The 54,692-nt window shown below is 67.2% G+C and carries 56 protein-coding genes, 1 tRNA gene and 1 riboswitch (2 of these 58 running past the window's edge); of the genes, 21 read left to right on the plus strand and 36 right to left on the minus strand.

Annotated elements, in window-relative coordinates; all coding sequences use genetic code 11:
- Both aceB and AZSP09_RS08335 read left to right on the plus strand, forming a co-directional pair.
- Window positions 1-487, plus strand: the 3' portion of a protein-coding gene (aceB, locus tag AZSP09_RS08330) for a malate synthase A (protein ID WP_152089742.1). It extends 1,112 nt beyond the left edge of the window; 487 of the gene's 1,599 nt are visible here — the last part of the coding sequence; the start codon falls outside the window, past its left edge; the stop codon is at window positions 485-487.
- A 147-nt stretch (window positions 488-634) separates the two neighbouring features.
- On the plus strand, window positions 635-1,756 hold the full coding sequence (locus tag AZSP09_RS08335; protein WP_152089743.1) for a hypothetical protein: 1,122 nt from the start codon (window positions 635-637) through the stop codon (window positions 1,754-1,756).
- A gap of 12 nt (window positions 1,757-1,768) precedes the next feature.
- On the opposite strand, the gene AZSP09_RS08340 is transcribed toward AZSP09_RS08335, so the two are convergent.
- Complete coding sequence (locus AZSP09_RS08340; protein WP_152089744.1) at window positions 1,769-2,572, minus strand: TIGR01458 family HAD-type hydrolase; 804 nt, start codon at window positions 2,570-2,572, stop codon at window positions 1,769-1,771.
- Window positions 2,565-2,798 (minus strand): DUF2789 domain-containing protein, encoded by a 234-nt coding sequence (locus tag AZSP09_RS08345; protein WP_014235148.1) that lies wholly within the window; start codon window positions 2,796-2,798, stop codon window positions 2,565-2,567. Before AZSP09_RS08345 ends, AZSP09_RS08340 begins: the two co-directional genes overlap by 8 nt.
- Before the next feature lie 109 nt (window positions 2,799-2,907).
- On the opposite strand from AZSP09_RS08345, the gene AZSP09_RS08350 reads away from it, so the two are divergent.
- The 3 genes from AZSP09_RS08350 to AZSP09_RS08360 all read left to right on the plus strand — a co-directional run bounded on the left by AZSP09_RS08350 (window position 2,908) and on the right by AZSP09_RS08360 (window position 5,877).
- Window positions 2,908-3,846, plus strand: coding sequence for a nucleoside recognition family protein (locus AZSP09_RS08350; protein ID WP_152089745.1), 939 nt, complete (start codon window positions 2,908-2,910; stop codon window positions 3,844-3,846).
- Window positions 3,847-4,091: 245 nt separating this feature from the next.
- Window positions 4,092-5,282 carry an acetylornithine transaminase gene (locus AZSP09_RS08355; protein WP_152089746.1) on the plus strand — a complete coding sequence of 397 codons (1,191 nt, stop codon included), beginning with the start codon at window positions 4,092-4,094 and terminating at the stop codon, window positions 5,280-5,282.
- Between the two features lie 148 nt (window positions 5,283-5,430).
- Window positions 5,431-5,877: a c-type cytochrome gene (locus AZSP09_RS08360; protein WP_152089747.1), complete on the plus strand. Its 447-nt coding sequence runs from the start codon at window positions 5,431-5,433 to the stop codon at window positions 5,875-5,877.
- Window positions 5,878-6,125: 248 nt separating this feature from the next.
- On the opposite strand, the gene AZSP09_RS08365 is transcribed toward AZSP09_RS08360, so the two are convergent.
- Entirely contained in the window at window positions 6,126-7,202 is a 1,077-nt protein-coding gene (locus AZSP09_RS08365; protein WP_197739073.1) for a hypothetical protein, read from the minus strand.
- A 129-nt stretch (window positions 7,203-7,331) separates the two neighbouring features.
- Complete coding sequence (locus AZSP09_RS08370) at window positions 7,332-8,618, minus strand: hemolysin family protein (protein WP_014235153.1); 1,287 nt, start codon at window positions 8,616-8,618, stop codon at window positions 7,332-7,334.
- 214 nt (window positions 8,619-8,832) lie between these two features.
- Between AZSP09_RS08370 and AZSP09_RS08375 the strand changes: the two genes are divergently transcribed.
- Together AZSP09_RS08375 and AZSP09_RS08380 are read left to right on the plus strand one after the other, a co-directional pair.
- Window positions 8,833-9,195: a CidA/LrgA family protein gene (locus AZSP09_RS08375; protein ID WP_152089748.1), complete on the plus strand. Its 363-nt coding sequence runs from the start codon at window positions 8,833-8,835 to the stop codon at window positions 9,193-9,195.
- Window positions 9,192-9,947 carry an LrgB family protein gene (locus AZSP09_RS08380; RefSeq protein WP_152089749.1) on the plus strand — a complete coding sequence of 252 codons (756 nt, stop codon included), beginning with the start codon at window positions 9,192-9,194 and terminating at the stop codon, window positions 9,945-9,947. The genes AZSP09_RS08375 and AZSP09_RS08380 overlap by 4 nt, the downstream gene beginning before the upstream one ends.
- Before the next feature lie 83 nt (window positions 9,948-10,030).
- On the opposite strand, the gene AZSP09_RS08385 is transcribed toward AZSP09_RS08380, so the two are convergent.
- Window positions 10,031-10,378, minus strand: coding sequence for a nucleotide pyrophosphohydrolase (locus AZSP09_RS08385; RefSeq protein WP_130459086.1), 348 nt, complete (start codon window positions 10,376-10,378; stop codon window positions 10,031-10,033).
- A 306-nt stretch (window positions 10,379-10,684) separates the two neighbouring features.
- Here AZSP09_RS08385 and AZSP09_RS08390 point away from each other — a divergent pair, with 306 nt between their 5' ends.
- The 5 genes from AZSP09_RS08390 (at window position 10,685) to fliD (ending at window position 15,032) form a co-directional block, all read left to right on the plus strand.
- Window positions 10,685-11,212 carry a Bax inhibitor-1 family protein gene (locus AZSP09_RS08390; RefSeq protein WP_269473831.1) on the plus strand — a complete coding sequence of 176 codons (528 nt, stop codon included), beginning with the start codon at window positions 10,685-10,687 and terminating at the stop codon, window positions 11,210-11,212.
- 129 nt (window positions 11,213-11,341) lie between these two features.
- Window positions 11,342-11,665 (plus strand): DMT family transporter, encoded by a 324-nt coding sequence (locus AZSP09_RS08395; protein WP_014235158.1) that lies wholly within the window; start codon window positions 11,342-11,344, stop codon window positions 11,663-11,665.
- A gap of 91 nt (window positions 11,666-11,756) precedes the next feature.
- Complete coding sequence (locus tag AZSP09_RS08400; protein WP_152089751.1) at window positions 11,757-12,587, plus strand: SIR2 family NAD-dependent protein deacylase; 831 nt, start codon at window positions 11,757-11,759, stop codon at window positions 12,585-12,587.
- Window positions 12,588-12,596: 9 nt separating this feature from the next.
- Window positions 12,597-13,499 (plus strand): M48 family metallopeptidase, encoded by a 903-nt coding sequence (locus AZSP09_RS08405; protein ID WP_232058872.1) that lies wholly within the window; start codon window positions 12,597-12,599, stop codon window positions 13,497-13,499.
- Window positions 13,500-13,592: 93 nt separating this feature from the next.
- Window positions 13,593-15,032, plus strand: coding sequence for a flagellar filament capping protein FliD (gene fliD / locus AZSP09_RS08410; protein WP_130459088.1), 1,440 nt, complete (start codon window positions 13,593-13,595; stop codon window positions 15,030-15,032).
- Window positions 15,033-15,303: 271 nt separating this feature from the next.
- Here fliD and AZSP09_RS08415 read toward each other — a convergent pair whose 3' ends face one another.
- The gene (locus tag AZSP09_RS08415; RefSeq protein WP_172974725.1) at window positions 15,304-16,356 is read right to left on the minus strand and encodes an ankyrin repeat domain-containing protein; all 1,053 of its coding nucleotides are present in this window, start codon (window positions 16,354-16,356) and stop codon (window positions 15,304-15,306) included.
- Window positions 16,357-16,468: 112 nt separating this feature from the next.
- On the opposite strand from AZSP09_RS08415, the gene AZSP09_RS08420 reads away from it, so the two are divergent.
- Window positions 16,469-17,044, plus strand: coding sequence for an energy transducer TonB (locus AZSP09_RS08420; protein WP_152089753.1), 576 nt, complete (start codon window positions 16,469-16,471; stop codon window positions 17,042-17,044).
- Window positions 17,045-17,130: 86 nt separating this feature from the next.
- Here AZSP09_RS08420 and AZSP09_RS08425 read toward each other — a convergent pair whose 3' ends face one another.
- Window positions 17,131-18,342, minus strand: coding sequence for a CaiB/BaiF CoA transferase family protein (locus tag AZSP09_RS08425; protein ID WP_152089754.1), 1,212 nt, complete (start codon window positions 18,340-18,342; stop codon window positions 17,131-17,133).
- 85 nt (window positions 18,343-18,427) lie between these two features.
- On the opposite strand from AZSP09_RS08425, the gene AZSP09_RS08430 reads away from it, so the two are divergent.
- The 4 genes from AZSP09_RS08430 (at window position 18,428) to AZSP09_RS08445 (ending at window position 22,577) form a co-directional block, all read left to right on the plus strand.
- Complete coding sequence (locus AZSP09_RS08430) at window positions 18,428-18,838, plus strand: HIT family protein (RefSeq protein WP_014235165.1); 411 nt, start codon at window positions 18,428-18,430, stop codon at window positions 18,836-18,838.
- Between the two features lie 102 nt (window positions 18,839-18,940).
- The gene (gene rsmA, locus AZSP09_RS08435; RefSeq protein WP_014235166.1) at window positions 18,941-19,717 is read left to right on the plus strand and encodes a 16S rRNA (adenine(1518)-N(6)/adenine(1519)-N(6))-dimethyltransferase RsmA; all 777 of its coding nucleotides are present in this window, start codon (window positions 18,941-18,943) and stop codon (window positions 19,715-19,717) included.
- A gap of 185 nt (window positions 19,718-19,902) precedes the next feature.
- Window positions 19,903-21,531, plus strand: coding sequence for an NAD(P)/FAD-dependent oxidoreductase (locus tag AZSP09_RS08440; protein WP_152089755.1), 1,629 nt, complete (start codon window positions 19,903-19,905; stop codon window positions 21,529-21,531).
- 38 nt (window positions 21,532-21,569) lie between these two features.
- Complete coding sequence (locus tag AZSP09_RS08445; RefSeq protein WP_152089756.1) at window positions 21,570-22,577, plus strand: hypothetical protein; 1,008 nt, start codon at window positions 21,570-21,572, stop codon at window positions 22,575-22,577.
- Between the two features lie 135 nt (window positions 22,578-22,712).
- On the opposite strand, the gene AZSP09_RS08450 is transcribed toward AZSP09_RS08445, so the two are convergent.
- From AZSP09_RS08450 to AZSP09_RS08560, 23 genes are all read right to left on the minus strand, one after another.
- Window positions 22,713-22,904, minus strand: a complete 192-nt coding sequence (locus AZSP09_RS08450) for a YgaP family membrane protein (RefSeq protein ID WP_014235169.1) — start codon at window positions 22,902-22,904, stop codon at window positions 22,713-22,715.
- A 135-nt stretch (window positions 22,905-23,039) separates the two neighbouring features.
- Window positions 23,040-23,708 (minus strand): Crp/Fnr family transcriptional regulator, encoded by a 669-nt coding sequence (locus AZSP09_RS08455; protein WP_152089757.1) that lies wholly within the window; start codon window positions 23,706-23,708, stop codon window positions 23,040-23,042.
- Window positions 23,709-23,733: 25 nt separating this feature from the next.
- Window positions 23,734-24,507 carry an exodeoxyribonuclease III gene (xth, locus tag AZSP09_RS08460; protein WP_152089758.1) on the minus strand — a complete coding sequence of 258 codons (774 nt, stop codon included), beginning with the start codon at window positions 24,505-24,507 and terminating at the stop codon, window positions 23,734-23,736.
- Between the two features lie 6 nt (window positions 24,508-24,513).
- Window positions 24,514-25,023 (minus strand): glutaredoxin family protein, encoded by a 510-nt coding sequence (locus AZSP09_RS08465; protein WP_014235172.1) that lies wholly within the window; start codon window positions 25,021-25,023, stop codon window positions 24,514-24,516.
- 34 nt (window positions 25,024-25,057) lie between these two features.
- Window positions 25,058-27,124, minus strand: a complete 2,067-nt coding sequence (locus AZSP09_RS08470; RefSeq protein ID WP_152089759.1) for a M3 family metallopeptidase — start codon at window positions 27,122-27,124, stop codon at window positions 25,058-25,060.
- Between the two features lie 111 nt (window positions 27,125-27,235).
- Entirely contained in the window at window positions 27,236-28,006 is a 771-nt protein-coding gene (locus AZSP09_RS08475; protein ID WP_152089760.1) for a DUF2189 domain-containing protein, read from the minus strand.
- 166 nt (window positions 28,007-28,172) lie between these two features.
- Window positions 28,173-29,111, minus strand: a complete 939-nt coding sequence (locus tag AZSP09_RS08480; protein ID WP_152089761.1) for a phosphoribosylaminoimidazolesuccinocarboxamide synthase — start codon at window positions 29,109-29,111, stop codon at window positions 28,173-28,175.
- A gap of 43 nt (window positions 29,112-29,154) precedes the next feature.
- Window positions 29,155-30,465 carry a DUF3422 family protein gene (locus tag AZSP09_RS08485; RefSeq protein WP_014235176.1) on the minus strand — a complete coding sequence of 437 codons (1,311 nt, stop codon included), beginning with the start codon at window positions 30,463-30,465 and terminating at the stop codon, window positions 29,155-29,157.
- A gap of 69 nt (window positions 30,466-30,534) precedes the next feature.
- Window positions 30,535-31,599, minus strand: a complete 1,065-nt coding sequence (gene fba / locus AZSP09_RS08490; RefSeq protein WP_130459100.1) for a class II fructose-bisphosphate aldolase — start codon at window positions 31,597-31,599, stop codon at window positions 30,535-30,537.
- Window positions 31,600-31,797: 198 nt separating this feature from the next.
- Window positions 31,798-32,577, minus strand: coding sequence for a 5,6-dimethylbenzimidazole synthase (gene bluB, locus AZSP09_RS08495; RefSeq protein ID WP_152089762.1), 780 nt, complete (start codon window positions 32,575-32,577; stop codon window positions 31,798-31,800).
- A 45-nt stretch (window positions 32,578-32,622) separates the two neighbouring features.
- A riboswitch (cobalamin riboswitch) is annotated at window positions 32,623-32,818 on the minus strand.
- Between the two features lie 74 nt (window positions 32,819-32,892).
- Window positions 32,893-34,338, minus strand: a complete 1,446-nt coding sequence (pyk, locus tag AZSP09_RS08500; protein WP_152089763.1) for a pyruvate kinase — start codon at window positions 34,336-34,338, stop codon at window positions 32,893-32,895.
- 91 nt (window positions 34,339-34,429) lie between these two features.
- Window positions 34,430-35,134 carry a hypothetical protein gene (locus AZSP09_RS08505; RefSeq protein WP_152089764.1) on the minus strand — a complete coding sequence of 235 codons (705 nt, stop codon included), beginning with the start codon at window positions 35,132-35,134 and terminating at the stop codon, window positions 34,430-34,432.
- A gap of 11 nt (window positions 35,135-35,145) precedes the next feature.
- Window positions 35,146-35,706 (minus strand): sugar transferase, encoded by a 561-nt coding sequence (locus AZSP09_RS08510; protein ID WP_152089765.1) that lies wholly within the window; start codon window positions 35,704-35,706, stop codon window positions 35,146-35,148.
- A gap of 84 nt (window positions 35,707-35,790) precedes the next feature.
- Window positions 35,791-37,083: a nucleotide sugar dehydrogenase gene (locus tag AZSP09_RS08515; protein WP_152089766.1), complete on the minus strand. Its 1,293-nt coding sequence runs from the start codon at window positions 37,081-37,083 to the stop codon at window positions 35,791-35,793.
- The gene (locus AZSP09_RS08520) at window positions 37,077-38,084 is read right to left on the minus strand and encodes an NAD-dependent epimerase (RefSeq protein WP_152089767.1); all 1,008 of its coding nucleotides are present in this window, start codon (window positions 38,082-38,084) and stop codon (window positions 37,077-37,079) included. The genes AZSP09_RS08515 and AZSP09_RS08520 overlap by 7 nt, the downstream gene beginning before the upstream one ends.
- A 297-nt stretch (window positions 38,085-38,381) precedes the next feature.
- Window positions 38,382-38,457, minus strand: a tRNA-Ala gene (locus AZSP09_RS08525).
- A 55-nt stretch (window positions 38,458-38,512) separates the two neighbouring features.
- Window positions 38,513-40,147 carry a methyl-accepting chemotaxis protein gene (locus AZSP09_RS08530; RefSeq protein WP_152089768.1) on the minus strand — a complete coding sequence of 545 codons (1,635 nt, stop codon included), beginning with the start codon at window positions 40,145-40,147 and terminating at the stop codon, window positions 38,513-38,515.
- Window positions 40,148-40,279: 132 nt separating this feature from the next.
- Window positions 40,280-41,290 (minus strand): L-threonylcarbamoyladenylate synthase, encoded by a 1,011-nt coding sequence (locus AZSP09_RS08535; RefSeq protein WP_152089769.1) that lies wholly within the window; start codon window positions 41,288-41,290, stop codon window positions 40,280-40,282.
- A gap of 19 nt (window positions 41,291-41,309) precedes the next feature.
- The gene (locus AZSP09_RS08540) at window positions 41,310-42,464 is read right to left on the minus strand and encodes a 5-(carboxyamino)imidazole ribonucleotide synthase (RefSeq protein ID WP_152089770.1); all 1,155 of its coding nucleotides are present in this window, start codon (window positions 42,462-42,464) and stop codon (window positions 41,310-41,312) included.
- A gap of 23 nt (window positions 42,465-42,487) precedes the next feature.
- Window positions 42,488-42,988 carry a 5-(carboxyamino)imidazole ribonucleotide mutase gene (purE, locus tag AZSP09_RS08545; protein WP_152089771.1) on the minus strand — a complete coding sequence of 167 codons (501 nt, stop codon included), beginning with the start codon at window positions 42,986-42,988 and terminating at the stop codon, window positions 42,488-42,490.
- Window positions 42,985-43,839 carry a bifunctional methylenetetrahydrofolate dehydrogenase/methenyltetrahydrofolate cyclohydrolase FolD gene (folD, locus tag AZSP09_RS08550; RefSeq protein WP_152089772.1) on the minus strand — a complete coding sequence of 285 codons (855 nt, stop codon included), beginning with the start codon at window positions 43,837-43,839 and terminating at the stop codon, window positions 42,985-42,987. Before folD ends, purE begins: the two co-directional genes overlap by 4 nt.
- Before the next feature lie 122 nt (window positions 43,840-43,961).
- Window positions 43,962-44,579, minus strand: coding sequence for an indolepyruvate oxidoreductase subunit beta (locus tag AZSP09_RS08555; RefSeq protein WP_014235219.1), 618 nt, complete (start codon window positions 44,577-44,579; stop codon window positions 43,962-43,964).
- 9 nt (window positions 44,580-44,588) lie between these two features.
- A complete protein-coding gene (locus AZSP09_RS08560) occupies window positions 44,589-46,454 on the minus strand; it encodes a thiamine pyrophosphate-dependent enzyme (protein ID WP_152089773.1) in 1,866 nt (621 codons plus the stop codon).
- Window positions 46,455-46,721: 267 nt separating this feature from the next.
- Between AZSP09_RS08560 and AZSP09_RS08565 the strand changes: the two genes are divergently transcribed.
- Window positions 46,722-48,539 carry a methyl-accepting chemotaxis protein gene (locus tag AZSP09_RS08565; RefSeq protein ID WP_152089774.1) on the plus strand — a complete coding sequence of 606 codons (1,818 nt, stop codon included), beginning with the start codon at window positions 46,722-46,724 and terminating at the stop codon, window positions 48,537-48,539.
- Between the two features lie 119 nt (window positions 48,540-48,658).
- Window positions 48,659-49,099 (plus strand): DUF411 domain-containing protein, encoded by a 441-nt coding sequence (locus AZSP09_RS08570; RefSeq protein WP_014235222.1) that lies wholly within the window; start codon window positions 48,659-48,661, stop codon window positions 49,097-49,099.
- Window positions 49,100-49,187: 88 nt separating this feature from the next.
- Here the strand turns inward: AZSP09_RS08570 and AZSP09_RS08575 are convergent, their stop codons facing one another.
- From AZSP09_RS08575 to AZSP09_RS08585, 3 genes are read right to left on the minus strand one after another with little or no spacing between them, the layout of a single operon-like run.
- Window positions 49,188-49,382 carry a YqaE/Pmp3 family membrane protein gene (locus AZSP09_RS08575; protein WP_014235223.1) on the minus strand — a complete coding sequence of 65 codons (195 nt, stop codon included), beginning with the start codon at window positions 49,380-49,382 and terminating at the stop codon, window positions 49,188-49,190.
- A gap of 3 nt (window positions 49,383-49,385) precedes the next feature.
- Window positions 49,386-50,045, minus strand: a complete 660-nt coding sequence (locus tag AZSP09_RS08580; RefSeq protein ID WP_152089775.1) for a BON domain-containing protein — start codon at window positions 50,043-50,045, stop codon at window positions 49,386-49,388.
- Window positions 50,042-50,635 (minus strand): phosphoheptose isomerase, encoded by a 594-nt coding sequence (locus AZSP09_RS08585; protein WP_014235225.1) that lies wholly within the window; start codon window positions 50,633-50,635, stop codon window positions 50,042-50,044. The genes AZSP09_RS08580 and AZSP09_RS08585 overlap by 4 nt, the downstream gene beginning before the upstream one ends.
- Window positions 50,636-50,801: 166 nt before the next feature.
- On the opposite strand from AZSP09_RS08585, the gene AZSP09_RS08590 reads away from it, so the two are divergent.
- On the plus strand, window positions 50,802-52,268 hold the full coding sequence (locus tag AZSP09_RS08590; protein ID WP_152089776.1) for a 3'-5' exonuclease family protein: 1,467 nt from the start codon (window positions 50,802-50,804) through the stop codon (window positions 52,266-52,268).
- Window positions 52,269-52,313: 45 nt separating this feature from the next.
- Here AZSP09_RS08590 and AZSP09_RS08595 read toward each other — a convergent pair whose 3' ends face one another.
- A complete protein-coding gene (locus AZSP09_RS08595) occupies window positions 52,314-52,763 on the minus strand; it encodes a GreA/GreB family elongation factor (RefSeq protein ID WP_014235227.1) in 450 nt (149 codons plus the stop codon).
- A gap of 359 nt (window positions 52,764-53,122) precedes the next feature.
- The gene (locus AZSP09_RS08600) at window positions 53,123-53,713 is read right to left on the minus strand and encodes a TetR/AcrR family transcriptional regulator (RefSeq protein WP_152089777.1); all 591 of its coding nucleotides are present in this window, start codon (window positions 53,711-53,713) and stop codon (window positions 53,123-53,125) included.
- 108 nt (window positions 53,714-53,821) lie between these two features.
- Here AZSP09_RS08600 and AZSP09_RS08605 point away from each other — a divergent pair, with 108 nt between their 5' ends.
- Window positions 53,822-54,292 carry an HPP family protein gene (locus AZSP09_RS08605; protein ID WP_152089778.1) on the plus strand — a complete coding sequence of 157 codons (471 nt, stop codon included), beginning with the start codon at window positions 53,822-53,824 and terminating at the stop codon, window positions 54,290-54,292.
- Window positions 54,293-54,356: 64 nt separating this feature from the next.
- On the opposite strand, the gene AZSP09_RS08610 is transcribed toward AZSP09_RS08605, so the two are convergent.
- Window positions 54,357-54,692, minus strand: the 3' portion of a protein-coding gene (locus tag AZSP09_RS08610; RefSeq protein WP_152089779.1) for an aldehyde dehydrogenase family protein. 1,095 nt of this gene lie beyond the right edge of the window; the window shows 336 of its 1,431 coding nt (coding positions 1,096-1,431); its start codon lies off the right edge, out of view; its stop codon occupies window positions 54,357-54,359.

A 54,692-nucleotide genomic window follows, 5' to 3' on the forward strand; every position in this document is an offset into this window, starting at 1 on the left:
TTCCATCGCCCACGAAGAGTTCGTCAAGGTCCTGGGCGACAAGCCCAACCAGTGGGAAAAGCAGGTGGAAGGCTCCTTCGGTCCCAAGGACTGGCTCAACTTCCAGCCCGAGCAGCCCATCACCGAAGCCGGCCTGCGCAACAACATCAACGTCGGCATCCACTACCTGGGTTCCTGGCTGGCCGGCAACGGCTGCGTGCCCATCCACAACCTGATGGAAGATGCGGCCACCGCCGAAATCTCCCGCTCCCAGGTATGGCAGTGGGTGGTCTCTCCCAAGGGCATCCTGGACGACGGCCGCAAGGTCACCGTGGAAATGGTGCGCCCCATGATCGCCGAGGAACTGGCCAAGGTGAAGGCCACCGTTGCAGCCCAGGGCGAAGACACCGCCACCTACGACCAGGCCGCCGTGATCTTCGACAAGATGAGCCTGACCCCGGACTATCCGGAGTTCCTCACCCTGCCGCTGTACGAAGCCATGGCCTAAAGCCTGCAAACGGTCCTTGCGGCAAGAGGAAACGCCCCGGCATCCCCGGGGCGTTTTTTTTGGGCCTGCCGCCATCCGCCGGGCCAGTTGGCCTGTCCCACCCTTTCGTGGGAGCATGACGGCCACTTCCGCTTGCCTGCCGCTGCCATGACCCTTGCCCCTGCCACCGACTCCTGCTTCCGCCGTCTTTCCCCGCCGCGGGATGCCCAGACACCCTATGCCGTCACCGTGGTGCTGCAGACCACTGGCCGGCCCAGTCTGCTCCGGGCGGTGCGCTCGGTGCTGCAGCAGGACTTGGCCGAGCGGGTGCAACTGCTCATCGGAGTAGACACCCCCTTTGACACGGCCGAACTGGAAGTCCTGGTCACCGCCCGCTGCCCGCCCCGGGTGGACGTGAGCCTGTTCTACCCCGGCTATTCCACCTCACGCCGCCACGGCGGGCTGTCCCCCAACTTTTACGGCGGCGCCCTGCGCACCATCCTCTCCTACACCGCCAACAGCCCCTATGTGGCCTATCTGGACGACGACGACTGGTGGGGTGCCAACCACCTGGCCACTCTGTTGCAGGCGGTGGCCGGCAAGGCCTGGGCCTTTTCGCGTCGCTGGCTGGTGGACGAGGAGAGCGGCTGGCCCATCTGTCCCGACGAATGGGATTCCGTCGGGCCGGGCAAAGGCATCAACGCCGAACGTTTCGGCGGCTTCGTCAGCCCCAGCAACCTGCTCATTTCCCGCGAGGCCTTCCATCTCTTTTTTCCGCTATGGTCCCTGGCGGCCTTTGACGATGGCTCGGGCGAAGACCGTCTGGTCTTCAACGAATTGCGACAACTGCCCTGGGCCGACAGCGAGACCCTCAGTTGCTTCTACAGCCTGCGCCCGGCACAACAGCAGGATCTCCACCACCGGCGCGAATTCGAGCGCCGCGGCCTGCTCTGGCCCTTGCAGCGCGACCTGATCGGGGAGATGACGGCACAGGAGGCAACCGCCCGCCGGGCCGCGGCAGCCGGCGCCTGGACGGAAGTCCGACAGCAGGCCCAGGCCCTGCTGGCCCGGGCGCCCCATCACGCGGGTGCCCTGGAGCTGCTGGCCGAGGCCGAGTGGCAGGCGGGCCGGCGGGAGGAAGGCATCGACCTGCTGTGCCAATCCCTGGCCATCGACGACCGGGAGCCGGCCCCCTACCTCCTGCTGGCAGAGCATCTGCAGGCCCTGGGCGCCACGACGGAAGCCGCCCACATCCAGGACCTGGTGGCCCGACGCTTTAACGGCGGCTAGAGCCGCCCCACCTCAGCCCTCTCCCAGCAACAGCGCCACCGCCGCGGCAAAATCGTCCGCCACCCGGGCGGCCCGGATGTCGCCGGCGCTTTCATCCGCCGGGCGGAACTTGCCGGTGCGCACCAGCACTCCCGGAATGCCCACGGCCTGGGCGCCACCGATGTCGTCCCGCAGGTCGTCGCCGATCAGCACCGCCTCGCCGGGAACCACGCCCAGTTCGGCCAGGGCGCCGAGGAAGAAGGGCGCCGCCGGCTTGCCCACCACTTCGGCCCGCACCCCGGCCCCGTATTCCAGGGCGGCGACGAAGGCCCCCAGGTCCAGGGTCAGGCCGTCCGGTTCCTGGAAATAGCGGTTGCGGGCCATGGCGATCAGGGGGCAGCCGGCCTGCAGCAGGCGGAAGGCCCGGTTGAGGGCATCGAAGGTGAAATGTTCTCCCGCATCCCCCAGCACCACCGCGTCCGGCTCGGGGTGGCTGGGACCCACCTCCTCGGCGATGGCCGGATGCACCAGGTAGTGGGGATGCAGCCCCCGCTGGCGCACCAGCTGGGCCGTGGCCCGCACCGCCGTCTGGATTTCTTCCGGCGCCACGGCCAGGCCCATGGAGTGCAGCAACTGCACCAGGGCCTGGCGCGGCGACCGGGTGGTATTGGTGAGAAAGCGCAGGGGCAGGCCGCTGGACCGCAGGCGCTGCAAAGCGGCGGCAGCGCCGGGCACGGCGTGGTCGCCCACATGCAGCACTCCGGCCAGGTCGATCAGCACGGCCCGGGGCTTTTGCGGCAGGGGCGGAGCCAACTGGACAGGATCGGGCTCAGCCATGGAAGCGGGCGTTGAGTTCGTCCACCACCTCGGCCCAGTCCGCATCCTCCAGGATTTCCTCCCGCAGGAAGGCGGCCTGGGAGGGCGTCCAGAAGGGGGCGTCGGCCAGCAGCACATTTTCCGGCAGGGGGCCGTGCTGCTCGATGAAGCGGTTGATGGAGAGCCCGTCGGCCGGCAGGCCGAGCTGGGCGAAGAGATTGCTCATGGTGGGGGTAGGGAAGTCCATGCTTGACCTCCAGTTGGTAATGACGAGAAGCTAGCGGCTGCACCTACAACTATAGAACCCCGGACGGCGGCGAAGTTCACCCGCGGCCGAGCCGGGACCAAAAATCCCCATGGAAATCCTCGTCGACATCATCCTCAAGGCCGGCCGCTCCGCCGTCGAACTGTCCCTTTTCGTGCTGCTGCCGGTGATGGTGGTGATGCTCTCCCTGATGCGCCTGCTGGAGGCCCGGGGCGTGGTGGACAAGGTGGTGGCCTGGCTGGCCCCGGCCCTGAAGCCCTTCGGCCTCACCGGCCTGGGGGTGTTCGCCGCCCTGCAGATCAACTTCGTCAGCTTCGCCGCCCCCATGGCCACCCTTTCCATGATGGAGCAGCGGGGCGTCTCCAACCGCCACATCGCCGCCACCCTGGCCATGGTCTTCGCCATGTCCCAGGCCAATGCGGCCTTTCCCATGATGACCATGGGCCTCAACTTCGGCACCACCCTGGCCTTTTCCCTCCTCGGCGGCCTGGTGGCCGCGGCGGCCACCTACTACCTCTTCGGCCGCGGCCTCTCGGCGGAGGAGGCGCGGCTGGACGAAACCCTGCACCACCCGGTGGCGGAAGACGCCAAGGGCGTGCTCGACGTCATCAACCGGGCCGGGGCCGAGGCCTTCAAGATCGCCGTGGGCGCCATTCCCATGCTGGTGCTGTCCCTGGTGGCGGTCACCGCCCTGAAGCGCTTCGGCGCCATCGACCTGCTGACCCAGTGGCTGACCCCGCTGCTGGCCCTGGCGGCCATCGACCCGGTGCTGATCCTGCCCAGCCTGACCAAGGTCCTGGCCGGCGGCACCGCCATGATGGGGGTGATGGACGACATGCGGCGCAGCGGCCAGGTCAGCGCCGAACTGCTCAACGCCAGCGCCGGCTGGCTGATCCATCCCTTCGACGTGCCCGGGGTGGCGGTGATCATCTCCGCCGGCCGCCGCGTCGCCGCCGTGTGGAAGCCGGCAGCCCTGGGCGCCTGCGTCGGCATCGGCGTACGCACCCTGGGCCACATCCTGGCCGCCTAGGGCCGCAATGACACACTGTTACGAAAAATTCACGCCGGGCCCACACCGGCTGTGGCAAAGTTGCGCCATGGACCTCCTGACCCACACCTGTTCCGCCTCCCGACGCCGCCGGCATTTCGCCCGGTCGCCGTCGCTCGTCCCCAGGTAAGGCAGCATCCCCGAAGTCCTCCGACTTCCCTACCCAAAGGCCACGGCAACCCCGTGGCCTTTTTGTTTTTTCACCATCCCGCAAGGAGAAAGAAGCAATGGAAACACCCTTCGCCGCCGCCCCTGCCGCCAACGCCCTGATGTGGATCACCCAGCGCCCCCAGCTGGTCTTCGCCGAAGGGCGCGGTTCCTGGCTGGTGGACCAGCAGGGCAAGCGCTACCTGGACTTCGTCCAGGGCTGGGCGGTGAACTGCCTGGGCCACGGCCATCCGGCCATCGTCGAGGCCCTGGCGAGCCAGGCCGGCAAGCTGATCAACCCCAGCCCGGCCTTCTACAACGAACCCAGCCTGAAGCTGGCTGCCGACCTGGCCGCCCACTCCTGTTTCGACCGGGTCTTCTTCGCCAGCACCGGGGCCGAGGCCAACGAGGGCGCCATCAAGCTGGCGCGCAAGTGGGGGCAGAAGCACAGGGGCGGCGCCCACGAGATCATCACCTTCGCCGGCGGCTTCCACGGCCGCACCCTGGCCACCATGTCGGCCTCCGGCAAACCGGGCTGGGACACCCTGTTCGCGCCCCAGGTGCCGGGCTTTCCCAAGGCCCAGCTGAACGACCTGGATTCGGTGGCGGCCCTCATCAACGAGCGCACCGTGGCCATCATGCTGGAGCCGATCCAGGGCGAAGGCGGGGTGGTGCCGGCCAGTGTGGAATTCCTGCAACTGTTGCGGCAGATCTGCGACGACCGGGGCCTGCTGCTGATCGTGGACGAGGTGCAGACCGGCATGGGCCGCACCGGCAAGCTCTTCGCCCACCAGCACGCCGGCATCGAGCCGGACATCATGACCCTGGGCAAGGGCATCGGCGGCGGCGTACCCCTCTCGGCCCTGCTGGCCAAGGAATCGGTCTGCTGTTTCGAGGCCGGCGACCAGGGCGGCACTTACAACGGCAATCCGCTGATGACCGCCGTCGGCGTCGCCGTGCTGGAAGTGCTGACGGCCCCCGGCTTCCTCGATGAGGTGGCGGCCAAGGGGGAGTACCTGGGCGCCGGGCTGCAGCGCCTCTCCGACCGGCTCGGTCTCCGGGGCGAACGGGGCCAAGGCCTGCTGCGGGCCCTGCTGCTGGCCGACGAACGGGGCCCGGCCATCGTCGAGGCGGCCCGGGAGCGGGGCCCCGAGGGCCTGCTGCTCAACGCGCCGCGGCCCCACCTGCTGCGCTTCATGCCGTCCCTGACGGTGAGCCGGGAGGAGATCGACCAGATGCTGGCCTGGCTGGAGGAACTGCTGCGGGCCTGAGGCGGCCCAAGCCCTGTCCGGCCGCCCGAAGCGGCCGGACCAACTCTGTTACAGGCAGGCCCGCCCGTCCCCGGCATAATGCCGCCCTGAATCGTCCCGTGCCGCACCGCGGCGCCTGCCCAACCCCAGCCCAACGCCCGGAACCCCGATGCGCAAAAAAATCCTGCTTCTCTCCCTGGCCCTGCCCCTGCTGCTCACCGCCTGCGGCGAGCCGGCCGATACCCATCCGGACAAGCCCGTGACCCAGCGTCGGGCAGCCTTCAACACCATCCTCAAGGCCTTCGAGCCCATGGGCATGATGCTGCGAGACAAGCGCTACGACGCCGACGCCTTCCTGCAATCGGCGGAAAAGCTGGAGGCGGCCAAGGAAGGGCCGTGGCGCCATTTCACCGCCGACAGCAACTACCCGCCGACCAAGGCCACGGACAAGGTGTGGAGCGAAGCGGCCCGCTTCGAGACGGAACGCCAGGGCTTCCTCGCCGCCACCGGCAAGCTGCTGGAAGCGGCCCGCAGCAAGGACGAAGCCAAGGTACGCCCGGCCTACGAGGCGGTGCACGACGCCTGCCGCAGCTGCCACAAGACCTTCAAGAAATAAGGCCCGCAGGCCGGTGGGAGCCGGCCCGCTTTCTCCCGCACCTGGCTTCGGCCGCCCGCGCTGACCAGCGCCCCCCCATTGGCCGGGGCTCACCCGCCGCGCTCGCCGGCATTCGCCGCTGCCCGCGGCCAGGGCGAACGCCAGTCCTTTCCCCACGCCTGACGGCGCTGCCGCTGTTCCTGCAACGCGGCCATCCTTACCGCCAGGGCCTGCCCGGCCATCCAGGCAGGGAGCCATTCTTCAGAGATTCATTCGACACTGCGGCGCCGGCGCCAGGCCTCCAGCAAGGGGCGGCTGCGACCGTTTCCTGGAGCTGCCTCCACGGCAGGCCCGGCCGCGAGCGGCGTCCCGTCTGCCAGAGGGGCCGGGCCGTCCTGCACTTCGCCGCTGACCCAGGCCCGGCGCAGGGCGGCGCCGCAGCGGGCGCTATTCACCCCGGCGGCCCGTTCCAGGGCCTGCCGGGCCAGGATGCCGTAGAGCTGCCGGTCGGCGCTGATCCAGGGATAGAAGCCGAAGGCGCCGGCGCTGGAAAAGGCGCCGTCGTCTCCCGGGCCGTCCTCCACCCAGTGGTGCAGGCTGTAATGCCAGGGCCGGGGCACCGGGCTGCGCACCGCTCCGGGGCAGCTGCCCGGCTGGGTGCATACCGCCTCGGCCCCGAGCAGATGCCCCAGTTGCAGGCTGCCGCCCATGAGACCCCGCAGGAAGGCGGCGTAGCCGTTGGCGGAGGCGGCCATGCCGCCGGCGGGCTGGGGACTGCGATAGTCGATGCCGGCCGCCGCCGGCAGCACCCGGTGCAGATCCCGGTTGAGGGCGGCCAGGTCCAGGTCGCCCAGGCCCAGGGCCACTGCCAGTTTCTGGGCATGGCCGCCGCCGTAGCTGAAATGGCCCACGTGGGCCGGGTCCCGCCCCCCGTTGTCGCCCTGGGCGAGGCACTCGGCCACGGTCTTGCTGCGCACGCAGGAGCGATGCTGCAGGCGGTCGTCGCCGGCCCGCATCTGCAGGGCCTGCACCGCCTGGGGCGGCAGGCGGCCGTCGTAACGCTCCGCCGCATAGGCGCCGAACACCCACTTGGAGGCGGAGGCGATGGGCATCACCGTGTCGGCGCCGATCTGACGTCCCCCCGGGCTGCCGCGGCTGCCCCGGGCCAGGGGGCCGCGGCGGTCGCCGATTTCCCAGTAGAAACTGCCCAGGCCCCGGCACAGGGGCGAGCGGTCCAGGGTCTGCTCCACGGCGGCGCGGCGGCTGTCCGTATCGGCTGCCCAGGCGCCGCTGGCCGCGGCCAGCCAGCAGGGCAGGAACAGGAGGTGGCGGAGGCGGAAGGTCATGGCGCGGCACCGGGGAAGAAGGAAGATGCCGTCAGGATAAGGGGCCGCCGATGGGGCATGGGTAAGCAGGTGTAAGCAATTGCAAACGCCGGCGGCGCCTGCCGCCGGGGCCGCCTTGCCGGTGCGGCTTCAGGGCTCCAGGCGCTTGGCCAGGACTTCGTCCACCCGGTTCTTTTCCATGTCCATGACCTCGAAGCGCCAGCCGGCCCACTCGAAGGATTCGGTCTTCTTGGGGATGCGCCCCAGCTGGTACACCACGAAGCCGCCGACGGTGTGGTAGTTGCCCAGTTCCTCTTCCGGCAGCTCGGCCAGGCCCAGCAGTTCCTTCAGCTCGTCGATGGGCAGCAGGCCGTCCAGCAGCCAGCTGCCGTCGCTGCGCTGCAGGGCCATGGGCGCCTCGACGGCGCCGGAGAGGACGTCACCGACCACGGTGCCCATGAGGTCGGAGAGGGTCACCAGGCCCTCGGTACCGCCGAACTCGTTTACCACCAGGGCGATCTGGGTCTGGTTGGCCTTGAAGAATTCCAGCAGGCCGATCAGGGACAGGCTGTTGGGCACGTAGAAGGGGGCGTTGGGAGACAGCTTGCCGAAATCCAGGCTGCCGTCCCGCAGCAGGGCCTGCAACAACTCACGACCCTCGACGAAGCCCAGGGGGGTACCCAGGCCGCCCTTGCACACCAGGAAGCGGGACACGGCCCGCTCCTGCAGCACCTTCATGTTGGCCTCCCGGGGCAGGGTCAGGTCCAGGTAGGCGATGCCGGTGGCCGGGGTCATGATGGCGCCGACCCGGCGGTTGTCGAGGCGGAAGACGTTGCCCAGGATTTCGCTCTCGGTCTGGTCCAGCACCCCTTCCTTGCGCCCGGATTCGATGAGGAAGCGGATCTCGTCCGCCGCCGATGCCTCGGCCGAGCCCTTGCTGGGAAAGAGGTCGAGGATGCGGTCGGAAACCCAGGAGACGATCCACACCAGGGGCCGGGACAGACGCAGCAGCCACACCACGGTGCCGGCCAGGGCCACCGCCGTGGCCTCGGGCTTGGCCAGGGCCAGGCGCTTGGGCACCACTTCGCCGAAGACCAGGGTGAAGAAGGTGATCACCGTCACCACGCCGCCCAGGGCCAGGCCGTAGGCCAGGCTGTCGCCCAGGCCCAGGCTCTGCCGCAGCCATTCCTCGGCCCGGGGCACCCACAGGGATTCGCCGAAGACGCCGGAAAGCATGGCCAGGGCGGTGATGCCCAGCTGGGTGGTGGCCAGCAGGCGGCTGGGATGCTGGCGGAAACGCAGCACCGTGCCGGCCCCCAGGGAGCCTTCTTCGGCCAGCATGGCCAGGTGGGAATTGCGGCTGGCGCCCACGGCCATTTCAGCCAGGGACAGCAGGCCGCTGCTCAATACGAGAAAAACCAGAATCCAGATATCCATGATGCCTCCAGGTGCCCGCAATCCTTGCTGGGGGCCGGTTGGCCGCCGGAGACGGGCACAACAGGGTCATTCTACCCCGGCCCGGCATCGGCGCCCGGGCCTGGCGGAGCACCATTCCCCATATAAAAGTATCGTATCCAAGAACTTTTAAGGCCTTAAAGATATTTCCAGGCAGGAATACACTGGCGACCTTTCCCCATTTCCCGGAGGCGCCATGCTTGCCGCCCTCACCCAACTCCTGCTGTTCCAGCTGGCCGGCGAAGTCATCGCCCACGGCCTGGGCCTCTCCGTGCCCGGCCCCGTCATTGGCATGGTGCTGCTGTTCGCCTTCCTGGTGCTGCGCCAGGGGCCCGGCCACGACCTGCAGCACACCTCCCAGAACCTGCTCTCCCATCTCTCCCTGTTGTTCGTGCCCGCCGGCACCGGGGTCATGCTGCATCTGCACCGCCTGCAGGACGAGTGGCTGCCCATCCTGCTCTCCCTGCTGCTGAGCACCGCCGTCACCCTGGCCCTCACCGGCCTGCTGCTCAAGGCCCTGAGCCGCCGCGCCGCCCCCGGCGGGGAGACCCGGCCATGAGCGCGCCTCTCGCCACCGCCCTCGGCGCGCCCCTGGCCCAGATCTGGGTCTATCTTTCCGCCTCGCCACTGCTGGGCCTCACCGTCACCCTGCTGGCCTACCAGGGCGCCTTCGCCCTCTACCGCAAGGCAAAGTTTCACCCGGCGGCCAATCCGGTGCTGCTGGCGGTGGCTTTCCTGGTGGCCCTGCTGGCCATCACCGGCACGCCCTACCAGACCTATTTCGACGGCGCCCAGTTCGTGCACTTCCTCCTCGGTCCGGCCACCGTGGCCCTGGCCATTCCTCTCTACGCCCAGATCAAGCGGGTCAAGGCCATGTTCTGGCCCATCCTCATCGCCCTGGTGGCCGGCTGCCTCACCGCCGCCCTCTCGGCCATGGCGGTGGGCAAGCTCTTCGGCGCCAGCCTGGCCACCCTGCTGTCCCTGGCGCCCAAGTCGGTGACCACGCCCATTGCCATGGGCATCGCCGAACGCACCGGCGGCCTGCCGTCCCTCACCGCGGTGCTGGTCATCACCACCGGCATCCTCGGCGCCGTGGGCGCCCGCTACCTGTTCGACGCCCTCAACATCAAGGATCACGCCGTGCGCGGCTTCGCCATCGGCATCGCCTCCCACGGCATCGGCACCGCCCGGGCCTTCCAGGTGAGCGAACAATGCGGCGCCTTCGCCGCCCTGGCCATGGGCCTCAACGGCGCCCTCACCGCCCTGCTGCTGCCCGTGGTGCTGCCGTGGGTGAAGAGCTGGCTGGCCTGATGCCCTGAGGACCAGAAGGGATGCGGCTGCCGGCCATGGCACGGCGGGCATGCCCGTCCCTGCTGGCTGACGGAGCCCCCCTCCTAAAGCTCCGTGTATTTCACCGCCCGCCCCTGCACCTTTTCCGGCGGGTATTTCTGGCGGTTGAGTTCCATCTTTTCGGCGAAGGCCGCGGCCAGGTCGATTTCCAGCAAGTCGGCGACCCGGATCACGCCCATCAGTACGTCCGACAGTTCGTGCCCCACTTCCCGCCGCTGTTCCGGCGTCAGCTTGAAGCTGTCGGCCTCGGACAGCCACTGGAAATGCTCCAGCACCTCGCCGGCCTCCAGGGTCATGGCGATGGCCAGGTTCTTCGGGTTGTGGTGTTGATCCCAGCCCCGCTCACTGACGAATTGGCGGACGACGGCTCGCAGTTCTTCCAGTTGGCTCATGGCGGCAGGGGCAAGGAATGGGAAGCCGCCATGATAGCGGAGCCAGGGGGCCGGGCCCTCCTCCGCCCCCTGGCCTGATGCCTGGGCCGCCATTGCGTAACGCCAATGGCATAATTGCATTTTCTCCGTAGCGCGCCCGCCATGCTCGATACCCTCTACGGCAAGACCTTCCTCATTCTCACCATCCAGCTGGCCCTGACCTAGGCCAGCACCTTCCTCTTCATCCTCTGGCTGCGCCAGTGCTACTACGCCCGGGCGGCCTGGGTCGGCGGCAGTCTGCTGGAATCCGGCGAACTGGACCTGGAGCTGGACTGGCAGACCGTCGCCCCCTGGTTCTGGCTGCTGCTGGGGGTGGATGTGGCGGTCTTTCTCCTGCTGCTCTTTGTCGGCCAGCACAACCTGGCCATCGGCCTGCCCCTCTTCTGCCTGTGGTCGCTGCTGACGGGCATCGAGCTGGCCCTGGCCCTGGTGTCGGTGGACGAGAACCTGGGGGGCAAGGTCCTGGCCCTCACCGCCATGCTCACTTTCGCCGCCTTCCTGGTGGGCGCCTATGCCGGCATCGACTTTTCCTTTCTCGGCAGCACCCTCTTCGCCGGCCTCACCCTGGTGCTCCTGGGGGGCCTCTACCGCCTGCTGTTTTCCATCTCCGACGGCTGGCGACGCCTGCTGGCCCTGTTCGGCTGCGCCGTCTTCGTCGGCTACCTGGTGTTCGACTTCAACCGCCTCACCCGCAGCCCCCGCAACGACTGGGAAAAGGCCCTGGACCTGGCCATCAGCCTGTACCTGGACATCATCAACCTGTTCCTCCACCTGCTGGACCTGCTGCACCGCTGAAGCGGCGGCGGCCGTGGCATAATCGCGCCCCTCCCGGCGCCGCGGCGCCCGGACGGCGGCGCCTTCTCCCGGGTTTCCAGACGCCCCGTCCCGTTCCCTGAGCCCGATCTTCTTGCACAGGAGCAAGCTATGGTCGGCTATTGGCTGATTCTCGCCGTGGCGGTGGTCACGGAAATCCTCTGGGCCCTGAGCCTCAAATACATCCAGCAGCATCCCGGCCCCTGGCCCGTGGCCGCCTCCCTCGGCCTGACCCTGGTGAACATGGCCCTGCTCTCCCTGGCCATGCGGGGCATTCCCGCCGGCGTCGCCTACGCGGTGTGGACCGGCCTCGGTGCCGTCGGCGTCGCCATCTGCGGCGCCCTCTTCTTCGGCGACCAGCTCAACGGCGGGCAGATGGGCGCCATGGCGGTGGTCATCGCCGGCGTGGTCGGCATGAAGCTGGCCACCGGCTGAGGCGGCAGCAGGACCGGGCCGGCGGCGGCCCCTGTGCGGCGGCCGCCGCCGGCATTACACTGGATGTTCCGCCACGCCCGTACGTCCGCCCATGCAGGACCCCATCACCACTGCCGCCCAGTACGTGCTCGAAGCCGACGGCCTGCTCATCACGGCCGGCGCCGGCATGGGCATCGATTCGGGCCTGCCGGACTTCCGCGGCCCGGAAGGCTTCTGGCGGGCCTACCCGGCCCTGGGGCTGCAGCGCCTGATGTTCGAGGAAATCGCCTGCCCCGACGCCTTCGTGCGGGACCCGGAGCAGGCCTGGGGCTTCTACGCCCATCGCCTCAACCTCTACCGCCGCACCACGCCCCACGCCGGCTTCGCCCTGCTGCGGGCCATGGCCGAGCGCCTGGAGCGGGGCGCCTTCGTCTTCACCAGCAATGTGGACGGCCAGTTCCAGAAGGCCGGCTTCGACGAACTGCAGGTGGCCGAATGCCACGGCAGCCTGCACCACCTGCAGTGCTTCCACGACTGCCGGGGCCACATCTGGCCGGCGGCGGATTTCGCGCCGGAGGTGGACGAGGCCCGCTGCCGCCTGCGCTCGCCCCTGCCCCGCTGCCCCGACTGCGGCGCCCTGGCCCGGCCCAACGTGCTCATGTTCGGCGACTGGAACTGGCAGTCCGGCCGCACCGAAGTGCAGCGCCAGCGCCTGGAAAACTGGCTGGCCACGGTGCAGCGCCTGGTGGTGATCGAGCTGGGGGCCGGCACCGCCATCCCCACGGTGCGCTGGTTCGGCGAAATGCGCGGCGCCCCCCTGATCCGCATCAATCCCGGCGAAGCGGAGGTGTGCACCGACCGCGGCGTCAGCCTGCCCCTGGGCGCCCACGTCGGTCTCCAGGCCATGGCCCGGGAACTGCGGGCCGCCGGCTTTCTCGATTGACCGCCGTTGATGCGTCCCCATCGCCGCCCCGGGCTTGAAGCCGGCGCCGCCGCCCCCAACTCCATGCCGTCATTGCTCCCTGTCGCCGCCATGCCCAGCCGCTACCGTTGCCTCGCCCTGCTCCTCCTCGCTGCCCTGAACGCCGCGCCCCTGGCCGCCCAGGAAGGCATCGACGTGGGCAAGCCTTCGGCCCTGCGCCGGCTGGTACCGGCGGAGCAGATAGAGCGCCAGGCCGGCCAGGAATACGAGCAGCTGAAGCAGCAGGCCGCCCGGCAGCGGGCCCTGGCGCCGGCGGACCACCCCCAGGCGCGGCGCCTGCAGGCCATCGCCCGGCGCCTGATCCCCTTCGCCGAGCGCTTCAACCCCCGGGCCGGACAATGGCGCTGGGAAGTTAACCTGATCGGCTCCCGGGACATCAACGCCTTCTGCATGCCCGGCGGCAAGATCGCCTTTTTCACCGGCCTGGTGGAAGGCCTGAAGTTGACGGACGACGAAATCGCCGTGGTCATGGGCCACGAAATGGCCCACGCCCTGCGCGAACATGCCCGGGAGCAGACGGCCAAGAGCGGCCTGACCCAGCTGGGCGCCAGCCTCCTCGGCCAGTTCGTCGGCCGGGGCCAGTACGCCGACCTGTTCCAGTTCGGCGGCAACATGCTGAGCCTGAAATTTTCCCGGGACGACGAGAGCGAGGCCGATCTGGTGGGCCTGGATCTGGCGGCTCGGGCCGGCTACGACCCGCGGGCCGGCATCAGCCTGTGGCAGAAGATGGGCCAGGCCTCCGGGGGCGGCGGCAACCTGGCCTGGTTCTCCACCCACCCGGCCGGCAAGGACCGCATCGGCGACATCCGCCGCCACCTGCCCCAGGTCATGCCCCTGTACGAGAACGCCCGTAAAGTCACGGAGAAAAAGTAGGCATTTGGCGGCAAATGTCTCGTATTTCACGGAAATTGCCCCATGCCGGTGCTATAAAGAAAGCGTCCCCCTGCCTTTTACCGGGAGTACGCCATGGACAGCAGCGGTCTCACCTCCATCTACGCCTACTACAACCCCTATGGCCTATACGGCCTGGGCGGTCTGTCCTCCCTCGGCGCTGTCGCAGCTGCCAACCGCAGCCAGGGGAGTTCTTCCGTATCCGGCATCGGCAGCGGCAGCAGCTGGACCACGGTCTCCAGCCTGGGCCAGACCTTGAGCGCCGTCAGCAATCTGCAGACGGCAGCCGAGAAGCTGACCAAGCCTGGCGCCTTCTCCTCCCTTTCCGTCGCCTCCTCCGCCCCCACCGTGGCCCGGGGTAGCGCCGCGGAAGGCACGGCCCAGGGGGCCTATACGGTGCGGGTGGATCAGCTGGCCCAGCAGCAGGTGCTCACCTCCGCCGCCCAGGCCACCCAATACACCGCCATCGGCAGCGGCGCCGACACCACGGTCAATTTCCAGTTCGCCAACGGGCGCAGCGCCTCGGTGGATATCGATGGTGGCGACAACACCGTCAAGGGGCTGGCAGCCGCCATCAACCGGGCCGACATCGGCGTTTCCGCCAGCGTGGTCAGCGGCCCCACCGGCTACCAGTTGCAGCTTTCCGGCGAAAGCGGGGCGGGCAATGCCTTCACCGTCAGCGCCAGCGGCGACAGTACCCTTTCCGACTTTTTCAGCAGCCCGCCGGGCGGCAACGGCCTCTTGCTGACCCAGCAGGCCCAGGACGCCAAGGGCTCGGTGAACGGCAGCGCCTTCACCTCCGGCACCAACACGGCCACCACCTCGGTGGAAGGCCTGACCCTCAAGCTCAACGCCACCGGCACCACCAATCTCACGGTCGGCGGCAATGCGGACCAGGCGGCGGCGGTGACCGACTTCGTCAAGGCCTACAACGCCGTGCAGAGCGGCCTCAACAGCCTGTCCCGGGAATACGCCGGCTTCAACCTGACGGCCCCCTATCTGCGCAACACATTGAGCCAGGCCCTGACGCCGGGAGCCGCCGCGGGCTCGGGCAACATCCAGAAGCTCGCGGACATCGGCATCAGCAGCAATGCCAACGGCAGCCTCAGCGTCGATACGGAAAAGCTGCGCTCGGCCCTGAGCAGCAATGCGGACGCGGTGGCCAGCCTCTTTTCCACCGACAAGGGCGAAGGGGTGGCCGATCGCATCCTGGCCCAGGTCAGCGAAGACGGCGCCCTGGCGGTGGACAACCTGCTCAAGTCCGCCGCTCCCAGCCTGACCACCGCCGGTCTCAGCACGGCCAACCTGCAGAGCAATCTGCTCAACGCCATGTTCAACCAGCAGCAGAACTGGCTCAGCCAGTACAGCGGCCTGGGCAGCCTGACCGCCTCCCTCGGCAGCACCGACTCCCTGCTGAGCAGCCTGCTCGGCAGCAGCAGCAACAACCTGAGCGGCCTGGGGCTGATCGGCGGCCTGAGCAATCCGGCCACGGTGACCTCCCTCTTCAGCAGTTGAGACCGGGAGCGGGCTGGCTCCAGGCTTATGCCCCAACGACAAAGGCCGCCCACGGGCGGCCTTTGTCTTTCATGGCAACGGACGGGTGAAGCGGACGGAGCGCGACTGCATCATCCAGAAGCCGTGAGCCATCTGTAGTCCACAGCCGAACTGGCCGCGGCGACAAGCGCCGGCAGCGGAAACGCCGCTGCCAGGAGAGAATCAGGAACAGTCCCTCCCCGCAGACGCCCGCCGGACGGCCATTAGCGGGCTGCCATGGCGGGACGGCGCATCAGCGCTTCTTCGCCGGGGTGGCCTTGCCCCGTGCCGCTACCGGCTTCTTCGCGGCGGCAGGGGCCGCCGGCTTGCCCACCAGGCGTGCCTTCTGGACCTGGGGATTGGCACGGCTGGCGGAGATTTCCAGGCCGATGGCCGGCGGCAGGTCCCGGGCGCCGGGGGGCAGGCGGGCGTAGCGGGCCCGGGCGGCGGAGATGCGCTGGTCGATGCGGGACAGGTCGTAGCCCTTGGCCTCCATGGCCCGCCGCACTTCCAAGAGGCGCTGGATTTCCGCCGGCACCTTTTCCGACTTGCGGGCCACGCCCCAGTCGGCCTTGGGCCGGTTGGCGGCGTCGATGAATTCTTCCGGATTGGTGATGACCCGGGCGACCTTCAGGTGGTCGTATTTCATGGCCCAGTCCAGGGCGGTCTGGCCGTTCTCGTTGCGCAGCCTGGGGTCGGCGCCCCATTCCATGAGACGCACGGCCAGGGCATCCTTGCCTTCGTAGGCGGCCATCATCAGCACCGAGGAGCCGTTGGGGGCCTGGGCATTGACGTCGGCGCCCCGCTTCAGCAGGTATTCGGCCACCTCGGCGTGGCCGGCGAAGACGGCGTAGTGCAGGGCGGACCAGGCATAACCCTCCCGGTTCACCTGGGCGCCGTGCTCCAGCAGCCACTGCACCGCCTTCAGGTGGCCCTTCCAGGCCGCCAGCAGCAGGGCCTGCTCGCCCTTGTCGTTCACCGCGTTGAGGTCGGCGCCCCGGGCGTGGAACAGCTCCATCAGGGCCACATTGCCCTCCCAGGCGCCGATCATCAGGCCGGTGCCGACCCGGTCCGCCTGGTAGTCCGGCGGCAGGCCCGCATCCAGCCACTCCCGGGCCTGGTCCAGGTTGCCCATTTCCAGGGCGACGCCGAAGCTGATCGGGCTGGGCGGCTGGAAGCCTGCCGCCTGCTGGGCCAGGGCCGGACCCGTGCCGAGACACAGGCCGAGGGCCAGGGCGGCGAGGAGGCGCCGGACCGGCGTCGCCAGGGGGCTGCAGGTGGGAAGGGTGGGGGAAAATTTCATCATTCGCTTCCGTTGTGCCGCCGAAGGCGCTTGCATCGCCCCCCCGGCTTGTGGTCTAAAGACGCTTTTGCTCACGGCCCGCAACGGGCCCCTTGCGATCCTTCTGCGACTGCCGATGCGGTTCCACCGGTTTCACGCCGCCCTTCTCTGTTCTCTCGCGCTCCATGCCGCCGCGCTCCTGCTGCTGCCGCCTCCGGCGGCACCGGCCCGGGCCGCCGTGCCGTTGCAGGCGCGCCTGCGTCCGCCGCCGGTAACGCCTGCAGCCCAGGAACCGCCGCCGGCACCGCCCCGGGAAGAAGCAGCGCCGCCGCCACCGGAGAAACCTGCAAGCGCCAAGCCCAAGCCCGAGAAAAAGGCCCCGGCCAAACCGGCACCGGCCCGTTTCAAGGAGCCGCCGGCCAGCTTCAACGGTTACCCGGTCCTGGCGGGGAACGCCGCCCGCAGCGCCTTCAGCCAGCTGGCGCGGCAGCCCCTGTATCCGCCCGAGGCCATTGCCCGGGGCCTGCAGGGCGAGGTGTTGCTGCTGCTGTTCCTCGACGCCAACGGCAATGTGCAGGCGGCCCGGGTGGAGCGCAGCAGCGGCCAGCCCCTGCTGGACCAGGCCGCCGTCGGCGCCGCCCGCCAGCTCAAGGCCCTGCCGGAAGGGGCGCCCCGGGAGGCGATCCTGCCGGTGCGCTTCAAGCTGGACTGAAACGGCCGCCCTCCGGCTCAGGCCGGAACCGCCGCCGGAGTACCTGGCGGCAGCGGCAACGGCCCCAAGCCGAGGCCCCTATTCTCTCAGATTGCCCCGGCCTCGCGCAGGGCGGCGATGGCCTCGGCGTCGTAGCCGAGCCGGGTCAGCACCGCCTCGGTATGTTCCCCCAGCCCCGGCCCCAGCCATTCGGTGCCGCCCGGGGTGGCGGAAAGCTTGGGCACGATGCCCGGCACCTTGAAGTCCTTGCCGTCCGGCAGGCGGGCGGACTGGATCATCTCCCGGGCCAGGAACTGGGGATCGGCGAACATGTCGGCCGCCGAATAGACCCGGGAGGCGGGCACCTCCGCCGCTTCCAGCTTGGCCAGCAGCTCGGCCTCGTCCAGGCCCGCCACCCAGGCGTCGATCAGGGCGTACACCTCGTCCCGGCGTCCATCCCGGCCGGCGTTGTCGGCCAGGCCCGGGTCGGTGGCCAGATCCTCCCGCCCCAGGGCCCGCATCAGGCGCTGGAAGATGGCATCGCCGTTGGCGCCGATGGTGACGAACTTGCCGTCCCGGGTCTTGTGGGTGTTGGAAGGGGTGATGCCGGGCATGATGTTGCCGGTGCGCTCCCGCACGAAGCCGAAGACGTCGAACTCGGGCACCAGGGATTCCATCATGGCGAAAATGGCCTCGTACAGGGCCACGTCCACCACCTGCCCTTTGCCCCCTTGCACCTCCTTGTGGCGCAGGGCCATGAGGGTGCCGAAGACGCCCCACAGGGCGGCGATGGAATCGCCGATGGAAATGCCGGTGCGCACCGGCGGCCGGTCGGCAAAGCCGGTGATGTAGCGCAGGCCGCCCATGCTCTCGCCGACGGCGCCGAAGCCCGGCTGGTCCTTGTAGGGCCCGGTCTGACCGAAGCCGGAGAGGCGCAGCATGACCAGGCCCGGGTTGAGGGCGGATAGTTCCTCCCAGGAGAGGCCCAGTTTTTCCATGACCCCGGGGCGGAAGTTCTCCACCACGATGTCCGCCTCCGCCACCAGCTTGCGCACGATGTCCCGCCCCTGGGGATGCTTCAGGTTCACCGTCACCGACTGCTTGTTGCGGGACTGGACGAACCACCACAGGGAGGTGCCTTCGTACAGCTTGCGCCACTTGCGCAGGGGATCGCCGCCGTCCGGCGACTCGATCTTCACCACCTCGGCGCCGAACTCGGCCAGCAGGCGGGAGGCGAAGGGCCCGGCGATGAGGGTGCCCAGCTCGACGACCTTGAGGCCGGCCAGGGGCTTGGGAGGACAGGAGGCGGCTGCGGACATGGGGGCGGAACCTGTAAGGGAAGGCGCCATTATGCCCGCTCCGCCCCCTGGCCTATACTGCCCGCCACAGCCACGAGGAGAAGCCATGAACCAGACCGTTTTCAGCCGCATCATCAACGGCGAACTGCCCTGCGCCAAGGTGTACGAGGACGGCCACGTCTTCGCCTTCATGGATGCAGGCCAGGTCAATCCGGGCCACGTCCTGGTGGTGAGCAAGAAGCCCTTCGAGACCCTGCTCGACGCCGACGAGGAAACCGCCGCCGCCCTCATGCGCGCCGCCCGCAAGATCGCCCTGGCGGTGCAGGACGCCTTCGGCCCCGAAGGCATCACCATCCTCCAGGCCAACCGGCCCCAGGGCTGGCAGACCGTGCCCCACCTGCACCTGCACGTGCTGCCCCGCCACGCCGGCGACGGCGTCGGCCTGGTGTGGCCGCGCAAGGAGCCGGGCCTGGAGCAGTTGCAGACCCTGGCGGCAAAAATAAAGGTAACGGACTGAAGCTGCGGGTAAAATACGCCCCCTTCGCCTGTCGCCCGCCCGCCGGCGCGGCAGTCCGGCGGCACCGACCCCAGCTCCCCACCCTTTAATCATCGAGTCCCCATGAAACACATCGCCCGCAAGCGCTTCGGCCAGAACTTTTTGCAGGACCCGCAAATCGTCGCCGACATCGTGGGCGCCGTGAATCCGCCCCGGGACGGCCAGGTGGTGGAAATCGGCCCCGGCCTGGGCGCCCTCACCGTGCCCCTGATGGCCCGGGTGGACCACCTGCACGTGGTGGAAATCGACCGGGACCTGATCGCCCGCCTGAAAAAGCAGTACCCCAAGGACAAGCTGACCATCCACGAGGGCGACGCCCTGGAGTTCGACTTCGGCCAGCTGGGCCCCAACCTGCAGATCGTCGGCAACCTGCCCTACAACATCTCCACCCCCCTGCTCTTCCACCTGGCCAGCTTCGCCCCCATGGTGCGGGACATGCACTTCATGCTGCAGAAGGAAGTGGTGGAGCGCATGGTGGCCCTGCCCGGCGAGAGCGAATACAGCCGCCTCTCGGTGATGCTGCAGTACCGCTTCTACATGGACTGGCTGCTGGATGTGCCGCCCGAATCCTTCGACCCGGCGCCCAAGGTGGATTCGGCCGTGGTGCGCCTGATTCCCCGGCCCCAGGAGGAACTCACGGCGAAGGACCCGGCCCTGCTGGAAAAGGTGGTGCAGGCCGCCTTCTCCCAGCGGCGCAAGATGCTGCGCAACACCCTCAAGGAACTGGGCGGCGAAGCCTGGCTCGAAGCCCACGGCATCAAGCCCACGGCCCGGGCCGAAGACGTGCCGGTGGCCGACTACATCGCCCTGGCCAACAGCCTGGTCAAGCCCGAAAACTAGGCACCCCGGAGAGGCAGGCGGGATGCGGCTGCCGGGCATGGCATCGCCGGCAGGCCCGTCCTTTCTGCCTCCCAGCCCATCCCCCTGACGACTACTGGCGCCACGCCATTGCCGCCGCGGCGGGCCGCCGGCCAAGCGGGTAAAATGGCGGCCTTGGCTCCCCCCCGGTGTTACGGATTCATCCCATGCTACGACTGACCGAAATCAAGCTCCCCCTGGACCACCCCGAAGCGGACCTGCGCAGCGCCGTCTGCCAGCGCCTGGGCATCGCCGACGGGGACCTGCTGGGCTATTCGGTCTATCGCCGCAGCTTCGATGCGCGCAAGAAGTCCGCCATCGTCTTCATCTACGCCATCGACGCCGAAGTGCGCGACGAGGCCGCCGTGCTCAAGCGCCTGGCCGGCGACAAGCACGTCATGCCCTCCCCCGACACCACCTACCGCTTCGTTGCCCGGGCCCCGGCCCAGCTGGCGACGCGGCCCGTGGTCATCGGCACCGGCCCCTGCGGCCTCTTCGCCGGCCTGCTGCTGGCCCAGATGGGCTTCAAGCCCATCATCCTGGAGCGGGGCAAGGCGGTGCGGGAACGCACCAAGGACACCTGGGGCCTGTGGCGCAAGGGCGAGCTGAACCCGGATTCCAACGTGCAGTTCGGCGAGGGCGGCGCCGGCACCTTCTCCGACGGCAAGCTCTACAGCCAGATCAAGGACCCCCAGCACCACGGGCGCAAGGTGCTGGAAGAGTTCGTCAAGGCCGGGGCGCCGGAGGAAATCCTCTACATCAGCAAGCCCCACATCGGCACCTTCCGCCTGGTGGGCATGGTGGAGAAGATGCGGGCAAACATCACCGAACTGGGCGGCGAAGTGCGCTTCGGCTGCCGGGTCGAGGAAATCGAGATCGAGCGGGATGCCGCCGGCAACGGCCAGGTGCGCGGCGTGGTGCTGGCCGACGGCGAGCGCATCCCCAGCGACCATGTGGTGCTGGCCGTGGGCCACAGCGCCCGGGACACCTTCCACATGCTCTACGCCAAGGGCGTCTACATCGAGGCCAAGCCCTTCTCCATCGGCGTGCGCATCGAGCATCCCCAGGCCCTCATCGACAAGGCCCGCTTCGGCCCCTTCGCCGGCCACCCCCTGCTCGGCGCCGCCGACTACAAGCTGGTGCACCACTGCAGCAACGGCCGTTCCGCCTACAGTTTCTGCATGTGCCCCGGCGGCACCGTGGTGGCCGCCACCTCGGAGCCGGGCCGGGTGGTGACCAACGGCATGAGCCAGTATTCGCGCAACGAGCGCAACGCCAACAGCGGCATCGTGGTCGGCATCGCGCCGGAGACGGACTACCCGGGCCATCCCCTGGCCGGCATCGACTTCCAGCGCCACTGGGAATCGAAGGCCTTCGAAGCCGGCGGCGGCACCTACGCCGCCCCCGCCCAGCGGGTCGGTGACTTCCTCGCCGGGCGCCCCTCCACCGCCCCGGGCGGGGTCGAGCCCTCCTACACGCCGGGAGTGCACTGGACCGATCTCTCCCAGTGCCTGCCCTCCTACGTGGTGCAGGCCCTGCGCGAAGCCCTGCCGGCCTTCGACAGGCAGATCCGCGGCTTCGCCATGGCCGACGCGGTCATGACCGGGGTCGAGACCCGCACCTCCTCCCCCATCCGCATCAAGCGCGGCGACGACCTGCAGAGCCTCAACACCCGGGGCCTGTACCCGGCCGGCGAAGGCGCCGGCTACGCCGGAGGCATCCTCTCCGCCGGGGTGGACGGCATCAAGGTGGCCGAAGCCGTGGCCCTGGACATGGTGGGCCGGCCCGCCGCCTGAGCGGCCGCGCCCGCCGGCATCCCGCTCACGCGCACGCCATGGGCTTTTTCGACTGGCTGCTCGGCCCCCGCCACAGCGACCTGGCGGACGACGGCCTGCAACAGGCCATCCACCAGGTCATGGCCGGCGTCGATCCGCGCCTGCAGGCCATGCACGGCGCCCGGGAGCGCCTTGCCCCGGCCGTCGCCCACGCCCTCGACTACGCCCGCAGCATCGCCGCCCGCCAGGCCGACTGCATTCCCCTGCAAGCCTCCCGCTGGGCCGCCAGCCCGGTGCTGCGGGCCCTCTTCGCCCGCCCCGAGGACATCACCGCCACCGTGAATGCCAGCCCGGACCTGCGGGAATTCCTCGACAGCGGCGGCGACGGCTGCGGCGACACCATCTACTGCATCGTCGCTGCCACGCCGCAACAGCACACCACCCTGGGCACCGCCCTGGAAGGGGAGCTGCTGCGCCGGGACGTGGAGCGGCACAGCATCAGCTTCGGGGACTTCCGCCTGGTGGGCTTTTCCGCCAGCCCCCAGGCCCTGCAGCAGCGCACCCAGGAGATGGTGCTGGAAGCCCTGGTGCTGGACGCCCTGGCCGAAATCACCGCCAGCAAGGCCCGGGGCCGGGCCCTGGAGGCGGAGCACGGCCTGCTGCGGCACCGCCTGGCACTCATGGCCCAGAGCCGGGCCGGCCTCAACGGCCTGGAAGCAGAAGGCGCCCACCACCAGGACGTGGCCCAGCTGCGCCAACAGCTGGCCGACAACGAAGCCGCCCTGGCCGCCGCCCATAGCGGCAGCGGCTGGCTGGAGGCCACCCTGGAACAGTTGCAGGCCCATCTGGCGGCGGCCGAGGAGAGCCTGCCCATCCGCCCCACGGTGCTCTGGCTCGACCCCATGAACCTGATGACGGCGCCCCAGGCGGCCAATGCCGCCCCCGTGGCCCTGACGGAAATCGCCCGCCCCGGCCGCCCCCTGCGCCTCACCTTCCCTGCCGCCATCCCCCGGGCCGAGGTGGCGCCGCCCCATCTGGATTTCGACTCGGCCCTGCGCCTGCTCTAGGCGCCTGCTCCCGCCTTCCCCATTTTCTGCCGCCACAAAAACAAACAGGGCGCCAGCGGCGCCCTGTCGGGGAAAACGGGAGAGAACCGGTGCAGAAAACTTCCGCCTCGGCCACTCCCGCGGGAAAAAGCTCCCTCAGTCCTTCTTCATCGGGCAGGTCTTGATGCCCAGCAGGGTGTAGGCCGGGCACCAGCCCATGAAACCGGTGGCCAGGGGCACCACGCCGATCCAGGCCCACACCGGGCCGCCCAGGATGGCCCAGGCGATCAGGGCCAGGCCGACGACGATGCGCAGGATTTTGTCGATACCGCCAACGTTTGCTTTCATGTTTGCTGCCTCCAGTGAGTTTTGACCCTCCCAGCATAGCGGGGTCCCGGGCAAGCGTATGTAACCTGGGTCACACACCCACGAGCGATGCCCGGAGGCGCCCAGGCCACGACCGGCCCAGGCGGCCGCCGGCCTTCAGCGGGCGGCCTCGGCCAGGCTCTTGAGGCCGTTGCGGTCCAGGATGCCGATCTGTTCCCGCCCCAGGGCCACCAGCCCCTGGGCGGCAAAGCCCTTCAGCAGCCGGCTGACGATTTCCCGCACGCTGCCCAGCTCTTCCGCCAGCTGCTGGTGGGTGGCATGCAGGGTGTCACCGTTCTTGGCCAGCAGCAGCTTGGCCAGGCGCTGGTCGAGACGGTGGAAGGCCACCTCCTCCACCAGCTGCATCAGTTCGGCCAGACGCTCGGAAAAGAGGTGGAAGACGAAATCGCGGAAGCGGGCCTGCTCCGCCACCAGCCGGTCGAACACCGGGCTGGGCAGGATCAGCAGGGTGATGGGCGTTTCCGCCTCGCCCCGGGCGGTATAGGGCGCATGGCCCAGGAGACAGCTGGAGGTGATGATGCAGGATTCTCCCGGCTCCACCCGGTAGAGCAGCATTTCCCGGCCGCTGGCGGCGGTCTTCACCACCTTGATGCTGCCTTCCAGCAGCAGGGGGAAGCCCTGGCAGGGCTGGCGCTCGGCGAACAGCTGGGTGCCGGCGGGAAGCCGCAGCAGGGCCTCGGGCCGGCACAGGGCGGCCAGCTGGTCTGCCGGCAGGGCCGCCAGGGAGGGATAGAGGGCAAGCAGGCCGGCGGAGGTCAGTTCCATGGTCGGGCGCGGTCCGGTTGGGGCTTCAGGCGACGGGGCCGATTTCGGCGATGGCCGGGGCGTGGTCCGACGGGCGTTCCCAGGTGCGGGGCTCCTTGTCGATGCGCCCGGCGCTGCAGGCCGCCGCCAGGGGGGCGGAGAGCAGCAGGTGGTCGATACGCAGGCCCAGGTTGCGGCGGAAGCCGCCCATGCGGTAATCCCACCAGGAGAAGGTGGCCGGCGGCTGCTCGAAGAGGCGGAAGCTGTCGCTCAGGCCCAGGCCCAGCAGGCGCTGCCAGGCGGCCCGCTCCGGTTCGGAACAGAGGATCTTGCCTGCCCAGGCCTGGGGGTCGTGCACGTCCGCATCGGCCGGGGCGATATTGAAGTCGCCGGCCAGCACTAGCTTGGGATGGGCGGACAGTTCCTCGGCCAGCCACTTTTCCAGGGCTGCCAGCCATTCCAGCTTGTAGGCGTACTTGTCGCTGCCCACTTCCTGGCCGTTGGGGAAATAGGCGCAGATCACCCGCACGCCGGCCACCGTGGCGGCGATGAGGCGCTTCTGGGGATCGTCGTAATGGGGATTGCCCCGCTGCACCTCGGCCAGGGGCTGGCGCGAGAGCAGGGCGACGCCGTTGTAGGTCTTCTGGCCGGAAAAGGCGACCTGGTAGCCGGCGGCCTCGATCTCGGCCTGGGGGAAGTTGTGGTCCTCCAGCTTGGTTTCCTGCAGGCAGACCACATCGGGGGCCTCCTTGGCCAGCCACTCCAGCAGATGGGGCAGGCGGACCTTGAGGGAATTGACGTTCCAGGTGGCAAACTTCATCGACAACTATTTCTCCAGGGCGCCCCGGGGCTTGAAACCGTAGGGGGCCGTCTTGGGGTAGCCGGCCAGGTCCAGCAGATTGTTCCAGGCGGCGCTGTCCACGCCCCGGGTGGTCTGCTTGCCGACCATGAGAATGGGCACGACCGGCTCGCTGCCGGCCACGCGCTTGAGTTCTTCGTAATCCTCCGGGGTAGCGATCATCTTCTCGCGGAAGGGAACGCCCCGGGCGTTGAGCAGGTCCCGCCCGAGGCGGCAGGTCTCGACGCAGTCGCTGCTGGTGTACAGCACCACCGGGAAATTCTCCACGGCGCGGCGGGTGGCGTAGGGCAGGCTGCCCTCTTCCCCTTCGGCGGCAGCGCCCAGCTGCTTCTTGCTCACCTGCTTGACCCCGGCGGGGGGCGGCTTGTCGGAAAAGACCGTCTGGCCGGTCTGGGGGTCGATCCAGCGGTAGGTGGTCTGGGCCTGGGCGGCACCCCAGGCCAGGCAGCCGACGAGCAGGGACAGCAGCAGTTTCATGGCAAAAATCTCCCGACAGCGGTGTTGGGCCGGATTACGCGGGGATCATACCATTGTGCCGCAACAGGGCATCCACGCTGGGTTCCCGGCCGCGGAAGGCCTTGAAGGAGTCGATCGCCGGACGGGAACCGCCGACGGACAAAATCTCGTCCAGGAAGCGCTTGCCGGTGGCCCCGTCGAAGGGATTGCCGGCCTCCTCGAAGGCGGCGTAGGCATCGGCCGACAGCACCTCGGCCCACTTGTAGCTGAAGTAGCCCGCCGCGTAGCCTCCGGCGAAGATGTGGCCGAAGCTGTTGGGGAAGCGGTGCCAGGCAGGGGGAATCAGCACCGCCACTTCCCGGCGCACCTCGTTCAGCACGTCCAGCACGGTCTGCTCGCCCTTGGGGTCGAAGCCGTGGTGGATGCGCAGGTCGAAGAGGGAGAATTCCAGCTGGCGCACGGTCATGAGGCCGCTGTGGAAGTTCTTGGCCGCCAGCATCTTGTCGTAGAGGGCCCGGGGCAACGGCTCGCCGGAATCCACGTGGCCGGTCATGCCCTGCAGCACTTCCCACTCCCAGCAGTAGTTCTCCATGAACTGGGAGGGCAGTTCCACCGCATCCCACTCGACGCCGTGGATGCCGGAGACGCCCAGCTCCTCCACCCGGGTCAGCAGGTGGTGCAGGCCGTGGCCGGTCTCGTGGAACAGGGTGATGACGTCGTCGTGGCTGAAGGTGGCGGGCTTGTTGCCCACCGGAGCGGGGAAGTTGCAGTTGAGGTAGGCCACCGGGGTCTGGATGCCGGCAGCGGTGGCGCGGCGGGTGATGGCTTCGTCCATCCAGGCGCCGCCCTTTTTGGTTTCCCGGGCGTAGAGGTCCAGGTAGAACTGGCCCACCAGCTCGCCGGCGGCGGTCTCGATGCGGAAGAAACACACATCCGGATGCCACACGGGGGCCGCGTCGGGCTTCAGCTTGACGTTGAAGAGGGACTCGATGACCTTGAACAGGCCGCCCAGCACCTTGGGTTCGGGGAAATACTGCTTCACCTCCTCGTCGGAGAAGGAGTAGCGGGCCTGCTTGAGCTTTTCCGAAGCCCAGCCGATGTCCCAGGGTTCCAGTTCGTCCATGCCCAGTTCGGCCTTGGCGAAGGCCTTCAGCTCGGCCAGGTCCTTCTCGGCGAAAGGCTTGGCCTTCACTGCCAGGTCGTTGAGGAAGGCCAGCACCTGTTCCGGACTGTCGGCCATCTTGGGCACCAGGGAAACCTGGGCGAAGGTGTCGAAGCCCAGCATCTTCGCCTCTTCGGCCCGCAGTTCCAGGATGCGACGGATCAGGGGGGTGTTGTCCCACTCGGCCTTGCTGCTGCCGTCGGTGAACTCGGCGGCCCGGGTGGCGTAGGCCCGGTACATGACCTGGCGCAGGCGGCGGCTCTCGGCGTACTGCATCACCGGCATGTAGGAGGGGGCGTGCAGGGTGAATTTCCAGCCAGCCTTGCCTTCCTTCTCGGCGGCGGCCCGGGCGGCAGCCTGCACGTCTTCCGGCAGGCCCGCCAGTTCGGCCTCGTCGGTCACGAATTCGGCGAAGGCGTTGGTGGCGTCCAGCAGGTTTTCCGAGAACTTGGCGGAGAGGCTGGCCAGTTCTTCCTGGATGGCCTGGAAGCGGGGCTTCTGCGCTTCCGGCAGTTCGGCGCCGGAAAGGCGGAAGTCGCGGATCTCGTTGTGCAGGATTCTCTTGCGGGCCGGGGAAAGGCCGGCGAATTCGGGGGAGGCGGCCAGGGCCTTGTACTTCTCGAAAAGGGCCAGGTTCTGGCCCAGTTCGCTGAAGAAGCGGGTCACCTCCGGCAGCAGGTCGTTGTAGGCCTCGCGCCATTCGGGCACGTCATTGACGCCGTGCAGGTGGCCGACGATGCCCCAGGCCCAGGAGAGGTGCTCGATGCCGTCGTTGAGGGGCGCCGCGAAATCGTCCCAGGTGGCCGGCACGGCGGCGGCGGTGAGGCGCGCCACCAGGGCCCGGCTGTCGGCCAGCAGCTGCTCGATGGCGGGCCGCACGTGGGCCGGCTCGATGCGGTCGAAGGGCGGCAGCACGGCACGGGGCTGGCCGACGGTGGCAAGAAGGGGATTGGCGCTCATGGGCTGTTCTCTGGAGATGTTATCGGTAGGGGCAACAAAAACGGGCGGCCTGGGCCGCCCGTGGGCTGGCGCTGAAACTGGACGTCTGTTCTTGCAGATGGGGTCTGGCGCCTATTCTACAAGGTCCGCGTAGGCATGCCAGGTGGCGTGGCCCAGCAGTGGCATGATCAGCACCAGACCGGCCATCAGGGTGACGAAGCCGAACAGGGTCAGGCTGACGATAAGGAAGGACCACAGCAGCATGGCCGGCAGATTGGTCGCCACCACGTTGATGCTGGTGGCCATGGCGTGGTGCACCTCCACCTCCCGGTCCAGCAGCAGGGGCGCCGTCACCACCGAGAGCAGGAAGGTCACCGCGGCCAGGGTGGCGCCGCTGAGGGTCCAGATGGCGGCCAGGTTGGGGTGGCGGCCGGAGAGGAAGATTTCCCGGGCCAGTTCCTCGAAGCCCCAGATCCACTCGCTGCCCAGCAGATAGGCCACCAGGGCCGTGGTCAGCTGGGCCCAGATGAAGTAGATGGCGGCCAGGAAGAGGCCGTAGAGGGCCAGAGGGCGCCAGCGGGCGGCCAGGGAATGGGCCACGGCGGCGGCATCGAGCCGGTCGCCGCCGGCGATGCGGCGGCTGATCTCGTAGAAGCCCACGGCCAACAGGGGCCCTACCAGGAGGAAGCCGGAGACGGCCGCCAGCAGCAGTTCGGGCCGGCCCTGGGCCAGGGCGAAGATGCACAGGCCGCCGATGGCGAACAGGGCGCCCAGGGAAAGACTCAGGCTGGGCCGCCGGGAAAGGTCTCGCAGGCCGCCGGCCAGCCAGAGGAAGGGACGGGACCAGGCCACGTGGCGCACCCGGGGCAGGTCGTGATGAACGGGGGAGTGCAGGATGTCCATGATGATCTCCTTCTCAGGGTTGGAGCGGGGACATGGGTTGGACCGCAACTGCCCGTCCGGGTTTCCGGCCGGCAAAAACAAAAGGGGCGGGAGAATCTCCCGCCCCTTTTGGGGGAAGCCCAGGCCGACCGGTACAAGCGGTGCGGCCCGCGGCAGTCCGGCCCGATCAGGCCATGGTCTGGCCGGTAAGGCGCTCGTAGGCTTCGCGATACTTGGCGGCGGTCTTTTCGATGACCTCGGCCGGCAGCTGCGGACCGGGAGCCTTCTTGTCCCACCAGGTCAGGGTTTCCAGGTGGTCGCGGACGAACTGCTTGTCGAAGCTGGGGGGGCTGATGCCTTCGGCGTAGCCGTCGGCGGGCCAGAAGCGGGAGGAATCGGGGGTCAGGGCCTCGTCGATGAGGTGCAGGGTGCCGGCTTTGTCGATGCCGAACTCGAACTTGGTGTCGGCGATGATGATGCCCCGGGTGCGGGCATAGGCGGAAGCCTCGGAGTACAGGGCGATGGCGGCGTTCTTCGCTTCCTCGGCCAGCTGGGCGCCGGTCTTGCCGGTGCCCGCCAGGTCGGCGGCCAGGTGCTCGGTACAGCGCACCTTGGATTCCTCGTAGGAGATGTTGATGTCGTGGTCGCCCACATCGGCCTTGGTGGCCGGGGTGAAGATGGGCTCGGGCAGCTTGGCCGCCATCTGCAGGCCGGCGGGCAGCTGGATGCCACAGACGGCGCCGGTGGCCTGGTAGTCCTTCCAGCCGGAACCGATCAGGTAACCGCGCACCACGGCCTCGATGGGCAGGGGCTTCAAGCGCTTCACCACCAGGGCGCGGCCTTCCACCTGGGACCGTTCTTCGGGCTTGACCACGGATTCGGGGGCGATGCCGGAGAGCTGGCTGGGCAGGATGTGGCCCAGCTTCTCGAACCAGAAATTGGCCACCTGGGTCAGCACCTTGCCCTTGTCGGGGATGGGGTCCGGCAGGATCACGTCGAAGGCGGAGAGCCGGTCGGTGGTGACGATCAGCAGGTGGTCGGCATCGACGGAATAGATGTCGCGCACCTTGCCCCGGGCGACGAGGGGCAGGCTGGTGATGGTGGATTCAAAAAGGGGAGCGGTCACGGCAGGGTCCCGAAAAAGAGGGGAAAAAACGGATTATAAAGGATCAGTGGCCTTCGCCCTGCTCCAGCTCCTCGGCGGCCAGGGCGCGGCGCATGCGGCGGATGCTGACGGCGACGACGGCGGCGATGAGGGGGATGGAGACGGCGGAGGCGATTTCCGGCGACAGGTGGGGCAGCACGGTCTTGGACAGGCCCTTGGCCAGATAACTGACCAGCTGGGAGGCGTAGTAGGTGATGGCCACCACGGACAGGCCTTCCACCGTTTCCTGCAGGCGCAGCTGCAGCTTGGCGCGGCGGTTCATCTGCCCCAGCAGCTGCTGGTTCTGGCGCTCCAGTTCGATATCGACCCGGGTGCGCAGCAGGGCGCTCTTGCGCGCGATGCGGGTGGACAGGTCGGTCTGGCGCCGGGCCACGGAAAGGCAGGTGTTGATGGCCGGGGCCAGGCGCCGGTCCATGAATTCGGAAATGGGAGGAAAGCCGTTGAGGCGGTGTTCCCGCAGTTCCCGCACCCGCTGCTGCACCAGGGCATAGTAGGCCTCGGCGGCGCCGAAGCGGAAAGCGGTGCGGGTCACCGAGCGTTCGATCTCCGCCGCCAGCCGGGTCAGGCGGGCCAGCAGCAGGCGCTCGTCCTCGGGGCCGCGGGCCTCGCCCATGCGGTCCATGAGGTCGGCCACCTCGCCCTCGGCCCGGGCCAGCAGGCGGCTCACCTCCTTGGCCACCGGGAAGGCCAGCAGGGCCATCATGCGGTAGGTCTCGATCTCCAGCAGGCGCTGCACCGTGCGCCCGGCCTGGCGGTGGCGCAGGCGCTCGTCCAGCACCAGGAAACGGCTCCAGCCGTCGTGCAGCTGGAAATCGGAGGCGACCCAGGCGGCACCGTCAGCCACCGTGGTGGCGACCCAGGAGTCGCCGGAGCGGTGCAGGTCGGCCAGCAGTTCTTCCGGGTCCAGGTCGGCGGCGGAGCGGAATTCCACATGGGTGGCCACCATCACCGAGCCGGGCAGGCCCGCCAGCCAGTCCGCCGGCAGGGCGGAAATGGCGGTGGTGTCGGGGGCGTCGCCGGGTTCCCGGGCGAGGAAGAAGGTGTAGCCGGAAAATTCGTTGTGCCGCTCCCACTTGAGGCGCAGGCGGCCCGCGTCCATGACCCAGTGGTCGCCCTGGATGACGGGGCAGAGATTGGCCCCCAGGGCGGCGCAGAGGCGCTGCAGATGGGCTTCTTCGGCCGCTGCCTCGGTGCCTTCGTGCAGCACCGCCAGGTAGCTGATCCACTCCGGCCCTTCCAGGGCCATGGGCGGGCGGGCATGGACCTCGTCATTGAGGCGCTGGCGCAGCGGGTGTTCGGCGAGGGGCAGGGTCATGGCGGATAAAAAGAAAAGGGCGCCGGAGAAGTATCCGGCGCCTGGCAGCGGTTGGGAAGGCGAACCTGCTTACTTGACGATCTGGTTCAGCTCGCCCTTCTTGTAGCGCTCGGCCATCTTCTCCAGGGAGATGGGCTTGATCTGGCCGGCCCGGCCTTCGCAGCCGAAGGCCTGGTAGCGGGCGACGCAGATTTTCTTGGCGGCTTCCCGGGCGGGCTTGAGGAAGTCGCGGGGATCGAACTTGGAGGGGTTCTCGAACAGGTAGCGACGCACGGCGCCGGTCATGGCCAGGCGGATGTCGGTGTCGATGTTCACCTTGCGCACGCCGTGCTTGATGCCGTTCACGATCTCTTCCACGGGCACGCCGTAGGTTTCCTTCATGTCGCCGCCGAATTCCCGGATCTCGGCCAGCAGTTCCTGGGGCACGGAGGAGGAGCCGTGCATCACCAGGTGGGTGTTGGGGATGCGGGCGTGGATTTCCTTGATGCGGTCGATGGCCAGGATGTCGCCGGTGGGCTTCTTGGTGAACTTGTAGGCGCCGTGGCTGGTGCCGATGGCGATGGCCAGGGCGTCGCAGTTGGTGCGGGCGACGAAGTCGGCGGCCTGGTCCGGATCGGTGAGCAGGTCTTCCCGGGTCATGTGGCCTTCGGCGCCGTGGCCGTCTTCCTTGTCGGCCTTCATGGTTTCCAGGGAACCGAGCACGCCCAGTTCGGCCTCGACGGAGACGCCGATGGCGTGGGAGAACTTCACCACTTCCTGGGTTACGGCCACGTTGTAGTCGTAGGAGGCGACGCTCTTGCCGTCTTCCTGCAGGGAGCCGTCCATCATCACGGAGGAGAAGCCGGACTTGATGGCGGCCATACAGACGGCGGGGGACTGGCCGTGGTCCTGGTGCATCACCACGGGGATGTGGGGATAGGCTTCCAGGGCGGCGAGGATCTGGTGGCGCAGGAAGGCTTCGCCGGCGTATTTGCGGGCACCGGCGGAGGCCTGCATGATCACCGGGGCGTTCAGCTCATTGGCGGCCTCCATGATGGCCCAGACCTGTTCCATGTTGTTCACGTTGAAGGCGGGCAGACCGTAGCCGTTCTCGGCGGCGTGGTCCAGGAGCTGGCGCATGGATACGATGGGCATGGTGTTCCTCCAATGGGCAATGCGGTTTGTTCTGGCGTGATCGGCGCCCGCTGTCGTGGCGCTCGGGAAAGACCGTGATTTTATCGTGGCTTTGCCCCCCGGGCGAGTACTGCGACCGCCGGGCAGCAAAAGAAAGACAAAGGCCGCAACCAGGGCGCCGGAGACGTCCCAACCACGGCCCTCTTCAGGCAGGCATGCCTAGAAGCGGCGTTTTTCCTGGGCCCTGGCCTGGTGCTCGCTGAGGACCTGGCGCAGCTCCTCCTCCACCGGCTTTTCCCACTGGCCGTCGTACACCAGGTCGGCCAGGGGCAGGCGCTGGCGCCAGCCGGCGCTTTCCAGCTCCGGCTTTTCCTTGAAGTGGCTGACGTAGCCCAGACACAGGTAGGCCACCGGGATGATGCGCGGCGGCAGGCCCAGGATGTCGCGCAGGGCCTGCTGGTGGAAGATGGAGACCCAGCCCACTCCCAGGCCTTCGCTGCGGGCCGCCAGCCACAGGTTCTGCACGGCGCAGACGCTGGAATAGAGGTCCATGGCCTTGATGTGGGTACGGCCGATGACCACCGGGCCGGCCCGGTCCCGGTCGCAGGTGATGAGCAGGTTGAGGGGCGCTTCCCGGATGCCCTCCAGCTTCAGTTCCTTGTAGATGGCCTGGCGCTCGCCTTCGAATTTCTCCGCCGCCTCCTGGTTGGCCTGCTGGAAGGCGGCGTGGATGCGGGCCTTGGTCTCCGCCTCCCGCACCAGGAGGAAACTCCAGGGCTGCATGTAGCCGACGGAAGGGGCGAAGTGGGCGGCGGTGAGGACCCGGGCCAGCACCTCCTGGGGCACCGGGTCGGGCAGGAACTGGCCGCGCACGTCGCGGCGGGAGAAGATGGCGTGGTAGATGGCGTCCCGGGCGGCGTCGGAGAACTCGTGTTCGTTCTGGTAGCCGGCGAGGGAGATGACTTTGTTAACGCTGCAATCGTACTGGTCGGTCTTCATGGAGTCCCCTTCTGAAGATCGGTGGCGGCGCGCCTGGCCGTGCGTGCCGGAAAGGGTCTCCTGGCCGGTCTTCTGACTCGGGATCACTCTGCGCCGGCGCCTTCCCGATCCGCGGATCAGTGGCATCTGCCGGCCCAGTCCCCCTCACAGCGTTGGGCACGTCGCGGAATGGGCGGCCCCAAGGCCTGCCGCACCGCGTTCCCGATTCTCCCTTGCGGGCACCCGGAGACGATTCGCCCCGGCGGACCGGGGCGAAGGGAATTTTAACAGAGGCGGCGGAATCAGGCCCGAGGCCCGAGGCCCGCGAGGGCGCTATCAGGTCCGCAGGGGCGGCATCTGGTGCTCGCCGACGCGGACGATCTTCAGGGTGTTGGTACCCCCCGGGGTGCCGATGGGCTCGCCGATGGTCAGCACGATGAGGTCGCCCTTGGCCACGGCGCCGTTCTGCATCAGCAACTGCTCGGCTTCGTAGAGCAGCACGTCCCGATCCGAATGCTGCTGGCTCATAAGCAGGGGCGTCACTTCCCGGTAGAGGGACATCTTGGTCTGGGCCTCCGCATCCGGCGTCAGGGCATAGACCGGCACGCCGCAGTTGAGGCGGCTCATCCACAGGGCGGTGGAACCGGATTGCGAGAGGGCGGCGATGGCCTTCACCTTGAGGTGGTGGGCGGTCCAGATGGCGGCCATGGCCACGGACTGGTCGATGCGGGTGAACACCCGGTCGAGGAATTCCCGGTCCAGGGTCACTTCGGCGGAGCGCTCGGCCTCGATGCAGACCCGGGCCATGGATTCCACGGTTTCCACCGGATAGCGGCCGCTGGCGGTCTCGGCGGAAAGCATCACCGCGTCGGTGCCGTCCAGCACCGCATTGGCCACGTCGGACACTTCGGCCCGGGTCGGCACCGGCGACTGGATCATGGATTCCATCATCTGGGTGGCGGTGATGGCCAGCTTGTTCTTCTCCCGGGCGTGGCGAATCATCTTCTTCTGCAGGGCCGGCACGGCGGCGTCCCCCACTTCCACGGCCAGGTCGCCCCGGGCCACCATGACGCCGTCGGAGGCGTCCAGGATTTCATCCAGGGCCGCCACGGCCTCGGTGCGCTCGATCTTGGCGATGGTCAGGGCGTGGCTGCCGGCGGCCCGCATCAGCTGGCGCGCCATGTACATGTCGGCGGCGCTCTTGGGGAAGGAGACGGCGATGTAATCGACGCCGATCTGGGCCGCCGTCTTGATGTCGTCCATGTCCTTGGCGGTCAGGGCCGGAGCGGAAAGGCCGCCGCCCTGGCGGTTGATGCCCTTGTTGTTGGACAGCTCGCCGGCGTGGCGCACCACGGTGTGGATTTCGGCGCCGATCACCCGCTCCACGTCGAGCACGATGCGGCCGTCGTCCAGCAGCAGCACGGCACCGGGCTCCACGTCCCGGGGCAGATCCTTGTAGTCCAGGCCGACCCGCTCCTGGTTGCCCAGGGCACAGTTGGCGTCGAGGATGAACTTGTCGCCCTTCTCCAGCTGGATCTTGCCGTTCTCGAATTTGCCGACGCGGATCTTCGGCCCCTGCAGGTCCCCCAGGATGCCCACCGGCCGCCCCACCTTGGCGGAAATCTCGCGCACGGTGCGGGCCCGGGCCATGTGGTCCTCGGCGGTGCCGTGGGAGAAGTTCATGCGCACCACGTCCACACCGGCGCGGATCAGGCGCTCCAGGGTGACGGGATCGGTGGAAGCGGGGCCGAGGGTGGCGACGATCTTGGTATGGCGGGCCATGGCGGGTTCCTGTTGTTGGTCTATCCGGCCATTCTAGCGCAGCCTCCCCGCCGTTGCTGGCCCCCAGGCCATTTCCCAGCGGCGGAGCGCTTCAGTAGTAGGCCTCGATGGCCGCCAGCGATTGGGCGTAGGTGTGGCGGATCTGGGCCGGCTCGTAGCGGTGCTCCCGGCCCACCGGGCAGGCCAGCCGGGCCAGGCAGGTATGGCGACAGGGCGAGGCGGGCAGCCGGCGCCAGGCGACGCAGGCAGCCAGGTCGAAACGGCCGCCGGCCAGGGCGCCGGCCGGGCAGGCCTCGATGCAGACCCGGGGCGCGCAGCTGGCACAGGGCGAGGCTTCCTGCAGGGGCGGCGTCGGCGGGAAGTCGCTGTCCGCCAGCAGGGCCGCCCGGTAGGCATACCAGGAGCCCCACTGCTGCCGCACCCCGACCATGAAGGGCGAGGGATGGTGCCAGCCCGCCAGCTGCCCCAGCTGCTGCAGCCCCACCGGCGCATCGCCGGGATAGAGCAGGTGGAAGTCCCGGCCGGGACAGACGGCGGCAAACCAGCGGCCCACGCTGGCAATGGTGAAGTCGTCGATGGGATGGTCCGAATCCAGCCCGGCGGCCTGCACCGCCTGCCACAGGCGGCGGCCGCCGTGGCCCAGCAGGATCAGCTGGCGCCGGCCGTGGCCCGGGGCGGCCCGCTCCAGGGCGGCGGCAACCTCCTCCGGCAGGGCCGCCACGTCGAAGACGGCCTGCAGGTTGAGGCCGGCCTCATGCAGCAGGCTGGCGTCGAACGGCTGGCGCGGGGAGAGCATCGCCCGCCGCCTCAGTGGGAAACGCCGTCCCGCTGCACCACCTTGAGGAAGGTCAGCCAGATGATGCGGCAATCGAAGACGAGGGAGCGCCGGCGCAGGTATTCCGCATCCAGGGCGACCTTCTGGGGAATGGGCAGTTCGTCCCGCCCGTTCACCTGGGCCCAGCCGGTAAGGCCGGGCACCAGCTCATGGACGCCGGCCTCGGTGCGCAGGGCGATCAGGTCGTCCTGGTTGTACAGGGCCGGCCGGGGACCGACGAAACTCATGTCGCCCTTGAGGATGCTCCACAGCTGGGGCAGCTCGTCCAGGCTGGACTTGCGCAGGAAGGAGCCCACCGGCGTCAGGTAGGCCTTGGGGTCCGTCAGCAGATGGGTGGCCACCGCCGGCGTGCCCACCCGCATGCTGCGGAACTTGGGCATCTTGAAAATGCGGTTATGCCGCCCCACCCGGTCGCTCCAGTAAAGCACCGGCCCGGGGGAGGTGAAACGCACCAGCAAGGCCACCAGCAGCAGGGGCAGCAACAGCACGGCCAGGGCCAGCAGGCCGAGCAGGAGGTCGAACAGGCGCTTCACGTCAGGATTCCATACATTGGGGAAAGACAGGTCGTCCGGCACCAATTCCTTTATCGCAACTCATTGCCCGCGTCGAGGAATCCTCTAAAGGCGCCACAAAGCGACTCCGCGCGACCTGAGGCTCCCGGGATCAAATGCCGATTTGACATCGACAAACACCCCCTGGGGCTTCAGCCGGGAGAGCATCTCATCGAGCGACATGGCCATAAACTCGCGATGGGACACCGCTGCGACAATGGCATCGACTATCGGCAACTCTGCCCAAGGCGTCACTTCAATGCTGTATTCCTCTCGTGCAGCTACGGGATCGGCGATGGGATCATGCACGTACACCTCACAGCCGTACTCCCGCAACTCACCAACCACATCGGCCACCTTTGAGTTACGGAGATCAGAGCAATTTTCCTTGAATGTCAGTCCCAGCACGAGGACCTTGGCCCCCTTGATGCTGCACCCAGCATTGATCATCTGCTTGACGGTCTGCTGGGCCACATAAGCGGACATGCCGTCGTTGATTCGCCTACCCGCCAGAATCACTTGCGGGTGATAGCCCAGCATCTCCGCTTTATGGGTCAAATAGTAGGGATCGACACCGATGCAGTGCCCGCCGACAAGCCCTGGCCGGAAGGGAAGAAAGTTCCATTTAGTGCCGGCGGCTTGCAGTACATCCAAGGTATCGATGCCGATACGGTCGAAAATAATCGCCAACTCGTTCATCAACGCAATGTTCAGGTCGCGTTGCGTGTTCTCGATGACCTTGGCGGCCTCTGCCACCTTGATTGAGCCGGCCCGATGCACACCTGCTGCAATAACCGAGGCATAGAGATCGGCCACTGCTTCCAGTGTCGCATCATCGTCACCAGACACAACCTTGACGATCTTGGTAATGACCCGTTCCTTGTCCCCAGGATTAACGCGCTCCGGACTATAGCCGACATGGAAGTCTGTCTTCCATTGCAGGCCGGATTCCCGCTCCAGGATGGGAATACAAATTTCCTCGGTCGCACCGGGATAGACGGTTGATTCATAGATGACGGTCGCCCCGGCCTTCATATGCCGACCAACGATAGCGCTGGCACTGTCGAGCGGAGAGAAATCCGGAATGTGGGCGCCATCCACCGGAGTAGGAACGGCAACGATCACAAAGTCGGCACGAGCGAGATGACGTGGATCAGTGGTGACTTCCAGCCGCGTTGCAGCCTGCATATCTTCGCGGCTTACCTCACCGGTGGGATCACGATACTCGCGGTAGGCCTCTATTTTGGCAGAGGAGAGGTCGAAACCGACGGTGGAATAACGCTTGCCGAACTCGACGGCAAGAGGCAATCCGACGTAGCCCAACCCTACGACGGCAACAACAGTGCCCTCACTCAGCATTTGTAGTAATCCCTATACCAAGCGACAAAATTAGCAATTCCCTGCTCGACCGGCGTAGCCGGCTTATAGTGGAACTGATCAATGAGATCGGTAACATCAGCGTACGTATCGGGCACATCGCCGGGCTGTAGCGGTTGCATGTCCATCTGAGCCTTTTTACCGAGAGCCTTTTCTAGAGCTGCGATGTAGTCCATCAACTCTACAGGGCTGTTATTGCCGATGTTATAGACACGCCAAGGCGCCATGCTACTACCCGGATCGGGCTGAGCCCCACTCCAATCATCATTCGGTAGTGCAGGTTGATCAAGTACCCGGATCAAGCCCTCAACGATATCGTCCACATAGGTAAAGTCGCGGCGATGCCTACCGTAGTTGAAGACCTGGATTTTCTCGCCGGCGAGAATGGCTTTAGTGAACTTGAACAAAGCCATATCTGGCCGTCCCCAGGGGCCATAGACAGTAAAAAAGCGTAACCCCGTCGTCGGCAAACCATAAAGATGGCTGTAGGTATGAGCCATCAGTTCGTTCGACTTTTTGCTTGCCGCATATAGAGAAAGCGGATGATCAACGTTGTGATGCACAGAAAATGGCATCGTCGTGTTCGCACCATAGACGCTTGAACTCGATGCATAGACGAGGTGCTCAACATCATAGTGACGACAACCTTCCAGGATGTGAGCAAAACCGACGATGTTGCTGTCGATATAAGCAAGAGGGTTCTCGATGGAATAACGAACCCCGGCCTGGGCAGCGAGGTTAATCACACGATTTGGTTTGTGCATGGCGAAACAGTCTTCTATCGCCTTGCGATCACCTAAATCAATACGTAGATGGGTATAGCTCGGATGGTCAGAATGCCGCGCCAGCCGAGCCTCCTTGAGCGCAGGGTCATAGTAGTCATTGTGGTTATCAATGCCGATAACGCTATCGCCACGCTCCAGCAAGCGCAGAGCAAGACTGGAACCGATAAACCCAGCAGCACCGGTAATTAGGACTTTCACGCTTGATTACTCCCAAAAAAGACACAGCTATCGCCCTTATTCACTACGCCAGACTGATGTGTGAAATGCCAAGGAACGAGGGATACAAATTTCCCACGTGATGCAACCGAATCGTTGCCCCACTTGAAGCCTCCCCTCCCAGAGTACTCCAACTCTCCACAACACACTTTCTCCTGCCATCACCCGACCAACAGAAATCCTGCCGTTGGACATCAAACCTGGGCGAGACAAATAGGCTGCTCACCAAACTGAGAAAATAAAAAGGCGAACCTTGAAGCAGGTTCGCCAAAAATATGGTGGTGGAGAGGAGGAGGATCGAACTCCCGACCTTCGCATTGCGAACGCGACGCTCTCCCAACTGAGCTACCCCCCCACGAAGAGGAAAGAATTATAGCAACAAGGTCTTAGCTGTCAAAAAGACAACGTCTTCACGACACCCGGAAATAGCTGACGGTCTGGCGCAACTGGTCGGCCAAACCTTCGAGTTGCTCGGCCTCGGCGGCATTGTTCTGCATGGTGGCGTTGGTTTCCTCGGCCATGGAGGCAATGTGCTCCACATGTTTGGCAATGTCGGTGGCGGTAGTGGCCTGCTCGGTGGTGGCCAGGGCCACATCCCGCACCTTGCCGAGGGAATCCAGGGCCTGGCGATGGATTTCGTCGAGCATGGCAGTGGCCTGGGTCGCCAGTTCCAGCCCCTTGTCCACCTGGGGCGCGGCCGTCGCCATGGCCTGCACGGCGGTCTGGGTCTCCTCCTGGATGGAGTCGATCATCTGGGCGATTTCCGTGGTGGCCTTGGCGGTCCGCTCTGCCAGCTTGCGCACCTCATCGGCGACGACGGCGAAACCCCGGCCCTGTTCGCCGGCCCGGGCTGCCTCGATGGCGGCGTTCAGCGCCAGCAGGTTGGTCTGGTCGGCAATCTCCTTGATCACATTGGCGATGCCGCCGATCTCCTGGGAGCGCTGCTGCAGCAACTGGATCTGCTCCGACGAAGTGGCCACGGTGCGGGAAATGAGCTCGATTTCCTGGGCCGCGTTCTTCACCAGACCGGCCCCCTCCTCCGCCAGGGCAGCGGTCTGGGAGGAGTTCGCTTCGGTCTGGGTGGCGATTTCGGAAACTTCGCTGATGCTCACCGTCATCTGCTCGATGGAGGCGGCCGAGGCCGAGGTGGACTGGGCCTGGTTGTGGGCCGCGACGCTGGTTTCCCGGGCCGCCACCGACACATGCTCGGCGCCGGAAGAGAGGCGGGAAGCCATGCCGTTGATGTCGCCGAAAATGTTGGCCAGCTTCTGTTGCATGGTCTGCATGGCAGCCAGAAGACTGTCGGGGGAACTGTACTCCACCGGCCGTACCAGATCTCCTTCGGCGATGTGGCGCACCACCTCCACCGCGTAGGCCGGCTCACCTCCCAGTTGGCGCAGGATGCTGCTGTTGATCAGCCAGGAGATGACGGAAAGGATGGCCAGGGTAATGACCACCATGATGCTGAACAGCAGGGCCTGCTGGCGGAATACGGCATTGACGTCATCGACGTAGATGCCCGACCCAACCACCCAGCCCCAGACCGGGAATTCGGCCACGTAGGAAATTTTCGGCGCCGGCTGGTCAAAACCCGGTTTCGGCCACAGGTAGTCCACAAAGCCCTTGCCACTGGCCTTGACCACATTTTCCATTTCCTGGAAGAACAGCTTGCCGTTAGGGTCCTTCAGGGCGGCCTGGGACTTGCCTTCCATATCCGGCTTGATGGGATGCATGAGCATGACCAGGTTGCGGTCCTGTACCCAGAAGTATTCCTTGCCGTCGTAGCGGACGTTGCGCAGGGAATCCATGGCCTGGCGCTTGGCCTCTTCCTCGCTCAGCTTGCCGGCCTGCTGCTGCTTGTGGAAATAGTCCACCACCCCCAGCGCCGACTCCACCACATTGCGGGTCTTGAGGCGGCGGTCTTCCATCAGGTTGTCCCGCAGGACGTAAAGGGAAAATATCCCGACCGCGAGCAGGCCAAGCACCACTCCGGCGAAGAAAATCATCAGGCGCGTACGCACCTTGATCCGTTCGAAATTAAACATTCGACCCCCTGACTAGAAGCCCCTCTGCGGGGGCCGCAACACGAACCGTTGAACCACCATCGGCGCTCCGGCGCCTTTTTTTCATGGTGGCAGAAAAAGCAAAAGGGGCCAACAAGTGCCGGCCCCCAGGAATCACTCGCCCGAACCGAAGGCGGCCCGCCGCAGACGGTCGGCAACCGCCGCCCAGGCCGGGCCTTCCGGCAACGCCTCGACCACGATGGTGTCGGCACCGGCGCCATCCAGCTCCCGCAGGGCCCCATAGAAGCCGTGGGCGTAGCCCGCCGGATCGGCCGGCAGCATCTTCCACACATGGGGCATGCCCGCATGGGGCGGCTGACTGTGGCAGATGACGCCGCAGAAGCCGCCGCGGTGGCGCACCACGTTGAGAAAATCGAGAAGACGCTCCCGGGCCACCACTTTGAGCCGGGTGCGGGGGGCGTAATGGGCCTCCAGGGTGCCGGAAGCCCGGGGCACGGTGCCCAGGGGCTTTTCCGGCCGGACACCGATGACGGTCTCGATCTGCTCCGGGGTGATGTGGCCGGGCCGCAGCAGCCGGGGGACACCGGAAGAAAAATCGATGATGGTGGATTCGATCCCCACCGGGCAGGCTCCGCCGTCCAGGATAAAGGGCACCCGCTCGCCCAGCTCGTCAGCCACATGCTGGGCGGCGGTGGGACTGATACGGCCGAAACGGTTGGCCGAAGGAGCTGCCACACCACCGCTGCCGCCAGCCTGGGCAAAGGCCCGCAGCAGTGCCAGGGCCACCGGATGGCCGGGCACCCGCAGCCCCACCGTGTCCTGGCCGCCGGTCACGGCATCGGGCACCCAGGGCTGCTTTTTCAGAATCAGGGTCAGAGGACCGGGCCAGAAGGACTCGGCCAGCTCCCAGACGGCATCGGGAATATCTGCGGCCCAGCGTTCGATCCAGTCGTGTCCGGGCAGATGGACGATGAGGGGATGATCCGCCGGACGCCCCTTGGCGGCGAAGATCTTGGCCACCGCCTCCGCATTGGAGGCATCCGCCCCCAGACCGTACACCGTCTCGGTGGGAATGCCCACCAGCTCGCCGGCCTGGAGCAGTTGCACCGCCCGGTCGATATCGGCCGGGCTGGGCGGACAGGCGGAAATGGCGGCGGTTTGCATCAGGATTCCGGCGCCCCTTTTACTCGTCCCGGATGCCGATTGCGGCGCGGGCCGCCATCGCGGCCTGCTGCACCTGCACCGGGTCTTCGCCGATGACGGTGAAGTGGCCCATCTTGCGGCCCGGGCGGGCGTGGTGCTTGCCGTAGAGGTGCAGCTTCAGATTGGGTACCGCATAGAGCTTGGACCAGTCCGGCTCCCGGTAATGCTCGACCCCTTCCTTCTCTTCGTACCAGATGTCGCCCAGGATATTTACCATGACGGCGGCGCTGTGGGCCCGGGCTTCACCCAGGGGCAGGCCGCAGAGAGCCCGCACCTGCTGTTCGAACTGGTCGGTGACGCAGGCATCCAGGGTGTAGTGACCGCTGTTGTGGGGCCGGGGCGCCATTTCATTGACCACCAGCCGGCCGCGGGAGATGAAGAACTCCACCCCCAGAGTACCGATATAGCCCAGCTTCTCGGCGATGCGCTCGGCGATTTCCTGGGCGCTGTCGGCGGTGCAGGCGGAGGCCCGGGCGGGGACGATGGAGACATCCAGGATGCCCTTGCGGTGCTGGTTCTCGCCCACGGGGAAGCAGGCCACCTTGCCATTTTCATCCCGGGCCAGGACCACGGAGACTTCGTAATCCAGGGGCAGCTTCTGCTCCAGCACGCAAGCCTCGCCCTTGAAGCCGCGGAAGGCGGCCAGGGCCTCCTCCCGGCTGTTCACCACGGCCTGGCCCTTGCCGTCGTAGCCGAAGCGGGCCACCTTGAGGATGCCCGGGAACAGGCCGGCACTGGCCGCCTCCAGGTCGGCCTCGCTGCGGATGGCGGCGAAGGGGCCGTGGGGCAGGCCGTTATCCTGGAGGAAGGTCTTCTCGACGATGCGGTTCTGGCAGACGGAAACAGCCGCCGCAGCGGGACGCACCGGCAGGAACTTGGCCAGGTAGTCCAGGGTGTCGGCAGGAACGTTCTCGAATTCGGTGGTGATGGCGGCACAGCCCTGGGCCAGTTCGTCCAGGGCGGCATAGTCGTCGTAGGCGGCCGCCAGATGGCGCTCGGCGATCTGGCCGGCGGGACTGTGGGGGTCCGGGTCCAGGACCCAGACCTTGTAGCCCATTTCGTGGGCGGCAGAAACGAAGAAGCGGCCGAGTTGGCCGCCGCCGAGCATGCCCAGGGTGGCGGGAGGCAGGATCATGGCCATGGTTTCCCGGTCTCCGCTCACACTTCCGGCAGCTTCATGGCCAGAACCTTCTCGCTCTGGGCCTGACGGAAATTGGCCAGCTTCTCGGCCAGCTCCGTATCATGGGTGGCCAGCTGGGCCACGGCGAAGAGGGCGGCGTTGGCGGCACCGGCTTCGCCGATGGCGAAGGTGGCGACGGGAATGCCCTTGGGCATCTGCACGATGGAATAGAGGGAATCCTGGCCGGAAAGGTGCTTGGAGGGCACGGGCACGCCCAGCACCGGCACGATGGTCTTGGAGGCCAGCATGCCCGGCAGGTGGGCGGCACCGCCGGCACCGGCGATGATGGCCTTGAGGCCCCGCTCGGCAGCCACGGCGGCGTAGTCGAAGAGCAGGTCCGGCGTGCGGTGGGCGGAAACGACGCGGGCCTCGAAGGGCACGCCGAATTCCTTGAGCATGACGGCGGCCGCCTGCATCACGGGCCAGTCGGAATCGGAACCCATGACGATGCCGATCACGGGGTGCTTGGGCTGGTTCATTGCGCTGCCTTTCGCTCGGCGGCCTCGATGGTGTTGGCCAGGAGCATGGTGATGGTCATGGGGCCGACGCCGCCGGGCACCGGAGTGATGAGGGAAGCCACTTCCTTGCAGGAATCGAAATCCACGTCGCCGCACAGTTTGCCGTCGGGCAGACGGTTGATGCCCACGTCGATGACCACGGCGCCGGGCTTGATCATGTCGCCGGTGATCATGCGCGGACGGCCCACGGCGGCTACCACGATGTCGGCGCGGGAGGTGTGGAACAGCAAATCCTTGGTCTTGGAATGGCAGATGGTGACGGTGGCGCCCGCATTGGTCAGCAGCAGGCCCATGGGCTTGCCGACGATGTTGGAGCGGCCCACCACCACAGCTTCCTTGCCGGTCAGGTCCACGCCGCCCTTTTCGAACATCTTCATGACGCCGTAGGGAGTGCAGGGGATGAAGCGGGGATTGCCCTGGGCCAGGGCGCCCACGTTCTCGGCGTGGAAGCCGTCCACATCCTTCTCGGCGGAAATGGCCTCGAGCACGGCTTCTTCGTCGAAATGCTTGGGCAGGGGCAGTTGCACCAGGATGCCGTGCACCTTGGGATCGGCGTTCAGTTCGGCGATCTTGTCCAGCACCACCTGGGGATTCACATCCTTGTCGTAGGTGATCTTCTCGGAGTACAGGCCCACCTTCTCGCAGGCATTGACCTTGTTGCGCACGTACACCTGGGAAGCGGGGTCTTCGCCCACCAGAATGACCACCAGGCCGGGGCGGTGGCCCTTGGCCGTCAGGGCTGCGACGCGGGACTGGAAGCTTTCGCGCAGCTCCTGGGCCAGCGCGTTGCCGTCGAGAATTTGTGCCGTCATGGATTTCTCTGCCAACAAAAAAGAAAAGGGGAAAGGCGCATGCCTTTCCCTTTGAATTGCCGCAATTTTATCAGAACCCCGGGGAGAATGGACCCTCCCCCGGATCGCGGCCTGCCCGAGGCTCAGGCCAGAGCCGCTTCTGCGGTGGCGGCCACCGCGGCCCGACCGGCGGCAAAGGCCTTGCGGTTCTGCTCCACCACCTTCTCGCCCTTGCGGGCGAAGCGCTGCAGGATGCAGTTAAGCAGGATGTCGGCGGAGAAGGGCAGATGGTCGGCCACCGCCCCCAGCATGACCGTGTTGCCGAGACGGATGTCCCCCAGATCCTTGGCGATGGCCATGGCGTCGAAGGCCACCACGCGGCAGCCGGAATCCTTCATGGAACCGACGGGATCCGCGGGGTAGTCGTAGAGCCCCAGGTCCACCACCGGCGGGGTCAGCTGGGCGGTGTTCATCAGGGCGATACCCTCGGGTACCAGCATGTGGCGCCAGCGCATGGCCTCGGCCGCCTCGAAACCCAGCAGCACATGGGCGGTGCCCGGGGTGATCTGGGGCGACAGCACCTTGGGGCCGAAACGCAGATGGGACGAGACCACACCGCCGCGCTGGGCCATGCCGGCCACTTCGGTCTTCTTCACGTCGTGGCCCAGGGCGATGGCCGCCTCGGCCAGGATTTCCGTGGCCGTCATGACCCCCTGGCCGCCGATGCCGACAACAAGAATATTGGTCGTTGCAATGCTCATGGCGCGCTCTCAGTGCTTCTTGAGGATGTTGATGGGCACCACCGTCTCCGCATGGACGATGGCATCGGGGGCGCAGGGCTGGACGCAGAGGCCGCAGCCGGTACAGGCGGCGGTCTCGATGCGCACGAAGTTGAGATCCACTTCCCGGCCGTTGGGCTTGATGGCCTTTTCCCGCCGGGTGACGTGGATCGCCGGGCAGCCCACTTCGACGCAGTTGCCGCAGCCGGTGCACTTGTCGTCCATGACCGTGAAGGGCTTGAGCTTGTGGTAGGCCTCGGTCAGCACGCAGGGCTGGTCGGTGATGATGACGGAAGGCTCGGCCACCTTGACCTCCTCGCGGATGGCCTTGAACAGCACCGGCAGCTCGTAGGGGTTCACCTTGTGCACCCGCTCCGGCTTCACGCCCAGGGCCTGCACCAGCTTGACGAAGTCCACCCGCGGCGCTTCGTTGCCGTGGATGTCCAGGCCGTTGCCCGGGTTGTTCTGGCCGCCGGTCATGCCCACGGCCCGGTTGTCCAGCAGCAGCACGGTGACGTTGCCCTGGTTGTAGACGATGTCCAGCAGGCCCTGCATACCCATGTGCAGGAAGGTGGAATCGCCGATCACTGCCAGAATCCGCTTGTCCTTGTCCGACTCGCCCCGGCCCTTGTCCAAGCCCAGCGCCACTCCCATGGATGCCCCCATGGAGATGCACGTATCCAGGGCGTTCCAGGGGTGGCCGGCCCCCAGGGTATAGCAGCCGATATCGCCGGCGATGGTGATGTTGCGCACCTGGGACAGGGTGTAATAGACGCCCAGGTGGGGACAGGCCACGCACATGGTGGGCGGCCGCGGGAACACCTGCATCGGCGCCACCGCGGTGACGGCCGGCACCGGTTCGCCGCGCAGCTTGGCGATGGCGGCCTTGAGCACGGGCGGCGCCAGCTCGCCGATGCGGGGCAGGATGTCCTTGCCGTGCAGGGCGATGCCCTGGGCCTTCAGTTCGGTTTCCAGCAGGGGCTCCACCTCTTCCACCACCACCACTTCGTCGCACAGGGCCGCCAGTTCGCGGCACTTGTCGATGGGTGCCGGGCAGGAGAAGCCGAGCTTGAGCACCGGTGCCTCGGGGAAGGCTTCCTTGACGTGCATGTAGGCGGGGCCGGAGGTGATGAAGCCGAGGCGGCGGTCGCTGCCGGCCTCGATCACGTTCAAGGGAGAAACCTCGGCCTCGGCCTTGAGGGCGGCTTCCCGCTCGAACATCAGGGGCAGGCGGCGGGCGGCGCCGGAGGGGGTCATCACCCAGCGTGCCGGCTCCTTCTTGAAACCGGCACCCACATGCTCCTGACGTTCGCCCACGGTGACCAGGGCCTTGACGTGGCAGATGCGGGTGGTGAGGCGCAGGATCACCGGCACCTGGAAACGCTCGGACAGCTCGTAGCCGAGCTTGGTCATCTCGTAGGCTTCCTGGGAATCGGCGGGCTCCAGCACCGGCAGGTGGGCGAAGCGGCCCCAGTAGCGGGAATCCTGCTCGTTCTGGGAGGAGGAGAGGCCCACGTCGTCGGCCACGGCGATCACCAGGCCGCCGGCGACGCCGGTCAGGGTCAGGGTCATGAGGGCGTCGGAGGCCACGTTCATGCCCACGTGCTTCATGCAGCAGAAGGAGCGAGAACCGGCGTAGGCCGCGCCCACCGCCACTTCCAGGGAAACTTTTTCATTCACCGACCACTCTGCGTAGAGGTCCGGATAGGTCGAAATGACTTCCAGCATTTCCGTCGCCGGCGTGCCCGGATAGGCCGCGGCAACCTTGACGCCGGCCTCCCAGACGGCGCGGGCAACGGCTTCGTTGCCGGACATGAGCAACCGGCTCTGGGCCGGCACGGGCGCGATAGCGGCCATGTTGTCTCCCCCTGCTTTGTTTCAGGTGTTGATAAAGCGGGGGATGTTAACAGGCTCCATACGGTAGCGTCTTGACACAAGTCAACGACACGGAGGGGATAGATGCCTGAAAACAATGACTTCTGGCCATGAAAAAGGCATGCATTGCAGTCGCTTTGAAAATGCATCGCATTACCCGGTAAACCCCCTAGTTTCAGCAACCGGATTTGCGTATTACCATTGGTCCCACCGCGAAAAACGTGAAATAGTTGGCACAGGAGACCCGGAATGAATAATGCACCGCAGCAAAAGAGTGCGTTCTGGCAGTTGTACGAAAATATAGAAAAAACCTTCTTCAATTCACTTTCGAAGAAACTGTCCAGTTTTCTGCTGCTTTTCTGCGTAGACCTGGGTTATCTGGGCGTCTATTTCTACCAGCAAAACACCATCCAGCAATTGCTGCATAGCGGCAATGCCAGCCCCGAACTGCTCGCCCGCATCGGCGTCAGCCTGGATAGCGGCCTCTACATCATGGGTGGGCTGACCCTGCTGGCCCTGGCCATGAACATCGGCCAGATCCTCTACCTGCGCCACCTCATCGTGCGACCGGTGAAGGTCATCACCGGCATCTTCAACGAGATCGCCCGGGGCGAAGGGGATTTCTCCCGGGACCTGCCCCTCATCACCCAGGACGAATTGCGGGAGCTTTCTGCCGGTTACAACCGCTTTGCCGAAAAGATGCGGCAGATCATCGGCGAAGTGCGCAAGATGTCCGTCAGCATCGCCCGGGAGGCCGTGCTGGTGAAGGCACGGGTCGAGGACACGGTGAAGAGCGCCCGGGAACAGGTACGCCTGACGGAGACCGTGTTCACCGCCAGCAGCGAAAGCACCCGGGCCATCCAGGACGTTTCCGGCAGCACCCACGCCATTTCCGACTCGACCCACGGCAACCTGGACATCGCCCGGCAATCCCTGGGCGAGATGCAGGACATCGCCGGCAAGATCAATGCCGTCAGCGACAAGGTGACCCGTTTCAACCAGACGGTGGACGACCTTTCCCACCGCTCCGAGAGCGTCAAGCAGATCGCCGCCCTGATCCGGGACGTGGCCGACCAGACCAACCTGCTGGCCTTGAACGCCGCCATCGAGGCGGCCCGGGCTGGCGAGGCGGGCCGCGGCTTCGCCGTGGTGGCCGACGAGGTGCGCAAGCTGGCGGAGCGGGTGAACAAGGCCACCGCCGAAATCGCCGGCAACATCAACGGTGTCATCACCCTGGTGGAAAACACCCGTAGCGAAAACGACGAGATCAACGCCGACGTGCTGCAGACCCGGGAGGTGGTGAGCCGCTCCGCCGAGCAGTTCCAGCGCATGGTGGGGGATTTCGAAGGCACCAGCGAAAAGCTGCTGCAGATCGCCGCCGCCATGGAGGAACTGTCCGCCACCAACGAGCAGGTGCATGAGAACGTGGACGGCATTCACCGCCTCTCCGGCAGCGTCGCCCAGCACATGGAGGAGTCGGAGCAACGCACCCTGGAGCTGGCCCAGGCCACCGAAGCGGTGCAGGAGCTGGTGTCCCGCTTCAAGATCGGCGCCGGCGCCTTCGACCAGGCAGTGGACCGTACCCGCCGCTTCCGCGACGACCTGCAGGCCGAACTGGAAGCCATGGCCAAGCGGGGCATCAACATCTTCGACCGCAGCTACCAGCCCATTCCCGACACCAACCCGCAGAAATACAAGGTCAGCTGGGGCGACACCTATGCCCAGACCTGCCAGGGGCTGCTGGAAAGCTGTCTCAAGGACATCCCGGGCTGCGCCTTCGCCGTGGGCATGACCAGCGACAGCTACCTCTCGGCCCATAACCTGAAGTACTCCAAGCCCCTCACCGGCGATTACGAGACCGACCTGGTGGGCAACCGGGTCTGCCGCAAGTTCGAGCGCCCCTCGGAACTGCGCTCCGCCGCCAACACGGAACCCATGCTGCTGCAGACCTACCAGCGGGATACCGGCGAAGTGCTGTGCGACATCGCCATGCCCATCTACGTCGGCGGCCGCCACTGGGGCAACGTGCGGGTCGGGGTGCCGGCCGACGCCCTGCTTGCCACGTGAGAAGCCGGAGCCGCCCCGGGTTCGCGCCCGGGGCGCCCAATTCCCCAATCCTGATCCAGGACAAAGCCGGGCGAACTTAGTCCGGCGACAATGTGCCACCGACCTGCCGAAGGAAAGCCATGACCAAAACTCCCCTCCTCGCCGCCGCCCTGCTGGCCCTGGGCGCCCAACTGGCCCACGCCGCCCAGCCCCTGCCTGCGGTGGATGTTTACAAGAGCCCCTACTGCGGCTGTTGCGGCCAGTGGGTGGAACACATGCAGGCCGCCGGGTTCACCGTGCGCAGCCACAACGTGGACGACGTGCCCGCCGCCCGCAAGCAGCTGGGCATGCCGGACAGCCTGGGTTCCTGCCACACCGCCCGCATCGGCAACTACGTCATTGAGGGCCATGTGCCCGCCGCCGACGTCCAGCGCCTGCTCAAGGAAAAGCCCAAGGCCGTGGGCCTGGCGGTGCCGGGCATGCCCCAGGGCGCCCCGGGCATGGAAACGGCCCGACCCCAACCCTACGACACCCTGCTGGTGAGCAACGACGGCCAGACCCGGGTCTTCGCCCGGCACTGAGCCGAGCCCGCCGGGAAATAGCAGAAAACAGCAGCAAACAAAAAAGGGGCCGATGGCCCCTTTTTCAATGACGATGCTCCGGCAGGAGCTAGTCCGGCCGCCCCATGGCGTCGCGGATGGCCTGCTTCGTGTTCTCCTGGTGGATGATGAAGAAGGCGACGATGGTGGCCGGCAGCCAGCCGATCAGGGTCACCTGCAACACCAGGAGGACGATGCCCACCATGACGCGGCCCTTCAGCATGACCGCCAGGAAGGGCAGGAACAGGGCCAGGATGTAGGACATGGCTCAGCCGCCGGCGCGGGGTGAGGTGCTCTGCTTGGGATCCTGCTGCTGGCGCAGGTCCAGATCCTTGGCCTGGGCATCGCTGATGATCTCCAGCACATTCACCACCTTGCGCACGCCGGCGGTGGTGCGCGCCACCTCGATGGCGGCCTTGGCCTCGCGCTCGGTGACCATGCCCAGCAGGTACACCACGCTGGCTTCGGTCACCACCTTGACGTGGTTGGCGGAGAAGCGCTGGGCGTCGATGAAGCGGGCCTTCACCTTGGATGTGATGTAGGCATCGTTGCTGCGGGCGGAAAGGGAACTGATGCCCGCCACCTGCAGGTCGTTGGTGACGCCGGCCACATTGGGCACGGCGGCGACGATCTGCTCGGCCTGGGCCTTGGCCTCCTCGCTGACCGCTTCGCCCGTCAGCAGCACCTTGCGGTTGTAGCTGGTGACGTTCACGTGGAGCTTGTCCTTCAACTGATCGGAGAGACGGCTGGCGGCCTTCACCTCGATGCCCTCGTCTTCCACATAGGTACCGGAAGAACGGCGGTCGGTGGCCATCAGCACGCCGGCGGTGACGCCGCCGGCAACCACGGGGAAACAACCCTGCAGGGTCGGCACCAGGGCCGCCAGCAGCAGGGGCAGGGCGATACGGGATTTCAGGGACTTCATCATTCTTCAACTCCCAGCAAGAGACAGTCGATGCCGTCGCAGATGCAGTGGATGGACAGGAGATGGACTTCCTGAATGCGGGCGGTACGGTCGGCCGGCACGCACAGGTGCACATCGCCCTCCCGCAGCATTTCGCCGATCTTGCCGCCGCCCTTGCCGGTCAGGGCCACCACCCGCATGTCGGCATCGTGGGCAGCCTGGATGGCTTCCATGACGTTGCCCGAATTGCCGGAGGTGGAAATGGCTAGCAGCACGTCGCCGGAGCGGCCTAGAGCCCGCACCTGCTTGGCGAAGATGACGTTGTAGGCGTAATCGTTGGCGATGGCGGTAAGGATGGAGCTGTCCGTGGTCAGGGCGATGGCCGCCAGTTCCTGGCGCTCGGCCTCGAAACGCCCCACCAGCTCGGCCGCGAAGTGCTGGGCGTCGGCGGCGGAACCGCCGTTGCCGCAGGCCAGGATCTTGCCGTCGTTCACCAGGCAATTGACCATGGTTTCCACCGCTTCGGCGATGGGGGCGGCCAGCAGTTCGACGGCGTCCAGCTTGGTCTGGGCGCTGTCCTGGAATTGCTGGCTGATGCGGGAAATCAAATCCATAGTGGTTTGAGGCAGTTGCGTTGGAAAAGTGAGGGCCATTCTAACATGGGGCCTTCGCCGCCCCGGGGTAACGGCTTGTAACGGGTGGGGGCGCAGCGGCGGCACGTATTGTCGCCCCCGGGCGAGAGGGCTAGACTTCACCCCCCGCTCAGCCCCGGTGCCCTGCATGGCCGACCAGCCCCTCGCCTCCCCCCCCGCCCCAGCCCCTTTCCGCGAACCTTTGGTGTTCGTGGACCTGGAGACCACCGGCGCCAACCCGGTGCGGGACCGCATCACCGAAATCGGCATCGTCGAGGTCTCGGCCGCCGGCGTGACCCAGTGGAGCAGCCTGGTCAATCCGGGCATCCCCATCCCGCCCTTCATCCAGGGCCTGACCAACATCAGCGACGAGATGGTGGCCGACGCGCCGCCCTTCGCCGACCTGGCCGAAGAGGTGCTGGGGCGCCTCAAGGGACGCCTTTTCGTGGCCCACAACGCCCGCTTCGATTACGGCTTCCTGAAAAATGAATTCCGCCGCCTGGGCCTCAAGTTCCACGCCACCGTGCTGTGCACCGTCAAACTGTCGCGCAAGCTGGAGCCCCAGCACCACCGCCACAGCCTGGACGCCCTGGTGGAACGCCACGGCCTCTACGACGAGCACCGGCACCGGGCCCTCTCCGACGCCCGCCTGATCCACCAGTTCTGGGACCGCCTGCACGGCAAGTACGCCCCCGAACCCATCTGGGCCGCCGTGGAGACCCTGACCCAGCGCCCCAAGCTGCCGCCCCACCTGCCGCCGGAAGCCCTGGACGACCTGCCGGAACTGCCCGGCGTCTATCTGCTGTACGGCCAGGAGGCGGACGGCGAGCCCCTCTACATCGGCAAGAGCAGCAACCTGCGGCAGCGGGTCTTCTCCCACTTCTCCGGCGACCAGAAGGACGCCCGGGATACGGCCATGGCCGCCCAGGTATACCGGGTGGAATGGCGGGAGACCGCCGGAGAACTGGGCGCCATGCTGCTGGAGGCCAAGCTGCTGCAGGCCCACCGCCCCAGCCTCAACCGGCACCAGAAGAAGGGCGGCGAGCTGTGCGCCTGGCAGCTGGTGCAGGAGGCGCCTGGCGACTTCCGTCCCCGTCTGGTGCTGGCCGACGAACTGGACTTCGGCCGCAGCCCGGACCTCTACGGCCTCTTCAACTCGGCCAAGGAAGCCCGCAACAGCCTGAAGAAGATCGGCGACGCCCACCACCTGTGCCACGTCCTCCTGGGCCTGGAGAAGCAGCGCCCGGGCAAGCCCTGTTTCGGCCACCAGATGCACAACTGCAAGGGCGCCTGCTGCGGCAAGGAGAGCCTCAGCCAGCACAGCGCCCGCCTGATGGCGGCCCTGGCCAAGCTCAAGGTGAAGGAGTGGCCTTACGCCGGCCCCATCGGCCTGGTAGAAAAGGACGACTTCAGTTCCACCACCGACCTGCACGTGGTGGACCACTGGGCCTACCTGGGCACCGCCCAGCGGGAAGAGCAGGTGTGGGAAATCCTGCAGCAGCAGGGCAGCCGCCCCGCCGCCTTCGACCAGGAGACCTACCGCCTGATCAACAAGGCCATCGCCCAGGGGGCGGTGGAGGTCCGGGAACTGACGCCGCCCGTGCAGCCGGCATGAAAAAAGGCGCCCGCAGGCGCCTTTTCTACGACTGGGCCGCAGGCCTCACATGGTCAGCCAGCCCCGGGCTTCCGGCTGGAAGGGCAGGTCGGCAATGATCCAGCGGCCTTCGCTCCAGCCTTCCATCTCCAGGCGCACCGGATCGCCGACGCGCAGGCCGAAAATGGCCGAACCGAGGGGGCACAGCACCGACCAGCAGCCTTCGTCCGGATCGTGGTCTTCCGGATAGACCAGGGTCACTTCCCGGCGGCGGCCGCTGTCGGCGTCGCTCAGCACCACGGTGGAATTCATGGTCACCAGATTGGGCGGGATGGCTTCCGGCGGCACCGGGTTGGCGGCCCGCAGACGGCGCAGCACGGTGCCGGCGGAAACGTGGATGCTCTGGTCCCGCAGGTAGAGGCGTTCGATCAGCCCCACCAGGCGCTCCTGGTCCAGGGCGGAAATGATCAGGGCTCCCGGGGCGGGGGAAATCTGGGCGGTTTGGGATTGGGGCATGGCAGCTCCTCACGACAGGCCGTCCGGCTCGAGGGTCGGCGCGGCAACAAACAGTAAAAATCGGGGAATGGGGTACAGGGTGAAACCGGCAACACGCCCGGCAGCGACCGTCTCGGCAGCGCTACCGGGCCGGCGGGAGACAGGCCGGGAAACGCCGGCCGCCCCACCCGGACTGCGCCACCGGCTGCCGCGCAGCCGCCATCAGGGCCTCGCCACGGCGGGCGCCCCGGAAAAAAATGGCGGCAAAAAAAGCTGACGGCATAATGGCTGCACCAATATGGGGCACAAAGATGATGGCGCCAGTCTAGCCCAACCCCCGGCCGGGGGTAGTCGGCCAAACACTTACGTCGATATACGGACTATTCGGCGCCAAACTCCGCTTCAACACGCTGCAACAACCAGCGCCCGTCGTCGGCCAGCAGTTCGCCTTCGCCCATCTGGCTGCGCACGATCAGCCCTTCCACCACCACCATGGCGCAGCGGGCCGCCATGGGGGCCCGCTCGCCCAGGCGGGGGGCCAGCCACTCGGCCAGGAGGCGCTGCAGGTCATCCTTGTGGGCCCGGGCAATGGCGGCGACACCGGCGATGCCCTCCCCCACTTCCGCCACCGCGTTGATGAAGGCGCAGCCCCGGTAGTCCGGCTCCACCGCCCAGGCCAGCAGGATGTCGGCAACGGTGGCCAGTTCCGGCGGCCGGGCCGCCAGACGGGCCTGGAAGCCGGCCAGCCAGCGCCGGTGGCGCCCTTCCAGGTAAGCCCGGATGAGGTCGTCCTTGGCCGGGAAGTGGCGGTAGAAGCTCATCTTTGCCACGCCGGACTCGGCAATGATGCGGTCGATGCCGACGCCCCGCAGGCCGTGCTGGTAGAAGAGCCGGGAAGCGGTTTCCAGGATGCGGGCCCGGGCCCCTTCCGGGTTGGGATCGTCGGGCGGGGCCAGCAGTGTGTCGGACATGGGCGCTCCAGGAAGCGGTGGCTGAAAAACGGAATGACGCCACATTGACAGACAGATCTGTCTTGCGCAATATACAGACCTGTCTACATCAATTCCCGAGGAATGCCCATGCTCCCGTTGTCCGCCGCCAAGGCGCCGCCCGCGCCACCCCTGGCCTATATCGCCATTTCCATGCTCGGTGCCGCCGTGGCCATCGGCAGCATCGCCGGACTCAGCCTGTGGAGCGGCACTCCCTGGCTCATGGCGCCCTTCGGCGCCACCTGCGTGCTGGCCTTCGGCCTGCCCGACAGCCCCCTGGCCCAGCCGCGCAACATCGTCGGCGGCCTGGCGGTGCTGCATACCCTGGGGGACGGCTGGCTGGCCTCGGCCCTGGCAGTGGGACTGGCCCTGGGTCTGATGCAATGGACGCGCACGGTGCACGCTCCCGCCGGCGCCAATCCGCTGCTGGTCCTAGCGACCAAGCCGGCCCTGGGCTTTCTCATCAGCCCGGTACTGCTGGGCGCCCTGGTCATCGTTGCCTGCGCCCTGGCGGTCAACAACGCCCGGCAGCGGGGCAGCTATCCCAAGTACTGGTATTAAGGCCGGAGGCGGCCAGGGCCGGGGCACCTGCCCCGCGCCTGGCCGACCCGCGGCGACAGAGGCCCTATTGCCGCTGGGGCAGCTGGATGGACTGGGTTTCCAGGAAATCCTCCACCCCGTGGCGCCCCAGCTCCCGGCCGTAGCCGGACTGCTTGAAGCCGCCGAAGGGTGCCAGCAGGTTGAAGAAGGCGCCGTTGATATCCACCTGGCCGGCCCGCAGGCGGCGGGCGAAGGCCAGGGCCCGGGCCTCGTCGGCGGACCACACGGCAGCCGCCAGGCCGTAGTCGGTGCCGTTGGCGATGGCCTCGGCCTCCGCCTCGTCCCGGTAGGTGAGGATGGCCAGCACCGGGCCGAACACCTCCTCCCGGGCCAGGGCGGCATCGGGCCGCACCCGGCCGAA

Source organism: Azospira sp. I09 (genome assembly GCF_009177135.1).
In the GTDB taxonomy this organism is placed as follows: Bacteria; Pseudomonadota; Gammaproteobacteria; order Burkholderiales; family Rhodocyclaceae; genus Azospira; species Azospira oryzae.

Coding starts and splice junctions, on each gene's coding strand:
- AZSP09_RS08585 (WP_014235225.1), bottom strand. CDS start 50,635: ATGGATTTGATTTCCCGCATCAGCCAGCAATTCCAGGACAGCGCCCAG.
- AZSP09_RS08430 (WP_014235165.1), top strand. CDS start 18,428: ATGAACCAGACCGTTTTCAGCCGCATCATCAACGGCGAACTGCCCTGC.
- bluB (WP_152089762.1), bottom strand. CDS start 32,577: ATGAAGACCGACCAGTACGATTGCAGCGTTAACAAAGTCATCTCCCTC.
- rsmA (WP_014235166.1), top strand. CDS start 18,941: ATGAAACACATCGCCCGCAAGCGCTTCGGCCAGAACTTTTTGCAGGAC.
- AZSP09_RS08405 (WP_232058872.1), top strand. CDS start 12,597: ATGCGTCCCCATCGCCGCCCCGGGCTTGAAGCCGGCGCCGCCGCCCCC.
- purE (WP_152089771.1), bottom strand. CDS start 42,988: ATGAACCAGCCCAAGCACCCCGTGATCGGCATCGTCATGGGTTCCGAT.
- AZSP09_RS08370 (WP_014235153.1), bottom strand. CDS start 8,618: ATGGATATCTGGATTCTGGTTTTTCTCGTATTGAGCAGCGGCCTGCTG.
- AZSP09_RS08340 (WP_152089744.1), bottom strand. CDS start 2,572: ATGGCTGAGCCCGATCCTGTCCAGTTGGCTCCGCCCCTGCCGCAAAAG.
- AZSP09_RS08425 (WP_152089754.1), bottom strand. CDS start 18,342: ATGTCCGCAGCCGCCTCCTGTCCTCCCAAGCCCCTGGCCGGCCTCAAG.
- AZSP09_RS08350 (WP_152089745.1), top strand. CDS start 2,908: ATGGAAATCCTCGTCGACATCATCCTCAAGGCCGGCCGCTCCGCCGTC.
- AZSP09_RS08465 (WP_014235172.1), bottom strand. CDS start 25,023: ATGAAACTGCTGCTGTCCCTGCTCGTCGGCTGCCTGGCCTGGGGTGCC.
- AZSP09_RS08395 (WP_014235158.1), top strand. CDS start 11,342: ATGGTCGGCTATTGGCTGATTCTCGCCGTGGCGGTGGTCACGGAAATC.
- AZSP09_RS08360 (WP_152089747.1), top strand. CDS start 5,431: ATGCGCAAAAAAATCCTGCTTCTCTCCCTGGCCCTGCCCCTGCTGCTC.
- AZSP09_RS08555 (WP_014235219.1), bottom strand. CDS start 44,579: ATGAGCATTGCAACGACCAATATTCTTGTTGTCGGCATCGGCGGCCAG.
- AZSP09_RS08530 (WP_152089768.1), bottom strand. CDS start 40,147: ATGTTTAATTTCGAACGGATCAAGGTGCGTACGCGCCTGATGATTTTC.
- AZSP09_RS08470 (WP_152089759.1), bottom strand. CDS start 27,124: ATGAGCGCCAATCCCCTTCTTGCCACCGTCGGCCAGCCCCGTGCCGTG.
- AZSP09_RS08540 (WP_152089770.1), bottom strand. CDS start 42,464: ATGATCCTGCCTCCCGCCACCCTGGGCATGCTCGGCGGCGGCCAACTC.
- AZSP09_RS08560 (WP_152089773.1), bottom strand. CDS start 46,454: ATGGCCGCTATCGCGCCCGTGCCGGCCCAGAGCCGGTTGCTCATGTCC.
- AZSP09_RS08570 (WP_014235222.1), top strand. CDS start 48,659: ATGACCAAAACTCCCCTCCTCGCCGCCGCCCTGCTGGCCCTGGGCGCC.
- AZSP09_RS08375 (WP_152089748.1), top strand. CDS start 8,833: ATGCTTGCCGCCCTCACCCAACTCCTGCTGTTCCAGCTGGCCGGCGAA.
- AZSP09_RS08485 (WP_014235176.1), bottom strand. CDS start 30,465: ATGACCCTGCCCCTCGCCGAACACCCGCTGCGCCAGCGCCTCAATGAC.
- fliD (WP_130459088.1), top strand. CDS start 13,593: ATGGACAGCAGCGGTCTCACCTCCATCTACGCCTACTACAACCCCTAT.
- AZSP09_RS08605 (WP_152089778.1), top strand. CDS start 53,822: ATGCTCCCGTTGTCCGCCGCCAAGGCGCCGCCCGCGCCACCCCTGGCC.
- AZSP09_RS08445 (WP_152089756.1), top strand. CDS start 21,570: ATGGGCTTTTTCGACTGGCTGCTCGGCCCCCGCCACAGCGACCTGGCG.
- AZSP09_RS08380 (WP_152089749.1), top strand. CDS start 9,192: ATGAGCGCGCCTCTCGCCACCGCCCTCGGCGCGCCCCTGGCCCAGATC.
- AZSP09_RS08355 (WP_152089746.1), top strand. CDS start 4,092: ATGGAAACACCCTTCGCCGCCGCCCCTGCCGCCAACGCCCTGATGTGG.
- fba (WP_130459100.1), bottom strand. CDS start 31,599: ATGCCCATCGTATCCATGCGCCAGCTCCTGGACCACGCCGCCGAGAAC.
- AZSP09_RS08565 (WP_152089774.1), top strand. CDS start 46,722: ATGAATAATGCACCGCAGCAAAAGAGTGCGTTCTGGCAGTTGTACGAA.
- AZSP09_RS08415 (WP_172974725.1), bottom strand. CDS start 16,356: ATGATGAAATTTTCCCCCACCCTTCCCACCTGCAGCCCCCTGGCGACG.
- folD (WP_152089772.1), bottom strand. CDS start 43,839: ATGACGGCACAAATTCTCGACGGCAACGCGCTGGCCCAGGAGCTGCGC.
- AZSP09_RS08595 (WP_014235227.1), bottom strand. CDS start 52,763: ATGCCCCAATCCCAAACCGCCCAGATTTCCCCCGCCCCGGGAGCCCTG.
- AZSP09_RS08385 (WP_130459086.1), bottom strand. CDS start 10,378: ATGAGCCAACTGGAAGAACTGCGAGCCGTCGTCCGCCAATTCGTCAGT.
- AZSP09_RS08535 (WP_152089769.1), bottom strand. CDS start 41,290: ATGCAAACCGCCGCCATTTCCGCCTGTCCGCCCAGCCCGGCCGATATC.
- AZSP09_RS08505 (WP_152089764.1), bottom strand. CDS start 35,134: ATGCTCTCCCCGCGCCAGCCGTTCGACGCCAGCCTGCTGCATGAGGCC.
- AZSP09_RS08590 (WP_152089776.1), top strand. CDS start 50,802: ATGGCCGACCAGCCCCTCGCCTCCCCCCCCGCCCCAGCCCCTTTCCGC.
- AZSP09_RS08420 (WP_152089753.1), top strand. CDS start 16,469: ATGCGGTTCCACCGGTTTCACGCCGCCCTTCTCTGTTCTCTCGCGCTC.
- AZSP09_RS08335 (WP_152089743.1), top strand. CDS start 635: ATGACCCTTGCCCCTGCCACCGACTCCTGCTTCCGCCGTCTTTCCCCG.
- AZSP09_RS08515 (WP_152089766.1), bottom strand. CDS start 37,083: ATGCTGAGTGAGGGCACTGTTGTTGCCGTCGTAGGGTTGGGCTACGTC.
- AZSP09_RS08400 (WP_152089751.1), top strand. CDS start 11,757: ATGCAGGACCCCATCACCACTGCCGCCCAGTACGTGCTCGAAGCCGAC.
- xth (WP_152089758.1), bottom strand. CDS start 24,507: ATGAAGTTTGCCACCTGGAACGTCAATTCCCTCAAGGTCCGCCTGCCC.
- AZSP09_RS08365 (WP_197739073.1), bottom strand. CDS start 7,202: ATGACCTTCCGCCTCCGCCACCTCCTGTTCCTGCCCTGCTGGCTGGCC.
- AZSP09_RS08345 (WP_014235148.1), bottom strand. CDS start 2,798: ATGGACTTCCCTACCCCCACCATGAGCAATCTCTTCGCCCAGCTCGGC.
- pyk (WP_152089763.1), bottom strand. CDS start 34,338: ATGGCCCGCCATACCAAGATCGTCGCCACCCTCGGCCCCGCTTCCACC.
- AZSP09_RS08575 (WP_014235223.1), bottom strand. CDS start 49,382: ATGTCCTACATCCTGGCCCTGTTCCTGCCCTTCCTGGCGGTCATGCTG.
- AZSP09_RS08580 (WP_152089775.1), bottom strand. CDS start 50,045: ATGATGAAGTCCCTGAAATCCCGTATCGCCCTGCCCCTGCTGCTGGCG.
- AZSP09_RS08450 (WP_014235169.1), bottom strand. CDS start 22,904: ATGAAAGCAAACGTTGGCGGTATCGACAAAATCCTGCGCATCGTCGTC.
- AZSP09_RS08600 (WP_152089777.1), bottom strand. CDS start 53,713: ATGTCCGACACACTGCTGGCCCCGCCCGACGATCCCAACCCGGAAGGG.
- AZSP09_RS08440 (WP_152089755.1), top strand. CDS start 19,903: ATGCTACGACTGACCGAAATCAAGCTCCCCCTGGACCACCCCGAAGCG.
- AZSP09_RS08475 (WP_152089760.1), bottom strand. CDS start 28,006: ATGGACATCCTGCACTCCCCCGTTCATCACGACCTGCCCCGGGTGCGC.
- AZSP09_RS08455 (WP_152089757.1), bottom strand. CDS start 23,708: ATGGAACTGACCTCCGCCGGCCTGCTTGCCCTCTATCCCTCCCTGGCG.